Source organism: Stenotrophomonas maltophilia group sp. RNC7 (assembly GCF_030910085.1).
Classification (GTDB): Bacteria; Pseudomonadota; Gammaproteobacteria; order Xanthomonadales; family Xanthomonadaceae; genus Stenotrophomonas; species Stenotrophomonas sepilia.
This window is the reverse complement of sequence record NZ_JAVFVN010000281.1, coordinates 1-57671: the sequence shown is the minus strand read 5'-3', so window position 1 is coordinate 57671 and position 57671 is coordinate 1. Positions and strand designations below refer to the sequence as shown.

General features: G+C 63.0%; 45 protein-coding genes and 1 pseudogene (1 of these 46 running past the window's edge). 23 read left to right on the top strand and 23 right to left on the bottom strand.

Annotated elements, in window-relative coordinates; all coding sequences use genetic code 11:
* Positions 1 to 1084, top strand: the end of a protein-coding gene (gene plsB / locus RCF13_RS04065) for a glycerol-3-phosphate 1-O-acyltransferase PlsB (protein ID WP_061479924.1). Its footprint begins 1553 nt before the window's first position; only the last 1084 of its 2637 coding nucleotides appear in the window; the start codon falls outside the window, past its left edge; its stop codon occupies positions 1082 to 1084.
* A gap of 88 nt (positions 1085 to 1172) precedes the next feature.
* On the opposite strand, the gene RCF13_RS04060 is transcribed toward plsB, so the two are convergent.
* The gene (locus RCF13_RS04060; protein ID WP_005421068.1) at positions 1173 to 1376 is read right to left on the bottom strand and encodes a YdcH family protein; all 204 of its coding nucleotides are present in this window, start codon (positions 1374 to 1376) and stop codon (positions 1173 to 1175) included.
* Positions 1377 to 1467: 91 nt separating this feature from the next.
* On the opposite strand from RCF13_RS04060, the gene ttcA reads away from it, so the two are divergent.
* The 3 genes from ttcA to RCF13_RS04045 are packed head-to-tail and all read left to right on the top strand — an operon-like array spanning position 1468 to position 4169.
* Positions 1468 to 2388: a tRNA 2-thiocytidine(32) synthetase TtcA gene (gene ttcA / locus RCF13_RS04055; protein ID WP_308140890.1), complete on the top strand. Its 921-nt coding sequence runs from the start codon at positions 1468 to 1470 to the stop codon at positions 2386 to 2388.
* A gap of 36 nt (positions 2389 to 2424) precedes the next feature.
* Positions 2425 to 3330, top strand: a complete 906-nt coding sequence (locus tag RCF13_RS04050) for a recombination-associated protein RdgC (RefSeq protein ID WP_005421064.1) — start codon at positions 2425 to 2427, stop codon at positions 3328 to 3330.
* Positions 3331 to 3389: 59 nt separating this feature from the next.
* Positions 3390 to 4169 (top strand): SprT family zinc-dependent metalloprotease, encoded by a 780-nt coding sequence (locus RCF13_RS04045; protein ID WP_061479922.1) that lies wholly within the window; start codon positions 3390 to 3392, stop codon positions 4167 to 4169.
* Positions 4170 to 4332: 163 nt separating this feature from the next.
* Here RCF13_RS04045 and RCF13_RS04040 read toward each other — a convergent pair whose 3' ends face one another.
* On the bottom strand, positions 4333 to 5199 hold the full coding sequence (locus RCF13_RS04040; RefSeq protein ID WP_061479921.1) for a methylglyoxal synthase: 867 nt from the start codon (positions 5197 to 5199) through the stop codon (positions 4333 to 4335).
* A gap of 167 nt (positions 5200 to 5366) precedes the next feature.
* Here RCF13_RS04040 and RCF13_RS04035 point away from each other — a divergent pair, with 167 nt between their 5' ends.
* A complete protein-coding gene (locus tag RCF13_RS04035) occupies positions 5367 to 7775 on the top strand; it encodes a response regulator (RefSeq protein WP_134967899.1) in 2409 nt (802 codons plus the stop codon).
* Here RCF13_RS04035 and RCF13_RS04030 read toward each other — a convergent pair.
* The 3 genes from RCF13_RS04030 to RCF13_RS04020 form a co-directional block, all read right to left on the bottom strand.
* Positions 7761 to 9206: an FAD-dependent oxidoreductase gene (locus RCF13_RS04030; protein WP_061479919.1), complete on the bottom strand. Its 1446-nt coding sequence runs from the start codon at positions 9204 to 9206 to the stop codon at positions 7761 to 7763. The genes RCF13_RS04035 and RCF13_RS04030 overlap by 15 nt on opposite strands.
* Positions 9207 to 9291: 85 nt before the next feature.
* Complete coding sequence (gene gltB / locus RCF13_RS04025) at positions 9292 to 13746, bottom strand: glutamate synthase large subunit (RefSeq protein ID WP_231352424.1); 4455 nt, start codon at positions 13744 to 13746, stop codon at positions 9292 to 9294.
* A 174-nt stretch (positions 13747 to 13920) separates the two neighbouring features.
* Positions 13921 to 14310: an I78 family peptidase inhibitor gene (locus RCF13_RS04020; RefSeq protein ID WP_032954733.1), complete on the bottom strand. Its 390-nt coding sequence runs from the start codon at positions 14308 to 14310 to the stop codon at positions 13921 to 13923.
* A gap of 111 nt (positions 14311 to 14421) precedes the next feature.
* Between RCF13_RS04020 and RCF13_RS04015 the strand changes: the two genes are divergently transcribed.
* Positions 14422 to 15480 (top strand): DNA topoisomerase IB, encoded by a 1059-nt coding sequence (locus RCF13_RS04015; RefSeq protein WP_180868573.1) that lies wholly within the window; start codon positions 14422 to 14424, stop codon positions 15478 to 15480.
* Here the strand turns inward: RCF13_RS04015 and RCF13_RS04010 are convergent.
* Positions 15468 to 15776 (bottom strand): hypothetical protein, encoded by a 309-nt coding sequence (locus RCF13_RS04010; protein ID WP_134967874.1) that lies wholly within the window; start codon positions 15774 to 15776, stop codon positions 15468 to 15470. The two genes, RCF13_RS04015 and RCF13_RS04010, sit on opposite strands and share 13 nt — an antisense overlap.
* A 196-nt stretch (positions 15777 to 15972) precedes the next feature.
* On the opposite strand from RCF13_RS04010, the gene RCF13_RS04005 reads away from it, so the two are divergent.
* A complete protein-coding gene (locus tag RCF13_RS04005) occupies positions 15973 to 17079 on the top strand; it encodes an SDR family oxidoreductase (RefSeq protein ID WP_134967875.1) in 1107 nt (368 codons plus the stop codon).
* A 33-nt stretch (positions 17080 to 17112) separates the two neighbouring features.
* Here the strand turns inward: RCF13_RS04005 and RCF13_RS04000 are convergent, their stop codons facing one another.
* From RCF13_RS04000 to RCF13_RS03980, 5 genes are all read right to left on the bottom strand, one after another.
* Complete coding sequence (locus tag RCF13_RS04000; RefSeq protein WP_134967876.1) at positions 17113 to 18180, bottom strand: serine hydrolase domain-containing protein; 1068 nt, start codon at positions 18178 to 18180, stop codon at positions 17113 to 17115.
* A 2991-nt stretch (positions 18181 to 21171) separates the two neighbouring features.
* Positions 21172 to 22197 (bottom strand): ATP-binding protein, encoded by a 1026-nt coding sequence (locus RCF13_RS03995; protein WP_134967878.1) that lies wholly within the window; start codon positions 22195 to 22197, stop codon positions 21172 to 21174.
* 71 nt (positions 22198 to 22268) lie between these two features.
* Complete coding sequence (locus tag RCF13_RS03990) at positions 22269 to 24941, bottom strand: transposase (protein WP_181357851.1); 2673 nt, start codon at positions 24939 to 24941, stop codon at positions 22269 to 22271.
* A gap of 775 nt (positions 24942 to 25716) precedes the next feature.
* The gene (locus tag RCF13_RS03985; protein ID WP_231352426.1) at positions 25717 to 26127 is read right to left on the bottom strand and encodes a helix-turn-helix domain-containing protein; all 411 of its coding nucleotides are present in this window, start codon (positions 26125 to 26127) and stop codon (positions 25717 to 25719) included.
* Positions 26128 to 26215: 88 nt separating this feature from the next.
* Positions 26216 to 26686, bottom strand: a complete 471-nt coding sequence (locus RCF13_RS03980) for an NIF family HAD-type phosphatase (protein ID WP_134967880.1) — start codon at positions 26684 to 26686, stop codon at positions 26216 to 26218.
* 284 nt (positions 26687 to 26970) lie between these two features.
* Here RCF13_RS03980 and RCF13_RS03975 point away from each other — a divergent pair, with 284 nt between their 5' ends.
* The gene (locus tag RCF13_RS03975; RefSeq protein ID WP_134967881.1) at positions 26971 to 27363 is read left to right on the top strand and encodes an antitoxin Xre/MbcA/ParS toxin-binding domain-containing protein; all 393 of its coding nucleotides are present in this window, start codon (positions 26971 to 26973) and stop codon (positions 27361 to 27363) included.
* Positions 27364 to 28752: 1389 nt separating this feature from the next.
* The gene (locus RCF13_RS03970) at positions 28753 to 32580 is read left to right on the top strand and encodes a hypothetical protein (RefSeq protein ID WP_134967882.1); all 3828 of its coding nucleotides are present in this window, start codon (positions 28753 to 28755) and stop codon (positions 32578 to 32580) included.
* Positions 32581 to 32875: 295 nt separating this feature from the next.
* Here RCF13_RS03970 and RCF13_RS03965 read toward each other — a convergent pair whose 3' ends face one another.
* The gene (locus RCF13_RS03965) at positions 32876 to 33169 is read right to left on the bottom strand and encodes a metalloregulator ArsR/SmtB family transcription factor (RefSeq protein ID WP_021202108.1); all 294 of its coding nucleotides are present in this window, start codon (positions 33167 to 33169) and stop codon (positions 32876 to 32878) included.
* Between the two features lie 243 nt (positions 33170 to 33412).
* Between RCF13_RS03965 and RCF13_RS03960 the strand changes: the two genes are divergently transcribed.
* Genes RCF13_RS03960 through RCF13_RS03940 form a run of 5 tightly spaced genes read left to right on the top strand, consistent with a single transcriptional unit; the run spans position 33413 to position 36361 of the window.
* On the top strand, positions 33413 to 34282 hold the full coding sequence (locus tag RCF13_RS03960) for an MBL fold metallo-hydrolase (RefSeq protein WP_231352771.1): 870 nt from the start codon (positions 33413 to 33415) through the stop codon (positions 34280 to 34282).
* On the top strand, positions 34279 to 34719 hold the full coding sequence (locus RCF13_RS03955) for a hypothetical protein (RefSeq protein WP_005420838.1): 441 nt from the start codon (positions 34279 to 34281) through the stop codon (positions 34717 to 34719). The genes RCF13_RS03960 and RCF13_RS03955 overlap by 4 nt, the downstream gene beginning before the upstream one ends.
* Positions 34716 to 35147, top strand: coding sequence for a DUF6691 family protein (locus RCF13_RS03950; RefSeq protein ID WP_005420840.1), 432 nt, complete (start codon positions 34716 to 34718; stop codon positions 35145 to 35147). Before RCF13_RS03955 ends, RCF13_RS03950 begins: the two co-directional genes overlap by 4 nt.
* Positions 35144 to 35581, top strand: coding sequence for a TIGR01244 family sulfur transferase (locus RCF13_RS03945; protein ID WP_005420843.1), 438 nt, complete (start codon positions 35144 to 35146; stop codon positions 35579 to 35581). Before RCF13_RS03950 ends, RCF13_RS03945 begins: the two co-directional genes overlap by 4 nt.
* An 18-nt stretch (positions 35582 to 35599) precedes the next feature.
* A complete protein-coding gene (locus tag RCF13_RS03940) occupies positions 35600 to 36361 on the top strand; it encodes a sulfite exporter TauE/SafE family protein (RefSeq protein WP_134967884.1) in 762 nt (253 codons plus the stop codon).
* 72 nt (positions 36362 to 36433) lie between these two features.
* On the opposite strand, the gene RCF13_RS03935 is transcribed toward RCF13_RS03940, so the two are convergent.
* The 3 genes from RCF13_RS03935 to RCF13_RS03925 all read right to left on the bottom strand — a co-directional run bounded on the left by RCF13_RS03935 (position 36434) and on the right by RCF13_RS03925 (position 40956).
* The gene (locus tag RCF13_RS03935) at positions 36434 to 37705 is read right to left on the bottom strand and encodes a DUF2254 domain-containing protein (protein ID WP_134967885.1); all 1272 of its coding nucleotides are present in this window, start codon (positions 37703 to 37705) and stop codon (positions 36434 to 36436) included.
* A gap of 122 nt (positions 37706 to 37827) precedes the next feature.
* Positions 37828 to 39807, bottom strand: a complete 1980-nt coding sequence (gene betT, locus RCF13_RS03930) for a choline BCCT transporter BetT (protein ID WP_134967886.1) — start codon at positions 39805 to 39807, stop codon at positions 37828 to 37830.
* A gap of 51 nt (positions 39808 to 39858) precedes the next feature.
* Positions 39859 to 40956: a hypothetical protein gene (locus RCF13_RS03925; RefSeq protein ID WP_134967887.1), complete on the bottom strand. Its 1098-nt coding sequence runs from the start codon at positions 40954 to 40956 to the stop codon at positions 39859 to 39861.
* 298 nt (positions 40957 to 41254) lie between these two features.
* Between RCF13_RS03925 and RCF13_RS03920 the strand changes: the two genes are divergently transcribed.
* On the top strand, positions 41255 to 41623 hold the full coding sequence (locus tag RCF13_RS03920; RefSeq protein WP_134967888.1) for an H-NS histone family protein: 369 nt from the start codon (positions 41255 to 41257) through the stop codon (positions 41621 to 41623).
* A 382-nt stretch (positions 41624 to 42005) separates the two neighbouring features.
* Here the strand turns inward: RCF13_RS03920 and RCF13_RS03915 are convergent.
* The 3 genes and pseudogenes from RCF13_RS03915 to arsH all read right to left on the bottom strand — a co-directional run.
* A pseudogene (locus RCF13_RS03915) lies at positions 42006 to 42216 on the bottom strand (chromate transporter); the annotation flags it as partial.
* Between the two features lie 117 nt (positions 42217 to 42333).
* Positions 42334 to 42753 carry an arsenate reductase (glutaredoxin) gene (gene arsC / locus RCF13_RS03910; RefSeq protein WP_065178723.1) on the bottom strand — a complete coding sequence of 140 codons (420 nt, stop codon included), beginning with the start codon at positions 42751 to 42753 and terminating at the stop codon, positions 42334 to 42336.
* Positions 42750 to 43490 (bottom strand): arsenical resistance protein ArsH, encoded by a 741-nt coding sequence (arsH, locus tag RCF13_RS03905; RefSeq protein WP_134967889.1) that lies wholly within the window; start codon positions 43488 to 43490, stop codon positions 42750 to 42752. Before arsH ends, arsC begins: the two co-directional genes overlap by 4 nt.
* A gap of 39 nt (positions 43491 to 43529) precedes the next feature.
* Here arsH and RCF13_RS03900 point away from each other — a divergent pair, with 39 nt between their 5' ends.
* From RCF13_RS03900 to RCF13_RS03885, 4 genes are read left to right on the top strand one after another with little or no spacing between them, the layout of a single operon-like run.
* Positions 43530 to 43844: a metalloregulator ArsR/SmtB family transcription factor gene (locus tag RCF13_RS03900; RefSeq protein WP_005420865.1), complete on the top strand. Its 315-nt coding sequence runs from the start codon at positions 43530 to 43532 to the stop codon at positions 43842 to 43844.
* Between the two features lie 25 nt (positions 43845 to 43869).
* The gene (locus RCF13_RS03895) at positions 43870 to 44361 is read left to right on the top strand and encodes an arsenate reductase ArsC (protein WP_134967890.1); all 492 of its coding nucleotides are present in this window, start codon (positions 43870 to 43872) and stop codon (positions 44359 to 44361) included.
* Between the two features lie 20 nt (positions 44362 to 44381).
* Positions 44382 to 45440 carry an ACR3 family arsenite efflux transporter gene (gene arsB, locus RCF13_RS03890; RefSeq protein WP_134967891.1) on the top strand — a complete coding sequence of 353 codons (1059 nt, stop codon included), beginning with the start codon at positions 44382 to 44384 and terminating at the stop codon, positions 45438 to 45440.
* Positions 45441 to 45473: 33 nt separating this feature from the next.
* Positions 45474 to 46559 (top strand): ArsO family NAD(P)H-dependent flavin-containing monooxygenase, encoded by a 1086-nt coding sequence (locus RCF13_RS03885; RefSeq protein ID WP_134967892.1) that lies wholly within the window; start codon positions 45474 to 45476, stop codon positions 46557 to 46559.
* On the opposite strand, the gene RCF13_RS03880 is transcribed toward RCF13_RS03885, so the two are convergent.
* The 5 genes from RCF13_RS03880 to RCF13_RS03860 all read right to left on the bottom strand — a co-directional run bounded on the left by RCF13_RS03880 (position 46520) and on the right by RCF13_RS03860 (position 52934).
* The gene (locus tag RCF13_RS03880; RefSeq protein ID WP_134967893.1) at positions 46520 to 47053 is read right to left on the bottom strand and encodes an arsenate reductase ArsC; all 534 of its coding nucleotides are present in this window, start codon (positions 47051 to 47053) and stop codon (positions 46520 to 46522) included. The two genes, RCF13_RS03885 and RCF13_RS03880, sit on opposite strands and share 40 nt — an antisense overlap.
* 111 nt (positions 47054 to 47164) lie before the next feature.
* A complete protein-coding gene (locus RCF13_RS03875; RefSeq protein ID WP_049453246.1) occupies positions 47165 to 48643 on the bottom strand; it encodes a SulP family inorganic anion transporter in 1479 nt (492 codons plus the stop codon).
* Between the two features lie 385 nt (positions 48644 to 49028).
* Positions 49029 to 50360 carry a S41 family peptidase gene (locus RCF13_RS03870; protein ID WP_134967894.1) on the bottom strand — a complete coding sequence of 444 codons (1332 nt, stop codon included), beginning with the start codon at positions 50358 to 50360 and terminating at the stop codon, positions 49029 to 49031.
* Positions 50361 to 50497: 137 nt separating this feature from the next.
* A complete protein-coding gene (locus RCF13_RS03865; RefSeq protein ID WP_134967895.1) occupies positions 50498 to 51748 on the bottom strand; it encodes an HNH endonuclease in 1251 nt (416 codons plus the stop codon).
* A 571-nt stretch (positions 51749 to 52319) separates the two neighbouring features.
* Positions 52320 to 52934 (bottom strand): hypothetical protein, encoded by a 615-nt coding sequence (locus tag RCF13_RS03860; RefSeq protein ID WP_134967896.1) that lies wholly within the window; start codon positions 52932 to 52934, stop codon positions 52320 to 52322.
* Between the two features lie 477 nt (positions 52935 to 53411).
* Between RCF13_RS03860 and RCF13_RS03855 the strand changes: the two genes are divergently transcribed.
* The 4 genes from RCF13_RS03855 to RCF13_RS03840 all read left to right on the top strand — a co-directional run bounded on the left by RCF13_RS03855 (position 53412) and on the right by RCF13_RS03840 (position 57501).
* The gene (locus RCF13_RS03855) at positions 53412 to 53693 is read left to right on the top strand and encodes a hypothetical protein (protein ID WP_231352428.1); all 282 of its coding nucleotides are present in this window, start codon (positions 53412 to 53414) and stop codon (positions 53691 to 53693) included.
* A gap of 111 nt (positions 53694 to 53804) precedes the next feature.
* Positions 53805 to 54635: an alpha/beta hydrolase gene (locus tag RCF13_RS03850; protein WP_134967897.1), complete on the top strand. Its 831-nt coding sequence runs from the start codon at positions 53805 to 53807 to the stop codon at positions 54633 to 54635.
* 475 nt (positions 54636 to 55110) lie between these two features.
* Positions 55111 to 55497 (top strand): BlaI/MecI/CopY family transcriptional regulator, encoded by a 387-nt coding sequence (locus RCF13_RS03845; RefSeq protein ID WP_134967898.1) that lies wholly within the window; start codon positions 55111 to 55113, stop codon positions 55495 to 55497.
* 3 nt (positions 55498 to 55500) lie between these two features.
* Entirely contained in the window at positions 55501 to 57501 is a 2001-nt protein-coding gene (locus tag RCF13_RS03840) for a M56 family metallopeptidase (protein ID WP_231352429.1), read from the top strand.
* The last annotated feature ends 170 nt before the right edge of the window (positions 57502 to 57671 follow it).

The following is a 57671-nucleotide window of genomic DNA, read 5'->3' as shown; positions in this document are numbered from 1 at the left end:
GAACTTCGGCGAGCCGATCGCGCTGAACGACGTGCTGGCCGAGAAGGCCCCGGAGTGGAAGGGCGAGGCGGTGTCCGAGGACGAGAAGCCAGCCTGGCTGTCGACCACGGTGGATACGCTGGCCGAACGCATCCAGGTGCGCATCAACGGCGCTGCCGACGTCAACCCCATCAATCTGCTGGCGCTGGCCCTGCTGTCCACGCCGAAGCACGCGATGGGCGAGGCCGACCTGATCGCGCAGATCGAGCTGTGCAAGACGCTGCTGGTCGAGATGCCGTACTCGGACCGGGTGACGGTGACCCCGCACTCGCCGGAGCGGATCATCGCCCACGCCGAGGAGATCAACGTCCTCACCCGCATCAAGCACCCGCTCGGCGATGTGCTCAGCGTCAGCGGGGACACCGCGGTGCTGCTCAGCTACTTCCGCAACAACGTGGTGCACCTGTTCACCGCCTCGTCGTGGGTGGCCTGCTGCTTCCAGAACAACCGCCGCATGAGCCGTACCGGGCTGGTCCAGCTGGGCCGCACGGTATATCCGTTCCTGCAGGCCGAGCTGTTCCTGCCGTGGAGCGAGGACGAGTTCGCGCAGCGCATTGACCGCACCATCGACGTGTTCGTGCGCGAAGGCCTGCTGCAGAACGTCAACGATGACGACGGCGGCATCCTGGCACGCAACACCGGGCAGACCGACGAGGTGTTCCGCCTGCGGGCGATCGGCCATTCGCTGCAGCAGGCGTTCGAGCGCTACTACATCGCCATCTCGGTGCTGGTGAAGAACGGCCCGGGCGTGCTCGGTGCGGCCGAGCTGGAAAGCCTGTGCCAGCAGGCCGCGCAGCGCCTGAGCCTGCTCTATGCGCCGGCCGCTCCCGAGTTCTTCGACAAGGCCCTGTTCCGCGGCTTCATCCAGAAGCTGCGCGAACTGCGCCTGGTGTGGCCGGACGAGAACAGCAAGCTGCTGTTCGATGAACGCCTGGATGCCTGGGCCAAGGACGCCAAGTTCATCCTGGGGCGCGAGCTGCGCCACACCATCGAGCGGGTCAGCCCTGAAGCAGCGCGCCCGGACGAGCCTGCGCCGCAGGATTGAAGGCAGCGCCGGCTCCTGCGGTGGGTGTGGACCTTGGTCCACACCTTCCAGCCGTGCCAACCAAGGTTGGCACCCACCAGGACGGTCTTTAGGCCGGCTCGTCGGGAATCTGCAGGCTTTCCAGCCTGGCGATGCAGTCCTTCAACTGCAGCTTGCGCCGCTTCAGGCGCTTGGCTTCCAGTTCGTCCTCGCCGTTGGCCGCCATGCGGGTGATCTGTTCATCCAGCAGGCGGTGCTCGGCGCGCAGGGCGGCGAGGTGCTCGACGATCTCGGCGGGGCTGTAGGTATCCACAGCCTCCGAGCATACACAGCGTTGATGACTGCCGGGAGAGGGGAAACCCGACCCCCGGCCGGGGCGGCTCCGAGCCGTTAGAATGGAACCCATGAGTGCCGTGATTTCCCTTCCCGATCCCCAGCCGCGCGCCGCCCGCGATCCACGCGTGGCCGAGCGCGAGCAGCACAAGCTGGCCAAGCGCCTGCGCCGCCAGGTCGGCGAGGCGATTGCCGACTTCGGCATGATCGAGGCCGGCGACAAGGTCATGGTCTGCCTGTCCGGCGGCAAGGACAGTTACACCCTGCTGGACGTGCTGCTGCAGCTGCAGAAGAAGGCGCCGGTGCCGTTCGAGCTGGTGGCGGTGAACCTGGACCAGAAGCAGCCGGGCTTCCCCGAGCACATCCTGCCGGAGTACCTGGCCGGGCTGGGCGTGCCGTACCACATCATCGAGCAGGACACCTATTCGGTGGTCAGCCGGGTCATCCCGGAGGGCAAGACGATGTGTTCGCTGTGCTCGCGCCTGCGTCGTGGCGCGATGTACAACTACGCCGAGACCCATGGTTTCACCAAGATCGCGCTGGGCCACCACCGCGACGACATGGTGGCCACGTTCTTCATGAACCTGTTCCACCACGCCAAGCTGGCGGGCATGCCGCCGAAGCTGCGCAGCGACGACGGCAGGCACGTGGTGATCCGGCCACTGGCCTACGTGCGCGAGCGCGACATCGTCGACTACGCGCAGGCACGCCAGTTCCCGATCATTCCCTGCAACCTGTGCGGCAGCCAGGAGAACCTGCAGCGCCGCCAGGTCGGCCTGATGCTCAAGCAGTGGGAAAAGGACCATCCGGGCCGCATCGAGCAGATCGCGCGCGCCATGGGTGAAGTCCGGCCCTCGCAGCTGGCCGACACCACCCTGTTCGACTTCATGGCGCTGGGCCGTCGCGACGACACGCCGCTGCCCGACGCCCATGCCTGGCTGGCCGGCTCCCCGGCCGACGCCGACGCAGATCCCGAGACGCCCACCGTTTAAGGTCGGTCGCCCTTCCTCTTCGCCATCCGGAATTCCATGTTCTTTCGCAACCTGACGTTCTTCCGTTTCCCGACCACCACCGATTTTTCCGAAGTCGATACCCTGCTGCCGCACGCCGTGCTCAAGCCTGTCGGCGCGCTGGAAATGAATTCGCGCGGCTTCATTTCGCCGTTCGGCCGCGAGGAGAAGGAACTGCTGTCCCACCGCATCGCCGAACACCTGTGGCTGACCGTGGGTGGCGAGGACAAGATCCTGCCGGCGGCGGTGGTCAACGACCTGCTCGAGCGCAAGCTGGAGGAGATCGAGGAGAAGGAAGGGCGGCGCCCGGGTGGCCGCGAGCGCAAGCGCATGAAGGACGACCTGCTGCATGAACTGCTGCCGCGCGCCTTCGTGAAGTCTTCGCGCAACGATGCCTTCATCGACCTGCAGCACGGCTACGTGGCGGTGGATACCTCCAGCCGCAAGACCGGCGAATACTTCATGTCCGACATCCGCGGGCTGCTCGGCAGCTTCCCGGCGATGCCGCTGAACGCCGAAGTCGCGCCGCGCTCGATCCTGACCGGCTGGATCGCCGGCGAGCCGCTGCCGACCGGGCTGAGCCTGGGCGAAGAGTGCGAGATGAAGGATCCGGTCGAAGGCGGCGCGGTGGTCAAGTGCCAGCACCAGGAACTGCGCTGCGACGAGATCGACAAGCACCTGGACGCCGGCAAGCAGGTGACCAAGCTGGCGCTGATCTTCGAGGACAACCTGTCGTTCGTGATCGGCGACGACCTGATCGTGCGCAAGCTGAAGTTCCTCGACGGCGCCCTGGACCAGCTGGAGCATGCCGACGAAGACGGCCGCCGTGCCGAGTTCGATGCCCGCTTCGCCCTGCAGAGCGCCGAGATCCGCCGCCTGTTCCTGTTGCTGGAAGAAGCGTTCAAGCTCAGCAAGGCTGACTGAACAGGCAGCCCGACGGTCGCCGGTCATCCGGCGGCCCGAAGCAGCGCTATGCTGGGCGCATGAGCCGTCTGCTGCGCCGCCTGATCACTCCGACCCCGCCCGCCACCGTACAGCGCGACACCGTTCGCCTGCGCCTGGAGGATGCCGAGATCGAGGTGCTGCGCGTGCGCGATCCGCGCGCGCGGCGCATCAAGCTGAGCGTGGACGAGCGTGGCGCGCGGTTGACGTTACCCCCGCGCGCAAGCCTGGTGATGGGCGAACGCTTCCTGGAACAGCACCGCGACTGGCTGGCGCTGCAACTGCGGCAGTACCAGGGCCAGGGCCTGCCGGCACCGCTGCAGCCCGGCGAAGACGGCGTGCTGCCCCTGCGCGGCGAACTGCTGCCGCTGCGCTGGCAGGAAGGCCGCTACGCGCGGCTGGAGATCGACGCGCATGGCGCCTGCGTGCAGTGGCCGACCCGTGGTGGTGACGCCACTCTGCGCCGCCTGCTGCGCGAGTTCTATGAAGCGCAGACCCGCGCCGACGTCGGCCGCTGGCTGCCGAAGTACCTGCCCACCCTGCCGCGCGCCCCCAGCCGCCTGCGCCTGAAGGTGATGTCCTCGCAGTGGGGCTCGCTGGCCCCCGATGGCAGCATGGCCCTGGACCTGGCCCTGGTGCTCGGTCGTCCGGAAGCGTTCGAGTACGTGCTGGTGCACGAACTCTGCCACCTGATCCAGCCGAATCATTCGCCCGCGTTCTGGCATGAAGTCGAACAACGTTTCCCCGCGTGGCGCGAGCAGCGCGACTACTTCCAGCTGGAAGGGCGCCGCTTGAAAGCCATGCTCCGCCAGCTGCTGTAACTGTAGAGCCGAGCCCACGCTCGGCTGCCGCACGTGGCGCAGATATCCGGCCCTCGCGATCAACAGCAGCCGAGCATCGGCTCGGCTCTACAGAAGCGCGACCCAACCTCATGATCGTGCAGCCCCCACCCACCACGAGGGGCGCAGCCGTTGGCCGAAACCCTCACCCCGCCCGCAATGCCGCCGCGGTCGCCCACCGCGCCGCCACCCGCGGCGCGGTGATGCACACCGCCTGGTCGGTCACCGTTGTCACCGCGCGTTCCAACAGCTGGATATCGGCCTCGTGCTGGCGTGCCACATGCGGGTCCTCGAAGAAGATCGCGCGCTGGCAGCGCCCCTCCAGCACACGGTCGGCAATCTGCGCATCGCCGCCCATCGGGCCACTCTGGTAGCGCGTCACCCACGGCGTATCGCTGGGCCAGCCGCGGCTCCAGGCCAGTTCGTTCAAGCGCTGGCCGGTGGTGCCGGTCGCCACGCGCTCGCCGAACCGTGCCAGCACATCGAAGTGCTCGTCAGCGAAGGCCAGCATTGCCGGCTTCATCGCGTCGTGCGCGATCAGCGCCAGCGTCTGGTGCTGGAAGGCATGCAGATCGTCGGCACCGGCATCAGCGGCCAGCCCGGCGTGGACGCGTTCCACCTCGATCCAGTCACGCGCAGTGGCCACGGTTGAAATGAACGGCTTGCCGTGGATCACGCACTGCCGCTTGAGCGCGGTTGCCTCCGGAAACACCGAGGAAGGATCGACCGGGTCGATCAGGTAGATCGCACCGTCCAGGGTGCGCTCCGGCCCCATGCCAACCACTTCGGCCACCAGTTTCATCAGGCCACCCTCGCGGCCGTAGGGGTAGCGGTGCAGGCCGCCGTAGCCGGCCAGGAAGCCCTGCCGTTCGATCGCATCGTGGGTGCGCCCGACCGCGTGCAGCGATACCCCCAGTTCACGCAGCCCGGCCTCGCTGGCACGCAGCCAGCGGAACAGCGCGGCGCGCGCATCGTGGTGATGGAGACGGTTGGCGGCCAGGCCGATACGCATCGAGCGCTCCGTAGGGACGGGTAGAAGCGGCAGTGTATGTCGGCATTCGCCGATAGGGATGTTTTTCCAATTTTTCTCATTGTCGCGGAAGCGCGCCTCGCTAGCGTGGCTGGCAGCGGTACCGCTGCGCGGCCGTGGTTCCTGCCCGCGAAATGAGGATGTCTACCGTGAATGTCGCCGGCCGCCGCGCCGTCGCCGCTGTCATGGCATCGCTGTTGCTGCCCGGCATCGCTGCTGCGTCCGGCTGTGCGAGTCCACTGCAGGTGGCATGGCGTTCCGATCGGCCGCCGCTGTCATACAACGCGCAGGGCGACCTTGCGGGGTTGGCTGCGGATTACCTGCCGCTGCTGGGCCCGCAGGCAGTGCAGCATGCGCAGCCATTGCCCGCAGCGGTGCTCACCGATGACCCGCTGCCGGCTGGCACCCAGGTGCTGCTGGGCTGGCCGCGCGCACAGCTGCCGACCGGCTGGGTGACCAGCAGCCCCTACCTGGAAGTGCCACAGGTGATCGTGCGGCGCGAGGGTGCAGCGCCAGTGCTGGGGTTGGAGGGACTGCGTGGCCGCAGCGTGGCCAGCCCGGACCGGCTGCCGCTGGACGCATTGCTGGCCGAACAGGCCCCGGGTGCGCAGCTGCTGGCACCGGCGCCGCTGGACCACGCGCTGTCACTGCTGCGCGCCGGGCTGGTCGATGCCGTGGTGGCCAATCTCGCCGAAGTCGAAGCCGCGCTTCGCGCCGTGCCGGGTGACCCTCTGGTGATCGCAGCACCCGCGGGCTTCGGCGATGCACTGGTGTTGGCCGCCGTACCGACCTGTGCCGCGGTGGTCGCTGCCTTCGACCGGGAGCTGCAGCGGGAGGGCGATGCACGTCGGGCGTCGGTTCGCAGTGCCTGGCTGCCGGAACTGCCACGTGCGCGGCCCGCCGGTTCGGCACTGCGCTGGCTGGTGCCGGTGTCGCTGATCCTGCTCGCGCTCATACTGCTGCATGCCTTCGGCTACTGGCGCGTGCATCGCGAGAGCGTGCGTCGCCGGGTGCTGGAGCAGCGCTTGCATGAAGTCACCGCGAACCTGCCGGCGGTGGTCTACCAGGCGCGCCGTTCGGCAACCGGCCACTACAGCCTGGCGCAGATCGCCGGCGACGTGCAGGCACTGTTCGGCGTAGCCGTGGAGACTGAGCGGATCGACCATCTGCAGCTGCTGGCGGCCGTGCATGCCGGTGACCGCAGCCGGGTGATGGCGAGCATCGAAGCGGCCGCGCTCGTACGCGGTCCGATCGACGTTACCTTCCGCACCCGGTCGGCGCAGGGCTGGCGCTGGGTCCGATCACAGGGACGACCGTTGCCGTGCGATGACAGCAGCGTGGAGTGGAGCGGCTACTGGATGGACGTCAGCGAAGCCCAGGCGCGCGCAACGGCGTTGGCCGAGGCGCGCCGCGCGGCCGAGCAGGCGGCGCTGGCCAAGGGCCATTTCCTGGCGACCATGAGCCACGAGATCCGCACGCCGATGAGCACCCTGCTGGGCATGCTGGAGCGGCTGGCTGGCACGGACCTGGATGCGGGCCAGCGGCAGGTGCTGACCACCGTCGGTGACGCAGCGCAGATGCTGCGGCAGATCCTCGACGATGTGCTGCACAGCCAGCGCCTGCAGCCGGCGCCCCTGCAGCTGCGTCCGACCGATCTGGCGGCGCTGGTGCACGCGGTGCAGCAGCTGTTGATGCCCGTCGCGGCCAGCCGCGGGCTGCACCTGTGCAGCGAGATCGACCCGACGTTGCAGCCCTGGTCGCTGGCTGACGGGCTGCGCCTGCGGCAGGTCCTGTTCAACCTGGCCGGCAATGCGCTCAAGTTCACTCTGCAGGGAAGCGTGGTGTTGCAGGTCCGCGTGCTGCAGCAGCGCGACGGCGGCCAGCGACTGCGCCTGCAGGTGACCGACACGGGCGTGGGCATCAGCGTGGAGCGCCAGCAGGCGGTGTTCGCCGCCTATGAACAAGCCGAGACCTCGACCACGCGCCGCTTCGGCGGCAGTGGGCTGGGTCTGTCGATCTGCCGTGAGCTGGCGGCATCGATGGGCGGGCAGCTGCACCTGCGCAGCATGCAGGGCAAGGGCACCACGGTAGGGCTGGATCTGGATCTGGCGGCCTCTGTGGCAGCCAGGGACGCACCAGTGCCCGCGAGGGCTGCGCCGCGGGCGCTGCCGCCGGCGCGGCTGCTGGTTGTCGAAGACCATCCGACCAACCTGCAGCTGCTGGAGCAGCGCCTGTGCGAGCTGGGGCTGCAGGTCTACACCTGTAGCGACGGGCTGCAGGCATGGGAGGCCTGGCAGGCGCAACCGTTCGACCTGGTGATCACCGACTGCCATATGCCGCACATGGATGGCTTCGCGCTGGCGCGCGCGATCCGTCGCGATACCCGCGCTGCCCGTGCTCCGGTGCCGATCATTGCGTTGACCGCCAGCGTGCTGGAACGCACGCGCGAGGCCTGCCGTGAAGCGGGCATCGACCACTTCCTGGCCAAGCCAGTGGAGGCGCACGAACTGCGCGCGCTGCTGGAAGTGCTGCTGTTGCCGGACTCAGTGCGCCAGTAGGCGGACGATGCTGGCAGCGGCGTCGCGGCCTTCGGCCACCGCGGTTACCACGAGATCGGCACCACGCACCGCGTCGCCACCGGCGAACAGGCGTGGATGCGCGGTCTGGAACGGCAGGCGGTCCTTGCCGCCGGCGAGGATGCGGCCATTGGGCTGGCCTTCCACCCCCAGTTCCGCCAGCCACGCCGGCACGCTCGGCGAGAAGCCGAAGGCGATGATCACCACGTCTGCCTCCAGCAGCGACTCACTGCCTTCGATCGGCACCGCGTTCTGGCGGCCATTGGCATCGGGCTCGCCCAGCCGGGTCTCGACCACGGTCACGCCGATCACCTCGTCGTCGGCGCCGGCTTCGATCGACAGCGGCTGCCGGTTGAACAGGAAGCGCACTCCTTCCTCGCGTGCATTGGCGACTTCGCGCGCGCTGCCGGGCATGTTTGCTTCGTCGCGGCGATAGGCGCAGGTGACCTTGGCCGCGCCCAGCCGCACCGCGCTGCGCACGCAGTCCATGCCGGTATCGCCACCGCCCAGAACCACCACACGCTTGCCGTTGAGGTCGGGCAGGGCGATGGTGTCTTCCCAGCCGGCGATCGGCCGGCCCTTCGGGTCATCGCCGCCAACGATGCGGCTGTTCTGCACCAGGAACGGCAGCGCCGGCAGCACGCCCTTCAGGTCCTGGCCGACCAGGCCACCGTCGGTGTAGCGGTAGGCGCCGGTGCCGACGAACACCGCATCGTGGGTCTCCAGCAACTGCTGCACGCTGAGGTCACGGCCGATCTCCACGCCGAGGCGGAACTGCACGCCCATGCCTTCCAGTACTTCACGGCGGCGATGGATCACGTCCTTGTCCAGCTTGAAGCTGGGAATGCCGAACTGCAGCAGGCCACCGATCTGCTCGTAGCGGTCGTAGACCACGGCGGCAATGCCGGCGCGTGCCAGGCGGTCGGCACAGGCCAGCCCGGCCGGGCCGGCACCAATCACCGCCACACTGTGGCCGGTCGGCTGCACCGCGCCCAGGTCCGGGCGCCAGCCACTGGCCAGTGCGGTATCGACGATGTACTTCTCCACCGCGCCGATGGTGACCGCGCCGAATTCCTCCAGCGTGCAGCTGCCTTCGCACAGCCGATCCTGCGGGCAGACCCGGCCGCACACTTCCGGCAGCGGATTGGTGCTGTGGCACAGCGTGGCGGCCTCGTGGATGCGGTTTTCCTGCACCAGCTGCAGCCACTGCGGAATGGCATTGTGCACCGGGCACTTCCAGCTGCAGTACGGATTGCCGCAGTCCAGGCAGCGGCCCGCCTGGTACTGGGCGTCTTCCTTGCCGAACTTGCCGTACAGCTCGCCCCAGTCGCCGGACGTGCGCAGTTCCACCGGGATGCGCTGCGGCATGGTGCGGGGCAGGTCAAGGAACTGGAAGGCGTGCTTGCGGCTCATGGCGGACTCTGTGGTGTTTTCCGGATGCCGGCCAGCGGCCGGCACTACGTGATCCTGGGTTGCCGGCCAGCGGCCGGCACTACCATCAGGCGGCGCGTCGCAGGGTTTCGGTCAGCGACTCGATGCTGGCGGCCTTGGGTTTGACCAGCCAGAACTTGCCGATGTAGTCGCGGAACTCGTCCAGGATCTGCTGCGCCCAGATGCTGCCGGTCAGCTCGCGGTGGCGGCCGATCAGGCGGTGCAGGTGCTGGCGGTAGTTCTCGAAGCCTTCGGCGGAGACGCGATGGATGTCGATCAGCTCGTGGTTGTAGCGGTCGACGAAATCGCGGTCCACGTCCAGCACGTAAGCCAGGCCACCGGTGAAGCCGGCGCCGAAGTTCAGCCCGACCTTGCCCAGCACCAGCACCACGCCGTCGGTCATGTACTCGCAGCAGTGGTCACCGGCACCTTCCACCACCGCCAGCGCGCCGGAATTGCGCACCGCGAAGCGTTCGCCGGCACGACCGGCGGCGAACAACTCGCCACCGGTAGCGCCATACAGGCAGGTGTTGCCGATGATGGCGGTGCTGCGAGCCTCGAAGCGGGCGCCACGCGGCGGACGCACCACCAGCCGGCCGCCGGCCATGCCCTTGCCGACGTAGTCGTTGGCTTCGCCTTCCACTTCCAGGTGCAGGCCACCGACGTTGAACGCGCCAAAGCTCTGCCCGGCGCTGCCGCGGAAGCGCAGTTCCAGCGGCGCCTCGGCCATGCCCTGGTTGCCGTGCGCGCGTGCCACTGCACCGGCCAGGCGCGTGCCGATGCTGCGGTCGGTGTTGTGGATCAGGAAGCGGTGTTCGCCGCCGCGTTTGTGCTCGATGGCCGGGGCCAGCAGGCCATCCATCTGCGTGGCCAGGCTGTCCGGCGATTCGTACAGGCGCTGGGCGGCACAGTGGCTGCCCTCGTAGCGGCTGTCGGCCAGCAGCCGCGACAGGTCCACGCGCACGCCATCACGGGGCGCGGCCTCGATCTGCCGCAGCAGGTCGGTGCGGCCGACGATCTCTTCCAGCGAACGCGCGCCCAGGTACGACAGCCAGCCGCGCACTTCTTCGGCCAGCAGGCGGAAGAAGTTCTCCACGCGTTCGGGCTGGCCGGTGAAGTGGTTCTCGCGCAGGCGCTCGTCCTGGGTGGCCACGCCGGTGGCGCAGTTGTTGAGGTGGCAGATGCGCAGGTACTTGCAGCCCAGCACGATCATCGGCGCGGTGCCGAAGCCGAAGCTGTCCGCGCCCAGCAGCGCGGCCTTGACCACATCCAGGCCGGTCTTCAGGCCGCCATCGGTCTGCAGCAGGGTGCGCCCGCGCAGGTCGTTGGCCAGCAGCGCCTGATGCGCTTCGGCCACGCCCAGTTCCCACGGCACGCCGGCATAGCGGATCGAGCTGACCGGCGACGCACCGGTGCCGCCGTCATGGCCGGAGATGGTGATCAGGTCCGCACCGGCCTTGACCACGCCTGCGGCAATCGTGCCGACGCCGGCATGGCTGACCAGCTTCACCGACACCAGCGCGGTCGGGTTGACCTGCTTGAGGTCGTAGATCAGCTGCGCCAGGTCTTCGATCGAATAGATGTCGTGGTGCGGTGGCGGCGAGATCAGGCCGATGCCCGGACGCGCATAGCGCAGGCGTGCGATCAGCTCGTTGACCTTGTGCCCCGGAAGCTGGCCGCCCTCGCCGGGCTTGGCGCCCTGCGCGACCTTGATCTGCAGCACTTCGGCATTGACCAGGTATTCGGCGGTGACGCCGAAGCGGCCCGAGGCCACCTGCTTGATCTTGCTGCGCTTGGCGGTGCCATAGCGTGCGGGATCTTCGCCGCCTTCGCCGGAATTGCTGCGGCCGCCGAGGCGGTTCATGGCGATGGCCAGTGCCTCGTGCGCTTCCGGCGACAGGGCGCCGAGGCTGATCGCTGCGGTATCGAAGCGCGGGAACAGGGCGCTGGCCGGGGCGACCTCGTCCAGCGGCACCGGCATTGCGGCCGGCACCAGTTCCAGCAGGTCGCGCAGCGCCGATGGCGGGCGCGCGTGCACCGCATCGCAGTACTGCTGCCACGCACGCGGGTCACCGCTGCGCGCGGCGCGCTGCAGGGTCGTGACCACGTCGGGGTTGTACATGTGGTACTCGCCGCCGTGCACGTACTTCAGCAGGCCGCCCACGTCCACGCCCTGCTGCGCATCCCAGGCCTGCGCGCACAGCTCGCGCGCGTCGGCATCCAGGCGTGCGAAGCCGGCGCCGCCGATGCGCGAGGCGGTGTCCGGGAAGCACATGTCCACAACCTCGGGTTCCAGGCCGATGATTTCGAACAGCTGCGCGCCGCGATAGCTGGCCACCGTACAGATGCCCATCTTCGAGATGATCTTCGACAGGCCCTTGTAGATGCCCTTGCGGTAGCGGCGGCCGATCTGCGACTGCTCGCCGCCCTTGCTGAGCTTGAGGATGCCACGTCGGCCCAGGTCGAACAGGGTCTGGTAGGCCAGGTACGGATACACCGCGGTGGCACCGAAGCCGAGCAGGCAGGCCATGTGGTGCGGGTCGCGCGCGGTGCCGGTTTCGACGATCAGATTGACGTCGCAGCGCAGCCCCAGCCGCGAGAGGTGGTGGTGGATGGCGCTGGTGGCCAGCAGCGCATGCACCATCGGCCGACCGGCCACCGGGTAGCGATCGGACAGCAGCAGCATCACCATGCCCTCGCGCGCGGCCTGCTCGGCCTCGGCACAGATGCGCTCGATGCCGGCACGCAGGCCCTCGTCTTCGCTGTAGGACAGGTCGAGCAGGCGGTTGGCCTGCACGTACTGGTCCATCTTCAGCAGCTGGCGCAGCTTGCGCTGGCTCAGCACCGGCGAGTTGAGGATGACGTGGTTCACCGTCTCCGGGCCGGCATGGAAGATGTTGGTCTCCTTGCCGAGCTGGGTGGACAGGGACATCGCGCAGTCTTCGCGCAGCGGATCGATCGGCGGGTTGGTGACCTGCGCGAAGGCCTGGCGGAAATAGTCGTACAGCGGACGGCTGCGCTGGCTCAGCACGGCCATCGGTGTGTCGTCGCCCATCGAGCCGGTGGCTTCCTGCTCGGTCTCGGCCAGTGGCCGCAGCACCTGTTCCACTTCCTCGCTGCTGAGCTGGTAGAGCTTGTGGTAGCTGCGCAGGGTGGCTTCGTCGAACGGCTCTTCCACCAGCGACGGGTCGATCAGTTCGGTCTGCAGGTAGGTCACGCCCTGCTGCAGCCACTGCTTGTACGGCGCGCGGCCGCGGTTGATGCGGTCCACCGCATCCGAATCGAGCAGGTCGCCGCGCTTGAGGTCGATGGCCACCATTTCGCCGGGGCCGAGCTTGCCCTTGCGCACCACGCGCTCGGTCGGCACTTCCCACACGCCGGCTTCGGAGGCGACCAGGAAGTGGCGGTCGGCGGTCAGCATCCAGCGCGCCGGGCGCAGGCCGTTGCGGTCCAGCGTGCACACCGCGTAGCGGCTGTCGCAGGCGACGATGCCGGCCGGGCCGTCCCACGGCTCGCTGTTCAGGCCGTGGAACTCGTAGAAGGCCGCCAGGTCCGGATCCTTGAACTCCAGCGACTGGGTGGCCGGCGGCACCAGGATGCGCAGCGCCTGGATCAGTTCCATGCCACCGGCGACCATCAGCTCCAGCATGTTGTCCAGGCTCTGCGAGTCCGAACCATGCATGGAGATCACCGGATCGAACTCGGCGATGTCGAAGCGCGGCGTCTTCCACACCTTGCTGCGCGCCTGCGCCCAGCGACGGTTGCCTTCGATGGTGTTGATCTCGCCGTTGTGGGCGAGCATCCGGAACGGGTGCGCCAGCGGCCAGCGCGGCAGCGTGTTGGTGGAGAAGCGCTGGTGGAACACGATCGCGCTGGAGGCCAGTTCGCGGCGCTGCAGGTCGGGGAAGAAGCGGCTGAGCTTGTCCGGCAGCACCATGCCCTTGTAGCTGATCGCATCCGGGGTGAGGGTGGTGACGTAGAAGTCGGCATGGTCGCGCAGCTGCTGTTCGCTGTGGCGACGGGCCAGGAACAGCGCCAGCGCGAAGCCGGCATCATCCTGGCCGACGCCGGCATCGACGAACACCTGCTCGATGCGTGGCAGGGTGTCGCGCGCCAGCTGGCCGCAGACGCTGTCGTCGGTGGGTACCTCGCGCCAGCCGGCGACCTTGCAGCCGACCGCTTCGACCTGCGCCTGCAGCTGCGTGCGGCAGGCGTGTGCAGCCTCGGCATCGTGCGGCAGGAACACCAGGCCGGCAGCGAAGCGTGCGGCGACGGCGATGCCGGCTTCACTGGCCAGCAGTTTCAGGAACGCATCGGGGCGGCGCAGCAGCAGGCCGCAGCCATCGCCGGTCAGGCCATCGGCGGCGACGCCGCCGCGGTGGGTCATGCGCGAAAGCGCGGCGATGGCGGTATCAACCAACAGGCGCGAAGGTTGATCGTCGAGCTGGGCGACCATGCCAAATCCACAGGCATCGCGCTCGGAGCGCGGGTCGTAAAGCCCTTGGCGGTTGCGGGGGGCCATCTCTACCTCGATGCGTATAGGGTTGGCGGCGACACTCGTCCCCGCTCATTCCCTGGAGCGCATCGTGAGGCCACCGGATGCCTCGACTAGATCACAGGTTGCTGCAGCGCCGCAATACACGGTTGCAGGTGCAACAGAACGCGCCGGCAACCCCGTGCCGGCGCGCGGTCGAACTCAGCCGCAGCGCACGCCGCTGACCAGGCCCTTGTCGTCCACTTCGATGTTCAGGCGGTCGCCGAGGAACTCCATGGTGGCGACGTCATTGGGCTTCATGACGCGCAGCTGGTGGGCACCGGCATCTTCCTGCGCCTGCTTGCCCAGCGCGTCGGCGTAGGCCTGGCCGACCAGGCTCTGCACCTGGCTGGCATCGCAGGTGCCGACCGGCGGTGCCTCGGTGGCCTTGCCGGTTTCGTCGGCCGGCGCCTTGGCGGCTTCGGCCGCCTGCTGGGCATGGGCAGTGGCCGAATCCTGTTCATCCAGCGCCGGAGCCTGGCAGGCGGTCAGGGCCAGCACGGCAGGCAGCAGCAGGGCGGAGAGCGAACGGGCGCGAATCGGGAACGACATCATGACTCCGGAAGGGATTGTGAAAGCCCGAGCATAGCGGCGAACCGACCCTCACGTGTTTGTCTTCTGTTATCGACAGGTTCGCGGCATCGCGACGGCGACACTGCGGTCATGCCAACCTCCTCTACCCCCGAACGACAGGCCGCGCGCGCGGCCGGCCTGCGCTATGTCGATGACACCCAGCCAGGCATCAGCCGGCGCCGCGCCGGCAAGGGCTTCAGTTACCGCGATGCCGATGGCCACGCGGTTCGCGATGCCGCCACCCTGCAGCGCATCCGTGCGCTGGCGATTCCACCTGCGTATACCGCTGTGTGGATCTGTGCCCACGCCAATGGCCACCTGCAGGCCACCGGCCGCGACGCGCGTGGACGCAAGCAGTATCGCTACCATGCCGATTGGGCGAAGGAGCGCGATGCCGGCAAGTTCGACCGCATCATCGCCTTTGGCGAGGCGTTGCCCACGCTGCGGCGGCGGCTGTCGCGCGATCTGAAGCAGCCCGGCTTCCCGCGCGACAAGGTGCTTGCGGTGGTGGTGGCCCTGCTGGCCGACACCCTGGTGCGGGTGGGCAACGAAAGCTATGCACAGGAAAACAAATCCTACGGGCTGACAACGCTGCGCAACCGCCACCTGGACCTGCTGCGCGGCGGCCGCGTGCGAATGCGCTTCCGGGGCAAATCCGGGCAGTTGCACGAGGTGGTGGTGGGCGATCGGCGGCTGGGCACGCTGGTACGCGGCATCCAGCAGCTGCCCGGGCAGGCGCTGTTCCAGTACCGCGACGACGAAGGCGCGCTGCAGCCGGTGGATTCCGGCGCGGTGAACGACTACCTGCGCGAGGTGATGGGCGAGGACTTCACCGCGAAGGACTTCCGCACCTGGGGCGGCACGCTGGCGGCGGTACAGGCATTGGCCGCCACCGAACTGCCGGAACCGGCCAGCCAGCGCGCGCTGGCCAGGGCGCAGCGCGAAGTGGTCTGCCAAGTGGCGGCACGGCTGGGCAACACGCCGGCCGTGTGCCGCAAGGCCTACATCGACCCGTGCGTGTTTGCCGGCTGGGAGCGCGGTGAGCTGGTCTCGCTGGCCGGCCTGCGCGGCCCGCGGCAGTGGGAGCAGGCCACGCTGAAAGTGCTGCGCCGGGCGCGGCGGCTCAGTCGCAGTCGTCAGCCGCAGTAGATCGCAACGATGTTGTTGGTCCGGCCCTTCTCGATGGTCAGGCGGTCGCCGCCTTCGCTGGCCGGCGGCACCCGCGGACCGTCATGGCGCAGTACCCGTACGTGCAGGCTGTCGCTGTCCACGCGTGCGCGGGCCACGGTGGCGTCCGAGGCGGCCAGGCCCACCGCGCCGCGCACCCTTTCGCTGTGGCACTGGCCGGAAATCACGCCGTCGATCGGCTGCACCTGGGCCATCGGCGTGCTGCTGCAGGCGGCAAGGGCAAAGCAGGCGGCGGCGGTGGCGATGGCATGTTTCATGGAGGCACTCCTTGTTTGATTGCGTGCAGGGTGCGACGTCAGACGTGGTGGCGGAATGAATGCCGTGCACATCGTGGACACGGCGCGCTCACCGCCGCCAACAGCGTGGGTGGAGACACTGCAGAAGCGGCATGGGCCGCCCCCCGGTAGTGCCGGCCGCTGGCCGGCAGCCCCTTTCCCTCCCGAGGAGACCTGCATGGCCACCACCAGGAAGACCCCCGCCCGCCGTAAGGCATCGCCGAAAGTGCGTAAAGGCAGCACCCCGACCAAGGCGGTCGCCGACCCTGATCGCCCGCGCGTGGTGAAGACCGCAACCCGCAAGGCAGCCGCCAGTGATCCACGGGCGGCACGCGTCGCTGCACGGCAGCGGCGCCTGCAGGACCAGGAGAAGGCCAAGGACGCCCGCGCGGCCAAGAAGGCAACAAAGAAGACCGCGACCCAGGCCGGCGCACGCCGGCAGCCGGAGGCGATGCCGGCGCAGCAGCTGGCCAAGCCCGGGCACGAGCACGAACTGGAGCTGGCGCCCCGTTTCCTTGCGCCCGACTACGCGGGCAGCGGCAAGCTGCAGGGCATGCGTGCGATCGTCACCGGTGGCGACTCCGGCATTGGCCGTGCGGTGGCAGTGTTGTTCGCGCGCGAAGGTGCGGATGTGGCGGTACTGCACCTGGACGAGGCCGAAGACGCGGACATCACCCGCCAGCACGTGGAACGCGAAGGCGGCCGCTGCGTGGTGATCGCCGGCGATGTGCGCGATCCGCGTTTCTGCAACAAGGCCGTCAAGCAGGTGGCCAAGGCGTTCGGCGGCATCGACATCCTCGTCAACAACGCCGCGTTCCAGCTGCACTGCGAGCGGCTGGAAGACCTGGAAGACGCGCACCTGCAGGAAACCCTGCAGACCAACATCGGCGGTTACGTCCAGATGGCGCGTGCGGTACTGCCGCATCTGGGCGAAGGCGCCAGCATCATCAACACCGGCTCGGAAACGGGGATCTTCGGCAGCAAGGCGCTGATCGACTATTCCGCCACCAAGGGCGCGATCCATGCATTCACCAAGGCGCTGGCCAGCCAGCTGCTGCCGCGCGGCATCCGCGTGAACTGCGTGGCGCCGGGGCCGGTATGGACGCCGCTGAACCCCGCCGACAAGCAGGCCGAAGACGTGGCGGAGTTCGGGAAGGACAGCGACATGGGCCGGCCTGCACAGCCGGAAGAGCTGTCGCCCGCCTATGTGTTCCTGGCCTCGCCGGCCTGCGCCAGTTACATCAGCGGGGTGATCCTGCCGGTGATGGGTGGGCCACGGGGCTGAGCCGACGGTAGTGCCGGCCGCTGGCCGGCAGCCTCAGGGCACGGTCACCGCAGGCGCATAGAGATCGGCAATGCGCGGAATGAACTGCTGTGGATTGGCGCCGACCAGATTGGTCAGCACCACCACCGCGACGTCGCGGTCGGGATACACGACGAAGGCCGACCGCGCGCCGCCAATACCGGCCACCTGCAGGTCGGGGGATGCGCGCAGCACCGGCCATCCGCCGGCCCAGGGTCCGGCGCGGCCATCCGTCAGGCGCTCTGCGCTCCACATCCGCCGCAGGGCCGTCTCCGGTAACAGCCGGCCTTCGGTCAGCGTGACCAGCCAGCGCGCAGTGTCGTCGGCGGTGGTGAGGATGCCGCCGCCAGCCCACAGCGAAGGCGGTATGTCGTAGAACCAATGCGACAGGCGGGACGGCGCGTCTACAGCGTCGGTGGCACGCGGGGCCAGGCTGTACATCGTCGCCGCATCCGGAATCAGGTCGTAGCTGTCGCCGAAGGTGGTGCGGGCCATGCGCGCGCTGCTGAACTGGCCGGTGGCGAGGAAACGTTCGTAGGGCATGCCGGATTGCTTCGCGATGATTCGTGCCAGCAGTACGTAGTTGGTCTGGTTGTAAGCGAAGCGCTGCCCGGGCACCGCTTCCAGCGGTCGAGCTGTCACCGCCGCCCATGCCTGTGCTTCGGAACCTCCGCCCAGCAGCCCGTTCGCATCAAGGATGTCCGGAAGGCCGGAGGTATGCGCCAGCAGCTGGTGTACGCGTACGTCTCTCCACGCTGGCGGAAGATCACCCAGATATCGCGAGGCCGGCGCGTCCAGATCCAGCTGCCCTTGCTGAGCCAGCTGCGCGGCAGCCACGCCGGTGAATGCCTTGGTGGCCGAATTGAGCGGGAAGCGGGTGTCGCGCGAGGCAAGCACACCGTTCTCCACGTTGGCCAGCCCGTAGGCTTCGGAGAGCACGATCTGCCCGTCCTTGACCACCGCAATCTGCAGCCCGGGGATGCGCTGCTCCAGCATGATCTGGCGGATCAGGCGGCGGGTCTGGTCGTTGGCCTGGTCCTGGCTGGCGGAGATGGCGGCGAAGGGCAGGGCACTGATGAGCATGAGCAGGACTCGGAGCATTGGGCGGGACATGCGCAATTCCAGCGGGGCGTTGAGGATCGGATGCAGCCGGCGCGTCAAAGGTTTAATGTGCAGTCCGCTAAAGATTGGCGCCGTTCTCCAGTAAAAATTGGCGCATCCGGTCGGCCACGCTGTTATCGATATATAAGTCATTGAAATTGCATAACTTTGGCGATATGTGGCGGCCACGGACGAGGGGAGCCAGTCCACAGGACATGGTTACGACCTATATTGGATATGCTCCTCGAGGCCACTCAGAAGAGCGCCGGAGGCCGGGTAAAGAGACTCCTGATCAGGGCTTGCCTGAAGAACCTGACTGCCGCGCAGAACACGGCTTTTCTGGAGTGGTTCACCGATGAGGCAGACGGGAGTGCTTGGTTAATCATCACTTGCAGGCCAAGCGCCTAGTGGCGGCAGCTGGCAGGCGAGCTGGCGTCTCCTCGGTGACGCGCTTGGGCCTAGATGGCTCTGCGGTGGGAAGGGCAATGCCAAGGCCGAGCTGTTTATCAAGATCGCAACGTCGGCCCCGTTGTAGCGTAGCCTTGCGCCTGGACCACGCTCATCAAGACCCGAGCATACGCGCAGTGAGCTGATGCTGCGGCACGTGCCATGGCATGTCTTCCGACAGCTGCGGCATCTAACCAGCTGCCTGCGGCGTTGGTAGAGGGAATCACTCCTGCCCGAATGAAACATGGCACGTGAGTTCATGAACCCGCCGAAGATTCACAACCCGGTCCCCTTCGGCTACAGCCGCGTTTTCGTGTTGCCCGCTACGTCGCATGAGCTGTTTTTCACCTCCGGACATTGGGCTTCTGAAACGGATGGGGTCGTGAAGGAGCCCCTTTCCCCAGCAAGTTCTACGGTCCTTTGAAAACCTCAAGTCCGCACTTGAATCCGCCGGACATGACTTCTCCGACGTATTTCAAATCAGGACCTATATCGCTGACATCGACGGTGAAAAGAGGGCCTGCCTGGCTAGGGCCGTGAAGGATGCGTGGGACGACAACCCTCCGACCCATACCCTGCTGGGAGTTTCGGGACTCGCCATGGGCTCAATTCGAAATTGAGTCTGCGCATGCAAAGCCGAAGGAATAATTCAGCCTCTGGAGCTTAGGACGGCTCCAGACTGCCGACGACACAATCTCTGATAGCCCTCGACTGCGCGCTGTCAGATCAGGCACAGGAGCGCTCAACGATATGAACGTAGTACAAGCTGCCCCGGCTGATCTTCAGTGAAGGCGTCAGCATGAGGCGGCATGATGGACCTGCAACAACTCCCCGATGACGCGACGAAGTTCGGCTAGGTTGGGGCGCTCGCTCAATCCACGCAGGCAAAGAAAGAGCGAGAGCGGATCTACGTGGCAGATCCCTTGTGCGATCGCCGCCGGCGGGATGCTCCAGAGCTCTACCTCATCGAGGTGATCTACGGTCAAGCTCGGTGGGGAGCTACAGTCGAAATAGCCATCAGCGTCCTCGGAGAAGATCGCCAACCGCCTCGTCGCTGGCGGTGTGGATCCGACGATGCAGGCAAGGGCTGTTGTTCCCGCGAGCCGCACATACTCAGGCAGGTTCGCTCGGTGCGCAGTTCTAACGATCTGACGGACTGGACTCCTCAAGAGCGGAAGCGCTACACACCAAGCAATTAGAGGCTCGTCCAGCTCCACCAAGTAGCCCTTGATACCCCAGTTGACCACTGCGATTCCGCAGCCAGAAATCTCATGGGCCACCGTACGCGCTCGACGATACTGTAGCCCCAGTTCAAATAGCCTTTGTGCCACGTTAATGCGATGTTCTCCGTTGAACATCGCACTGATTAAGACGCTCTGCGCCAGTGAACCCAAGGCTGGGAAGCTCACGTCCATCTCTCCTAATAGGACTCCAGGATTTGCGCAGCCTGCGCTCGGGTCTTCTCCAAGTATCGCTTGGAGAGCTCTGGGAATGACGCAGCGAAGTCGAGGCACCTCATGGAATACAACGACCCGATTTGGGCGAGAGTAGGTATAGCTTGACCAGCAGGAGTAGCGAGCCCTGCCTCCAGTGACCTCCGAATTGACTGAAGTAGAAGAGCTTCCACCTTAATTCGTACTCTTCCTGAAACAGACTGCTCGGCGAACATGAGCCTGCTTACGTGCTGTGCGGCTTGCTCAGGATCACGGAGCAGTGCGACAGCTGAAACTTGGTATCTACATGCTGTAGCAACAACATTTGAGAGCGTGGGTAAAGACCACGGTGCAATCCTCGGCATCATCCCGTGGCTGTGTGTAGCGTTCGCGTACTGCTGATCGTAGTCCTTCAATGCTCCATAGAATGTCTGGAGACACGCAGTGTCTATGCTCCTGAGTTCCCCAATGGAGATGGCTGCAACAATCTCCTGAAGCTCTGCTTCACCGAAGAACGGCTTGAACTCGGGACGCAGATCAGAGCTTGGTCCAATCAAAGTGGAGGCACACGTGCTGCACCTATCCAAACCGAACTTGCTATAGCCGCCGTCGCGGAGTCGAGAGTCCTGGAGCCTTCTACAAACCGGACATGCAGTGCGCAGCATCACTTTGTGTATCGGACACCTGAGTATGAATCGTGAGCACCAGATCAGACGATCGTAAGCAGGAAGCTCCTGCCTGAGGTCCTCCTGAATGCACTGCTCACACCACGCTCGTGCTGCCCTCAGAGAATTCTGGCGCAATGTTCCATCGCTGGTTGACAGTGGAAGAAGAGTAAGCCGAGTGAGATCACTGTTTCCACTGAGAAGCTCAGCAGAGGCAACACGCGCTCGCATGTCCAGTCGAGCTGGATGTTGGCCTATCTTGCTAGGCTCTCGCGCTGCCCCCTGGTGCTCGCGAATTCGCCTCATGAGCTTGTCTAGTTGAAAGCATGAAAGGCCATTAGCCGCTCCCAGGCGCGAGAAGAATGATGCGAATGACTCCACCTCCGCCGTGCCCAGGCCAATAGGTTCAATCTTCAGGAGGAATGTGCTCATCGCGCCGCCGGAAATCTGTTGGGCCTGCTCTGAAATGGCTTCAGCTTCTTCGTTCTTGGAATGCCTGGCTTTTGTGATGAAGAGGGTGCGCCCGCTTCGGCAGCAGTCACCAAGAAGATCTCACCGTGCTCAGTGGCACCCCACTCAACCTGCGCGAGTTGCGCCTTCCCTTGCTCGATGTCGTTGCGCTGTGCCTCCCACTGCAGCCGGATGGGCCGCCTTTCAACGAACATCCTTTCATCGAGTGGAAGCCCATGTGCTGCTGACCAGGCCAGGCTGTCTTTCAGCCTGCGCTCAAGCACACCGACGCATCCGTGCGATTCCGTCAACAGCTGCAGAGCGGAGTCATTGAGAAATCTGCCCAGACCATTCAGCTTCTCGCTCTTGGACATGGTCTTCAGGATTCGCCTCCATTCAAGCAGCCCGGTCTCTGGCTCGTAGGGAGCCAGGTGCAGGACGATAGTACGGACGGCAACATGCGAGCGCAGGGCAAGCGCTGGCTCAAGGAGGTCGTAACCCCCGCAGACAACCAAGTTCCGATTCGACCCGGCCAGGGATTTGAGTGACTCCAGCAGAGTCGCGGCAAACAACTTGTCCTTAGAGCGCGTTATAAGTTGTCCTTCGTCAACGATGACATAGCGGACGGCTCGTCTGAAGACCAGCTCAGACAAATGGGTATGCAGCAAATCCTCGCTGCTGGGCTTCATACTCGGATAAAAACCCGTCTTCTCCTGGCGCTCGGGGTCATACAGAACGTGACCACCGTCTGCCAGCAGGGCCAACGCCACCTGCTTTGGTGTCATCCGGGAGTCGCGGGAAGGATTAGCTTTTGCGCCGATGATCGGCAAGTGGCCTGGTTCGACGGCGGCAAACAAGTTCTCCCTAAGATGCCTGGTCAGTAGTGCCAGGAGCTGGGATTTTCCGCTGTTGGACGGCCCAACTATAAGAATGATGTCCCCCCCATTACTCACAGCTGTGAACCTCTGGAGGTAGCGCCAGAGAAACGCAAATTTCTCATGCATGATTGCCGACTCAGAGAACGAGGGCGTAAGGCTCTCAAGCTCCGACACGAATCTGGTCTTTGGGCACTCGATCACATCGCATCACCGTCGTGAACATCGATCACGTCCAGCCCATCCCAATCGTCGATGGGATGAGCCTTCCAAGGTGAGCGCCGCTTGCCGTCGGACGCAGGGTTCAACTGACTCTCGGCGCAGCTATGGGGTGAGGAGTTGGACCGAAGCTGCTCGGAGTCGCTATCTTGCTCAGGCTGGTAACTGTCGCTAACCGCTACACCAAGCCCGGAAGGCAGCGCGGCATCCGAACGGCTGCAGCCAGTGTCCGCAGCCCTTGCGCGGCGGGCCGACTCTATGGCCTCATGAAGCGGAAGAAGGCCGCCTGAATCCGACTTTGCAGTGCAGTCATGTGCGGCCTCCAGCAGAATTGACTCGAGGCTTCTCCCCCCAGAGAGCAGCCGCTCCCGGCAAATTGCCGTATGCCATCGATCATCCAGCCAGAAGTACATGACCGAGCCGCCAGATTCAGGATCAAGACGAGGATCCAGCTTCGAAACTCTGATGGAACGTCCTGCCAGCACCGGTGAGTAGTACCGACGGTCTTGCCAGCGTATCGCGCCGCGAGCCTCGGTCATCCCGCTGATTTGGCCGATGAACGGCGAAGTGCTGACGTAGAATTTGAAGTCCAATGCGCAGGGAACTCCCTGCGGTCCGTAGAGATCCTCAGACTGCTGACGCAGTTCGATCAGATTGATGCCATTCTCGTATGCGGAGCCATCATTGAACTTGTCCACGGCAATGTTGATATCCGCCAGGAGATCACGGAGCTTTCGTTTAGGAAGATTCTCCGGCTGATGGGAGGACGAGACGCCCCGACGGCTCTTGACCGACGGTACGTAACCAATGCCACCCTTGATCGCGGTCTCCTGCATGGTCCAGTGGTAACGCTCAATCTCACTGCCAGACTTTGCGCTCGCTGAGGGCCGGCGCATGACGGACACCCCCAGCTCCGCCATGGATACGGCGAACTGCTTGCTGCGGTAGTCGGAGCCCAAGTCGGAGTAGATGTAGCGGGGGAGATAGCCGTGCCGTCGAACGCACTGACGAATGAGTAGTGCCAATGTAGTTGTGCTTGCAGGCGCGAATCGAATCACTGCGGCGAGCACCTCCTTGTGCAAATGGCAGACCAAGCTACTGAGCTGGGGCAGCTTGTCGCTTTCTTGGCAGAACACTGGAAGGGCGCAGTGATCACTGTGCGCAACCTGAAACGGCAATGTGCAGATCGCCTTCTGATCATTTGGATCGCCATAGGGAGAGTCTGAACTCGCCTTACGCTTTCCTCCGACGCCATAGGCATCCTTGGTGTTATGCCGTCGACGATTCCAGAGAAGGTAGTACATGCTTAGACTGATGAGCTGGAGGCTGCGCCCTTGTTTGACGGCATCAGCTAGGTCAAGCTTGTATCGTGCGTACGATTGCTGAACGGAATCGTGATTGGTACTTGCTCGGTCTATCCTGATTCTATCAATCGCGAAATTCTCATCCGCATCCGTGTATTTGCGCTTTCTCCCGCACTTATCCCAGTTCGGATACAGTCCCGCCAGACCGCGTTCGCGGTATGCCTTCTTGATTCGCTCTATAGTGCGCCTTTTAAATGTGTTGATCTCTGAGAACTCAGAGGTGTCGGCTCCTGTCGCGATCGCAAGGCGTAGACCAACCAGTGGGAGATGCTTTGGATGACAGGTCAGCCAAGCTACATCGCTCCCTCGAGACGCTTCAGCGGACATCGCCTGTATCGCCAACCCCGCGTGGCGGGCATCGGCCTCGTTGCTACAGATCACTGTGTTCTCGGCATCCCAGAGGCTGCAGCGTTGGAGATCCACGTACACTTCGCTGTCCAATATGGCTCGAAGGACGTCCGTCCCGGTGTCAAGCTGAAGTCGGTCAACCAGTGCCGCCAAGCTTGTAGGTTGATGCTTCTCAACAGCTCTTCTTATGCGGGCATTTGTATCGGCATTTGGCCGCAAATCGGCAACAGCCTGGCTTGCGAGTATTCTCAGGTTCTCCGAGTAGATCCAAGATATGGTCTCAGAGGGCACGACGCGGTGAACAATTCCCAGGGCACGGTAGTGCTTCTCTGCTGGAAGGTAGGTGAATCGCCCGCCTTCGTATGCCCATAGATGCGGGTTGTCCTGCAGTAGGTTCCGCAGAACGCCCAATGGCTTCACCTCATATGCAACAACATTGTCCCGATGGATTGCAAGATAGTCGGGCGTGTGTTGATAGCTGCGCGTCCGGCCCCCCGATGTAGGCCATGGAGCAAGAATTGTGGTGGGCTGATCGATCAGAAAGAGCGTGGACGGATTAGCGGCCAAGCAAATTGCAAAGTCGTGCTCCGAACTCGACTCAAACTGGATCGACGCAGCGGTGGGAACGGCGCGAAACCCGCCCTGCACGTAGCTCCGAATTTCGCCGACCCTGCTCCTTTGGTGAGGGCCACCAACCTTTCGACTCGGAGGGGCCTTCAGGGCCTGGATGACATATTCCACACCGCCTTTCGGCAGACCAATTGAGCGCAGATGTGTGATGGTTTCCTGTTCGCTTTGGAAATTAGCTAGGTCAGCCGCGGTCCGTGGGCGACAACCAACCTGCCAAGACGCTTCCGCGCAGGGTAAAAGATCGCCGGCCTGGATGAACGGTGCCGAGGCATCCCCGCTCATCGACTCCAGCAGCTGTTCGAACTTCGGCAATCTGGCCATAATTTTGGCAAAAAGCCAGGCCTCCCCGCCTTGACGGGGCCCCACGAGGTGGTATCGTAGGGTCGTCTGGCGTAGAAATCAGACGTACCCTAGCGGTTCCCGAGACCCGTGCTCCGCAAGCACGGGTCTCGTTCTATGGGTCGGCCACTTAGTGCGCGTGCTCCTTATCTTTAATTTTTGTGTTCAGATCCTTGGGCCGTTTGTACTGCTCAAACAGCCATTCGGCCAAGTCACCCGAGCGAATGACCCGTGCTCGCCTACCAGGCAAGAGCAATGCCGGGATCCCCAGCTTGTCACTAGCGGCTGCGCGCCTCGCTGCGGCGTAGGTCCTAAACCCCATCACTTGCCATGCCTCCGTGACCGGAACGAACAGGCCATGTTCATTCGTAATCCGCTCAGTGAGCTCTGCCGTTGAACGGGACTGAAGTACATGGTGCTGGATGGCTCGGGGGCTCATCTTCAAGACGCTAAACCATTTCCTGCGGGACGCAAATACCTGATGCGGGAAAGCAGCGGGGGAGAATCGGGCTGGAGAGCGACATACTTTTTTGAAGCCTTGTCGTAGAAGTACTTCGCAGTCATGCGCTGTTAGGACTCAAGTGTTGCCGAAGTAGCGCACAAGAGACGAAGTGGAATCAATCGTCGTGGAAATGCGCAAACGGAAGGAGGCGATGCAACGCGGCTGCCTGGCAGTAATGGATCTAATCGACGGTGGAGAAGCAGTAGTTGCGCCTGCATTCTTTATAATCTATGACGAATTTTCCCATCAATCCGCATGCGGATCGTCGTCTGTTCGGCGCTCGAAGTGGCCGCTGACAGTGTCTCTAGCTTGCGAACGAGCACGCTTTCTGGGCGTTTTGAGGGTCAACATCGCCATCGGGCTCACCGAAGGCACAGGAACGAGTTGGATCAATTCATCTTGAAGCCCGAGGGCCTTAAGAACTGCAGCCAGCGTAAGTAGCGTCGAGCCGCGTCCTGCCTCAAGCTCAATCAATGCGCGTCGAGAGACTCCTGCCTTGTCCGCTAGTGTGGCCTGCGAAATGTTGGCGGCAAGCCTGCGATCTCGTATTCGAGAGCCCAGTAGTTCTACGAGTTCTGATGGAGAGTGGAAGGTCATATGTACCTTGTGTGCAGAAATGTGCTCACTAACAGGAGTTTTGGCGCGTTGAGTGCGCATATCTGCACATCAGTAGTAGACAAGCTAGGACAGAGGCGCCGCGCAGGAGGTTCCTGCGCTCGCTCCAAGACGACCGGGGACCTGGTGGCTACATCGGGTCCGTCGCGGCCGGCGATCTGCCATCGCGGTCTAGAGCGGCCACACGCTCGGTCAGCCTCTGGTATGCGAGCTTCAAACCGTCGTCTTCAGGAGGGTAAGGCGAGCCAAATAGCGAAACCTCAACCCAAAGATGTTCTTGACCAGACCTCACGTACGGTCCGTGGTCATCTAGCAGCAAAGCCTCCCCAATCCGCGGCGAGACGAAAGCCAGATCCTTTGTTCCACCAGACCAGCGGACGTAGGGAAGCTCCGTGAACCAGCTTGGGACACTGCCTTCGCGGACCAGAAGTTCAGCAATGTTGCGCACTCGGTCCTCCGGAACCGTCGTGAAGAACACCAGTTGATTGAACTGCGATTGCACGCGTGTGAGGAACTCGTGCAGGCCCGGTCTGGGGATCTGACTGATTGCGTTGGAGATCAGTGTTCCCTCCAGATCCAGCGCTAAGATGATTGGCTTCATACGGGGCGTCATTTCTGCAGTCGCTACAAGCCGCTACCTTGCGCCGTGGCCGGGCATCTGTCCATCGCGTGAGCCTGCTGGTACGCCGCTGGCGGGATCACCTGGTAGAGCCCGCAACGGAGTTAGCTCCGACAGCGCGGTGAGCGTGCTCTGTCCGTGGGCAAGTGGTACGTGGGGCTGGGTGCTGGGTGCTGGATCAGCTCATTCAGTCATGCTCAAAGCTCGGAGGCACGCACACTCAACTTCAGAGTAGGATTGCCAAGGCGTTCCCAAGTTCCCACACCATGAGCTCGCAATTCTCCGAGAACAATCCGCGTCTTGCGGGACCGGCTCTGAAGGCGTTTTCAGAAATCGCGCAGGCCTGGTCACTTACCACCTCGGAGCAGCTATCCATTCTTGGACTGGCTGCCGGGGGAGGCGATGTCTGCTTGGACGCTGTTGCCATGGGTGAGCGGTCAACTCAAGCGATTCAGAGAATCAGCTACGTGATTGGCATCTATCGCGCGCTACACACCATCTTTCCCAATCGGCTGCAGGCAAACGCATGGGTGCGTCAAGTAAACTCTGGCGCCCTCTTCAAGGGAGAAACCGCCTTAGCTGTCATGTGTAGCGGAGGAACCGATGGGCTCTCTTCGGTACGACAGTATCTAGAGGCTGGAGGAATGATCGACGTCTAGCGGAAGAGATAGCTGCGGTCACGCGCTGACACGGAATTGAGAGGGCAACTAGCGCTTCAGCATTGACTGAGGCGGCAGCCCGCTGGGGCGAGTTGGCGGCTTCCACATCCAAGAGGAAGTGTGACTGCAGTCGGGCGTACCTGCTAAGGGACACTTATCGCTTTGCTCGGGAGCAAAGGAAGTCGTCAAGATTGGCCTGCGCATGGTGGTACATGCCGGAACTTGGATAGATGAGATGCTGAGGGTGCTCGATCAGCGTCGTGAGGACGAAGGTTGACAGCGTATTGATCGTGAAGATATGCGACAGGCCATTCGAAGGTGTTCCAGATTGCAGAAAACTCAGCCGGAGACTGCTATGAGTACTGATGAATTGCCCAAGCGGATCTTCTACTTCACCAAGCAGCAAGATTCGTTTAAAGCCGCAGTGGAGAAGCTAGCTGCGTAAGATCGGTCATTCCTGGCTCTAAGCCGTTACTTGGCGCATCACTCTCACGGTGATGCCAACACTTTGACCGACTTCGGTGAGTAGATGTCGGTTACTGCCTGATCAAGTTCAAGGCGGTGTTTGATGAACTTGGATTCGCCGAACATCATCGTGTTATGGCAGGGCTTCCGGAGCAGGCAGCGCAGTGACCGGCGCGAACTTAGGATGGTGTCCAGAGCGTCTGGAGTACTGAGGAACGTCGCGAGGTATCCATCCCCTGTGTGTTCCCAGTGCCAGCAAATAGCCGATGAACTCGTTGTACTGATCATCGAGGCAGGGTAGCTTCGGCCTTACGCCTCGCCGTTGCACGGCGTCATTCCTTCAGTAGCTGTCGCGTAGCACGCTATAGGTGGGTCTCAAACGCGGATTGAGTGAGCGGTTACACAATTCCTGGCGCTGCTACGATCGGCGGGCGCGCGCTTCGTCTCAACGCGGGCCCGTGGCATCATTTTCGGGAATCGACGGGGATCCGGAGCGCGTTGTCTCGGTAGCAATTGCTAGTGTCAACTTCCGGCCAATAACCGACGTAGAGCGTGCCTCTATTACGAAGCGGCGTAGGAAGAGTCTCGTCTGCATCGGGCACGGCTCGGGCTCTTCTATGCTAGGAGACCCTGCCCGTCCTAACAGCCGGCATGCCCGACCAGCTTTGGTGCTGAACCGCTTGCTGATGGCGGTTGGACATTGTTACGGTCGCAATAGTTGCGATAGACAAGCGGTAGGCTATCTGAAAGACAGCTGCACTACCCGGACCAGGCCCCGGCTTGACCAAAAGGTGCGGGACCTAGAGTTGTTCAAGTTAGCAACCTACTCGAAACTTAGAAGCTTCGTCAGTCAAGCCCCTACAACCCGGGTCACACCCTCGGCATTATGGGCGAGAGGGCCCGCACCGAAAATTCGAGAGACTGATGGACTTCCTGGAATTAGCCGCTGCCGACATCACCACCCTGGACGACGGCCAGCTGCGAGAGCTGGTCGCTCGACTAGCGGAAGCGGAGCTTCGCGAGCAGGGAATTCCCCGGTCGAGCGTGCAAGCCGGCGGGGCGCAGGAAGCAGCTGACGGCGGACTGGACGTTAGCGTGGCGACAGCACTTCCTCTCGTGCGGCCAGCCTTCATCCCCCGTGCGCATACCGGGTTTCAGGTGAAGAAGCACAGCATGAGCCGCGGGAGCTGCGAACGGGAGATGCTCGAGGCGGGTGTGCTTAAGGACTCGATCAAGGCACTTGCGGATGAGAAGGGCGCTTACATCATCGTCAGCGGCAAGGACAGCTGCTCGGCGACCATGTACAAGGGGCGCCTCGCCGGCATGGAGCAGGCACTGAAGACATATGGTGCGGGCGAGGAGCTTCACTTGGACTTCTATGGAGCCGACCGGCTTGCGTTGTGGCTGAAGAGCCATCCCGGTGTTGCGCTCTGGGCGCGGGAAAAGCTTGGCAAGCCGCTAGCGGGCTGGCGCCCTTATGGTCGCTGGGCCTCGACACCGAAGGCCGATAAGGACGAGTTTCTGTCCGACGCGCATCGCTGCGTGAGCGATGGCAGCTCAAGCGAAAAGAACTTGATGACAATCATGGAGGGCATAGAACTGGCGCGGACGCGGCTGCGGTCAGGCTCTCGCGCCGTGCGAATTACAGGGCTGTCGGGCGTGGGGAAGACACGTTTTGCACAGGCCCTGTTCGAAGAGGATGTTGGGGATGACGCACTGCCTGCAACTGACGTCCTCTACGCCGATCTAGGTGAGGACCTGACACCTTCCGCATCAGCCGTGGTCACCTACCTGATCGCTAACCAGCTGGCGAGCTATGTCGTCCTCGACAACTGCCCACCACAGACGCACCGGTCTCTGCAGAAGCAGCTCAGTGCCAGCTCCTCTCCACTGCGCCTGCTTACCATCGAGTACGACATCTCTGACGATCGACCGGAGGAGACCGATGTCATTCATATCGAGCCAAGTAGCGAGGAGACAGTCACCAAGCTTCTTCTTCGGCGATACCACAAGCTCGACCGTTTCAATGCAGCGCGTATTGCCGAATTCGCCGGCGGCAACGCCAGACTGGCGCTGGCGCTTGCTGACCGGGTGGAACCGGACGAATCGCTTACAAGCTTTAATGACGAGCAGCTCTTCCTGCGGCTTTTCCAGCAGCGCAAGGGCGAGTCAGCGGATCTACTACGGGCAGCAACGGCTCTATCATTGGTTTACTCGTTCAACGTCTCACGCGAAGAGTACGGGGATGAACTCGGGGTCCTGTCGTCGATATCTGAGGTATCTCGCGCCGACCTACAGCGCGCCCAAGCTGAGCTTGTGCGCAGGCAGCTCGCCCAGAGACGAGGAAGCTGGCGCGCAGTGCTGCCGCATGCACTCGCAAACCGGCTCGCGCGCCGCGCATTGGATGACTGCGAACCTGATGACATCAACCGCGAGTTACTGCGTCCCGGAAACATCCGGCTGCTCCAGTCCTGTGCTCACCGCCTCGGATATCTTCATGACAACGAACGTGCTCGCGAGTTGGCCCTCACTTGGGTCGAGTCGAGTGCACCATTGGCCAATCTCGCGACACTCGGCGAGGACCACCTCGTGGTTCTCAACTATGTGGCTCCGATTTTCCCGGATGTCCTTCTTGACGCGATCGAGCAATCGGCCCATATTCCGGGGTTCGCGGACCGCGCCAATCCTAACGTTCAGCGTTTCGTCCGGCTCCTCGTCGATCTGGCTTATGACGACGAGGCTTTCGACCGCTCAGCGACTGTCCTGCTCTCTATAGCTCGGACTGAGCGTGGTGGAGAGAACAATGACAGCGTCGTGGGTCGGTTGCGCCAACTCCATCAGCTGCATCTATCCGGAACCATGGCTGGCCCGGCGCGGCGTCAGGCGCTTGTGCGGAGCCTGCTTGCGAGTGGTGAGCTTCGTGACCGCGAGATCGCTGGCGAGCTGCTCCGCGCAGCCTTTGAGGCTCGGTCGTGGACGTCATTCGGAGGATTTCAGTTCGGCGCACGCAACCGCGGACCAGGTTGGATGCCCAAATCCGGGCAGGAGCGACGCGACTGGTATGACGGATTCCTTTCGCTGCTCGATCCGATACTTGAATCAAACGATGACTCGCGCGAGTGGGCGAAGTCTCTGATCGCAGCGAACTTTCGACAGCTCTGGACCTGTGCTGGCTGTTTCGACGCTTTGGAAGCGCTATTATCAACGTATGCCACAGGCGGGCTGTGGCCTGCAGTTTGGTTTGCCATCGGCCAGACTCTCGAGTACGACGGCGCGAGTCTTCATCCGGCGGTGCTTCGGCGCCTGGAGGGGCTGCGGTCTCTGGCAGCGCCCTCCGATCTCGAGTCTGAGATCAACGCCTACGCATTCGTAGACGAATGGGCGCATCCGCACCGTAGAGGCGCCGACTATCAGGCAGAAAGGGTCGAACTGCGGGACCGCGTCTTCGCTTTAGGGCGGGCGCTCGCATCCAACCCGGGCCTGTTTGAGCGGCTAGCGTCGCAGGTTTGGGCGACTTACGCGAGACCGGTGGCTTGGCTAGGTCATGGCTACGCCGAAGCCCACGGCGATCTAGAAGCCCTAGTTGAGAAGTTGATCCGGTCGTTCAAGGCACATGCCCCAGACCGCGCTAGCATCCAGTTCATCGAAGGCTGTTTGTCGGCGATCGCGGAGCGGGATTCGGCCCTGCTGCCCCGTCTCCAGGAGAAGTTGCTGACGGAAGATAAGCTCAGGCCTTACAGCGTTTGGCTACTTCTATCCACGCGGATTACGCCGTGGGTGAGTGCGCGGCTGCTCGACGTTGCCCGACGTGGCAGCGTGCCCGCAACTTATTTTGAGGCGGTTGGCAATGGCGGACGTCATGAATCGATGTCTGACGTGGAGCTTTCAGCGCTTACGAATGCGGTCTGCCAACTACCGGGGGGATACCACTCGTCGTTTGACATGCTCATCATGCGGTTACACGCGAGGGCCGACCGGAAATATGTCCCGGGGCCTGAGATCTTCTCTGCCATTCGATTCGCACTGGGTCACCTGTTGCGTGATCGGTCCGACGACGCGAACCGGCCTGCCCACCACGGTATAGGCAGGCTGATCGTAGAAGCGCTTGCTCCTGGGGCGCCCGAAGACGAGGTGGCCCGGCTTGTCGGTGAACTCTGTGACGGGGTCAAGAAATATCGGCTCTCGCGGGAAAACTACTCCGAGGTGCTGTCGTCATTCATCGAGGCGCGTCCGGAGATGCTGCTAGATGCATTACTCAAGATAGAACGTGATGATCCCGAGTCCGACGCGGTGGACTGGCTGTTCCGGCAGCGATCCGGTGAGTCCTCGCCGTCGCTGAATCTCGCACGCATCGATCAGCTCCTGACGTGGTGCGGGGATGATGCTCGACGGCAGGAGTTGGTTGCGCGCAACATCCGCGTCTACGAGGCAAAGGACGGATCGGGGGTGGTCGACGATTCGACATCCTCGGTTCGACTAAGTGAACACTTCAAGCGGCTTCTCGACAGTGCGTCTGACAAATCGAGCCTGATCGAGTTCGCTTTCGGCCAAGCCGTGCCGAACAGTTGGATGAACTCACGCGTTCCGATTATCGAGGCCCGTCAGCAGGCGCTTTGCGAGCTGATTACGCATGAATCGCCTGAGGTCAGGACCCTGGTGGTGGAGAAGGTCGCGGACCTCGACCTTCTAATCGAGCGGGAGCGCAGGTGGGATGAGTCCGAGCATCACGCGATGGAGCAGCGCTTCGAATAGTAGTCGGCGACTCGCGTGCATAAATGGGAATTCAATCGGACGGTGTGGGGCCCGCTCGGCAGCGAAGTTCTCAATGTTCCGGTAATTGGACAGCAGAGCCGCTGGCCTACCCGCCGGCCCAACGTCCGCTTTCGGCCATAAGCAGACATCCACCCCATCCCTGATAAACATCCCTAGGCCGCAGCAGACCTCGAGCCTGCTGCGGTCAATTGGTTTTGGGGCAGACTACGCCGATGGCCTAAATTCCCCTAGGTCAGTGAGTCTAGCCCGTCCCTTCTAGACGCCTTAGGCCACTTCAAGTTGATGTATCGTCCGCACAGAAGATCCCATGCATCGCGCCCAGCAGTGCTGCAACGCGCGGGTCTGCCATGCGGTAGACGATCGACCGCGATTCCCGTCGGGTCGCTACAAGCTTTCGTTGGCGGAGTTCGGCCAGTTGCTGAGAGAGCGCCGGCTGTCGGATGCCGGTGGCGTCCTCCAGTCCGCTCACCGTCATTTCACCTTGGGCGAGCTGGCACAGCAGCAACAGGCGGGAGGGAGTGGCCATGAAGCGCAGCAACTCGGCCACTTCGGGCACGCGCTCCTTCATCGTGGCTAGGTCTGACGGGCTGAATGGGGGGCTGGTCACGGGTAAGGGCAACTTGGCCGGGTGATGTGATGCAAACACCATGGGGAAGGCGCCCAGTCTAGCATGCTTCTATAGTTGCACACCTTATGTAACTATGTAAGGATTAAGCAACCAATCCCCCCGGAGCCAGTCGTGAACCAATCCGTAGCGGTAGACGCCCCCTTGGAGCAGGCTGTCCGCGTCGTCAACGATGCCCGTGCCGGCCTGCTCCCCTCGCCTCATGTAAAGACCTTCTTCGATCCTGCCACTTTCACTGCCAGTCACGTCGTACGCGATCCATCTTCTTCAGCGTGCGCCATCATCGACAGCGTCCTTGACTTCGACATGGCCGCAGCCCGCACCTCCACTGCCTCCGCATCGGCGTTGGTGGACTACGTGCGGGCCGAGCGCCTACAGGTGCAATGGTTGCTGGAAACCCACGCGCATGCCGACCACCTGTCCGCGGCTCCATGGCTGCAGGAGCAGGTGGGAGGCGCGCTGGCTATTGGCGAACACATCACCGCAGTCCAGGAAACCTTCGGCAAGGTCTTCAACGCCGGCACTGCATTCAAGCGGGATGGCAGCCAGTTCGATCGCCTGTTCGCCGACGGTGCCTCCTTCCGCATCGGTAATCTGCACGCGATGTCGCTGCACGTGCCAGGCCATACCCCCGCTTGTCTGGCGTACGTGATCGGCGACGCCGTATTTCCTGGAGACACGCTGTTCATGCCGGACTACGGCACCGCCCGATGCGACTTTCCAGGTGGCTCGGCGCGCCAGTTGTATCGCTCGATCCAGCGCCTGCTGTCCCTGCCCGACGCCGCCCGCGTATTCCTGTGCCATGACTACAAAGCCACCGGCCGGGACCATTTCGCATGGGAAACAACCATCGGTGCCGAAAGGACAACAAACATGCATGTGCACGAGGGCGTGAGTGAAGCCATGTTCGTGGAACTGCGGGAGGCTCGTGATGCCACGCTTCCGATGCCACGGCTGATCCTGCCGTCAGTGCAGGTCAACATGTGCGCCGGCCATCTGCCCGAACCCGAAGAAAACGGCGTGCGCTACCTCAAGCTGCCGATGGACCTGCTATGACGCTCTCTCATCTGGCCTGGTATTGGCCGCTCGCTGGCGGTGCCATGATCGGAACAGCGGCCGGAGCCTATCTACTCCTTCTCGGGCGCGTTGCTGGCATCTCGGGTCTGCTTGCCAGGACACTGGGCATGCCGGGTGACGGCGGACGCAGCAGTGCTGCCCTGTTCCTGGCGGGACTTGCCCTGGCGTCAGGCTTGGCAATGGTGGCCAGGCCCATACCCCTGCCGGCGCTCTCCGCAAACGGAGCAGTGGTATTGGTGATTGCCGGACTGCTGGTGGGTTACGGAACTCGCCTTGGCGCTGGCTGTACCAGTGGGCACGGTGTCTGCGGACTAGGCCGGGCATCGCCGCGTTCGGTGGTGGCGACCTGCGTGTTCATGCTCGTGGGCATGGCCACGGCAACCCTGGTACAGATTGCGACCGGAGGCCCGGCATGATCCGTCTTGCCGCGTTCCTGTGCGGCGCACTCTTCGGATTGGGCCTGGTCGTATCCGATATGGCCAACCCAGCCCGCGTGCTTGCTTTCCTGGATGTGAGCGACGCCTGGGACCCCTCCCTGGCGCTGGTCATGCTGGGCGCACTGATTCCTTCCGGCGCAGCCTACCTGTGGATACGCGCCCGAGGAACACCACTGCTTGCCGCATCGCTGCACATTCCCACCCTTCGCATCATCGATCGGCGCCTGGTCATCGGTGCGGCGATATTCGGCCTGGGTTGGGGACTGGCCGGAGTGTGTCCCGGCCCGGCCATCGCGTTGCTGGGAACCGGCCAGCCCTTCGCGATCATCTTTGCCACGGCAATGATCGCTGGCGTGCTCCTGCATGGCCTCATTCATCGCCCCACCGCAACTACGGGACAACCATGAACCTCAAGCCACTCTCTGCCAGCCTCAAGGTGTCCGGTCAGCTCCTGCCAAAGGACATTGAAGCCCTGAAGGAGCAGGCCTTTGCGAGCGTGATCTGCAACCGGCCCGACGACGAACAGCCGGAGCAGCCCAGTCACCATGCGCTGCAGGCTGCCTGCGACCAGGCGGGCATGCAGTTTGCCTATCTTCCGGTAGTGCCTGGTGTCATTACCGATGATCAGGTGCATACCTTTGCCAAGTTGATCGACGCGCTGCCACGCCCTGTTGTCGCGTACTGCAGAACCGGCACCCGTGCTGCGATGCTGTGGGCGCTGTCGGAAGTCGTTCACAATGGAGCGGCATTTGCTGACGTCCTGTCTGTTGCTTCGGACGCAGGCTACGACCTTTCCTCCATCGCAACACGGCTGCAGCAAGGTCCGGCGTCCGCCGACTGACATATGGAAACGCTATCTATGCTGCAGTGGGCGCTGGGCGGCCTGTCTGGCGTCCTGGTCGGCTTCGTCCTTGGCGTGGTTGGTGGGGGCGGATCCATCCTTGCGGTACCACTGATGCTCTACGCGGTCGGGGTGGAAGATCCGCATGTGGCTATCGGCACCAGCGCCCTGGCAGTGGCGGTCAATGCGGTGTCGAATCTGGTGATGCATGCCCGTAAAGGGAATGTTCGCTGGCCCTGTGCCTCGGTCTTCGCCTTGGCGGGGATCGCGGGCGCCTACCTGGGTTCCAGCTTGGGCAAGGCGTTCGACGGCAAGAGACTGCTGGCTCTGTTTGCTGTGGTCATGGTCATTGTCGGCATCGCCATGCTTCGCAGGCGCAACACGCTTGGCTTCGCGGACGCTCGGCTCGGCAGGCGCAATGCACCCGCACTGATTGGGCTGGGCGCCACTGCCGGTGGGCTTTCTGGCTTCTTTGGCATTGGCGGAGGTTTCCTCATCGTGCCCGCACTTGTGGCCGCGACGGGAATGCCGATCATTGCCGCAGTCGGAAGCTCGCTCCTCGCCGTCGCCGCATTCGGCATGACCACCGCACTGAACTACGCGCATGCAGGCCTGATCAACTGGAAGCTCGCGGCAGTGTTCGTCGTTGCCGGGATGGCTGGCGGTACTGCAGGAGCAGCAATTTCGACGAAGCTTGCCAACTATCGTGGAGCTCTGAACACGGTATTTGCAGTACTGATCTTCATTACTGCCGCATACATGCTGTGGAAGGTGAGCTGACCGGATGTGCTCCAGACCACAGCCGAGCACTGATAGCCAGCGCAGCGCTTCAAAGGCTTTGATAGGAAGACACTACGAACGGTGGTCCACATCTTCCAGAGTCAAATAAGATGCGACGGCTCGAAGCGCCTCGCGATCAGCTTCGAAATCCATGGCCAATAGGCCGCGCTCCAACGCGATGCGGGCATGCGCCTGTGATGCGACTCTTGTCGCTTCATTCGAGGACCCTGCCAACGCTGCGAAGGCCTTCTGCAGCCGGATACTGACCTCCAGGGACGCGGCGGCATCCCTGGCAATCGGAGTGAACGCGTCCTCAAACATGTCGCGTACGTCGAGACACTGCACGTGCACGCGCGGATACAGCACCTCGCCTGTCGCAGCGTCCCCTGCGTGGCTGGACCATGCACAGAGCAGCCTGACACATGTCCCGATGACGTCGATGCAGGTCCCAGGGTCGTTCACCGCAGGTGACATGGCTCGCTGGGCAATTTCCGCAAGCACGACCAGCCCGAACCGTGGGTCATTTTCGATGGAGCGCGCGTCGCTAAAGGAAATGGCTGAGATCACTTCACTCCGCACGTCCGGAAGTGGATTTCCCTCGATGGCTATCAAGGGACGGGCCGGAGTTGCGAACGTACCCGGCTGGCAGAGCAGATGAACGCGCAGATCATGTTCCTGTGCAATGCCGTCGATCCGGGCGACGTCCACATGTTCAACGTAGGCAACCTGATCGCCAACCAGCAGTACCGCCCCCTCCCCTACCGGGACAGCAGTGGCTCCGCCGAGCCGAGGCTCCGCGGCGCGGCGCTTCATTGCCGCTTTGGTCGCCCGCTCCACCAGATCGATGGTTTCGCCAACGCGGCCAAAGCGTGAGAACTGCTCGATAGCCCTGAGCAACGTCACTGTGATGACAATGATGACCGCGATGGTTGCCCCGAACAGCACAAGCCGGCCGCTGTCCCCGTAGATGCCGGTGCTGAGCGCGATGAGGCCCACGATCGAGAACAGGAAGGCACCAATGAAGGTGGCCAGCGCACCTTGGGCCCGGGTGTCTTCGATCAGCAGGCGGGCCGCGCGCGGGGTGGCGCTGCTGGACGCGGACCCGTATGCCGAGACCATGGTGGACAGCGAGAAGGTGGTTACCGTCAGCATCGACGCGGCAAGAATGCCAAGAATGTTGCCGACGGAATCTGCGCCGATCCGTGCGGCTAGGCCGACGGGAATGAGGAACTTCAGGAACGCGCCCGCCAACGCCGTGATGATGCCTAGGGCGCCATACAGGGTCGAGCGGAACCACATCCGCTTTGTAACTTTGCTGGCTGCAAGCCTCAATCTGGTGAGCATGGGCTACTTCCTGGGAAGTTCGACCATCAATAGCACGGCCGGGCGCCGAGGCCACGTCAACGCAGGGTCATGCCCGACCCAAGGCAGATGCCGCTACTCCGGGCGGCATCTGTGTGCAGATTCTACGAGCGCACCTTGTCCAGGAACTGACGGTGGCGCTCGTATTGATCGAGCACATCGTGGATGAGTTGAACCTTGGTCCATCCCATGACGTCGTAGTCCTGCCCGCCCTCCCGCAGATAGACCTCCGCACGGTAATGACGGGTACCCTCGCTGACCGGCCGACGGGGATCCTGCAGGGCGAACGTCGGCGGCTCATAGGGCTGGGGCCGTACGGAGTAGAAGAAGTCCATCTCCTCGCCATGGCCAACCTGTAGCCACGCACGACCATCCTCTCCCTTGGAGACCTGGACCGGCAGATCCTGCTTGCGAAGCTCAGCGGCAACCTCTTCCAATGCAGGAATGACGCGCTGCTCGATGAAGCCGGTCACCTCGATCTTCAACGGGTTGTGCGCCAGCAGGCGCAGGCGCGCCCGCCAATCCTCGCTGGTACCCGGTAGGATACGTGCCTCGCGCAGGATCGAGCGCTTGGTGGCATCCAGATGCATGGCCTTCAGCAGTCCCCAGCACATCAGGATCATGACGATCGTAAATGGCAACGCGCTGGCAATGGTGGCAGCCTGCAACGATTCCAGCCCGCCAGCCACCAGCAATGCAATCGCCAGGCCGCCGACCAGCAGCGCCCAGAAGATCCGCTGCCAGACCGGGGATTCCTGCTCACCCTTCGAGGTGAGCATGTCGATTACCAGGGCACCGGAGTCAGCTGAGGTTACGAAGAACAGCGCAACCAGGATGACCGCCAGCGAAGAGGTCAGCATGGTCAGCGGCAGGTGCTCCAGGAACTCGAAGAGCGCCATCGAGCTGTCGGTTGAGACCGCCTGCACCAACTGCTGTATGCCCTCCGCCCGCACCATGTGCAACGCGGTGTTGCCGTAGATGGTCATCCACAGGAATGTGAAGCCAAGCGGTACGAGCAGCACCCCCACCACGAACTCACGGACGGTGCGTCCACGTGAGATGCGCGCGATGAACATGCCAACGAAGGGCGACCACGCAATCCACCAGCCCCAGTAGAACAGCGTCCAGCCACCCAGCCAACCAGTGGGTTCGTAGGCATAAAGGTTGAAGGTCATCGAGAACAGCTGGGAAACGTACATGCCGGTGTTCTGCACCAGCGCCTGCATCAGGTGAACGGTGGGTCCACAGACCAGCACGAAGGCCAGCAGCGCCGCCGCCAGGATCATGTTGAGCTCGGACAGCCTGCGTACGCCGCTGTCCAGGCCAGCCACGACCGAGCCGGTCGCCACCAGTGTGATGACGGTGATCAAGCCAACCTGGACGAGCGTACTGACCTCCAGGCCGAACAGGTAGTTCAGGCCGGCGTTGATCTGCATGACGCCCAGCCCCAGCGAGGTGGCCAGGCCGAAGATGGTACCTAGCGCGGCGAACGTGTCTACAGCATGCCCCAACGGGCCGTGGATACGATCGCCGATGAGCGGATACAGTGCGGATCGGACACGCAGCGGGAGATTGTGCCGGTAGGCAAAGTACGCCAGCGACAGCGCTACCACTGCGTAGATCGCCCATGCGTGGATGCCCCAGTGGAAGAAGGTGATGCGCATGGCCTGGCGGGCAGCTGCGGCCGACTCGGGCGAGCCGACCGGCGGCGTGGCGTAGTGCATGATGGGCTCGGCAACGCCGAAGAACATCAGACCGATGCCCATGCCGGCAGCGAACAACATGGCGAACCAGGAGCCGTAGCTGTAGTCCGGCGTACTGTGGTCAGGGCCGAGTTTGATGCGGCCGTAACTGCTGATGGCGACGCCGACGACGAAGACCAGGAAGCCGGCCACCGCAAGGATGGTGAACCAGCCTGCATCATTGGCAGCCCATGACTTGGCCGCGGTGAACCACCGCGTGGCTATATCGGGCGCGATGGCAGCAAGCGCCAGCAGCGCGATGACGATGGCTGCCGTGGGAATGAACACCTGCAGAAGAATCCGCTGGCGAACGGGGGGATGTTGCGGAGCCGTGCTCTGCATGGATACCTCCGTGTTGTTGGGTGAAGAAGCCTCTGGCTTGCGCGAGGCCGATCAGAAGTAGAAGCCGATGTTGAAGTTCAGCCGTGAATGCCAGCGGGAAGGACCTCCCTCGTCGATGCCGATACCATCACCACCGGCAAACCACATGTTGCGGCCAGCGATCCAGTCGACATAGGTGAGCATGATGCCTTTCTGCAGGCTGCAACCGGTCACGTTCTGCCACGAATCACGAAGGCCCGCGCGGTGCCCGACCGGGCGGGTCATGCTGAGGTTGTTATAGCAGGTGATGTCATCCAGCCAGCCCTTCTGGCCGAACGAATAGGCGATGTTGGCGCTTGGCACATCCGCCTGCGCTGCAACCTGGAAGGGGGATTGGAACGCCGACATTGCGATGCGATCTCCGGGCACGTCATACCGGTACCGCGCCCACTGCAACTGCGCGGTCCAACCATCGCGCTGCCACTGTGCGTGGAGGGCCGCGCCCTGATGACCGTATTGACGCCGTGTCTGAGTGTTCTGCACCTTGCCAGCAAACGCTGATGCGCCCAGCAACAGTTCGCCGCCGCCCCAGTCGCGCGCGCTCTCCACGCGTGCATGCAGTCGTTGCCGCTCGCGATACGGCAACGCCTCGGTCTGCGCGACATCAAAGGAGTAGCGATCGTAGCGAGCCCCGGACCCGTATTCGTCTCCGGAGAACCAGCCAAGATGCCAAGTTGTGCTGCCGCTGCGGTGAATCACCACAAGGCCCGGATCGTAATCATCCTCGATGCCCAGGTAGTAGCCGGAGCCGAACCAGAAACTCTGCGAAACGGTGGGGAGCAGCCCGAACGGGACTTGCTGGATACCTGCCTTGAGCTGGGTAGCATCGGAGAACTGCCAGCCCGCGTAGGCGTGATGCACGGCGTCGAAGCCATCGTACCAGCGGTATTGGGCAGAGAAGGAAAACGGTCCGGTTCCAGCGTCAAGGTCTGCACGCATCAGTTCAAGCTGCAGGCGGCTGGACGGCCCGTAGTCGAGCCAGCCATAGTTGAACCTGACGGCGCCTCCTGGATCAAAGTAAGGATCTCTATGGAGGTTATCCTCAGAAGCATCTGCAGCCAGCGAAGTTCCCGCCAACGCGGCAGCGACAATGAAGGGAATTGATCTCACGGTTATGCGCCTTGCCTCCCTGATCTGCTACGGAAAGCGCTTGAGTCTAACGTCGATTCATCCAATGCCTCAAACTGGCGATCTCAAAGAACTCTTGGCGACGCCACAGCAATCACTCACGACGCGTCTTTAGTCCTCAGGTCCATATGCCACGTGAAAATCATGTGTAGTGAGAGAGTAGCTAACACGATCCACTTTTTAGTAGTCGATCCTGAGATTGAGCGACTCATAGTGGACATGGAGTGACACGCAATGTCATTTGAGAATAGGCTAGGGCCTCGACATCGGGGAAGAATTCATGACTATTGATATCAGCGGCCTTTCTGCCAAGGAGCTTCGCTCACTGATTGCTCAGGCGGAGAAGCAGCAGTCCAAGGTGCTGTCACGCCCTAAGGCCACAGCGATGCGCGCCAAGATCAACAAGTACGTCAAGGATCATGGATACACGATAGAGGAACTCTACGGCGCTTCAGTGATCGTGCCCTCCGAAACCGCCAAGAAGCGAGGTGATCGGAGGCCTGCCAAATCGACAGTGTCCAAGATCGCTCCCAAGTACCGCAATCCTGCAGTGCGCGGCCAGACGTGGTCCGGTCGAGGGCGGCAACCGCGATGGATAGCCGAGCTGGTAGCAAGTGGAAAATCACTGAATGACTTCCTGATCAAGTAGTGATAGCGAGGTAGCCGCACACCGGTACCGCAGCAAGTCCTGAGAATCATTAGTCATCAGATCGAACAGGATGCTGGTGCGCGCAATGCCCTGCCAGGTAGGCGATCAAAGATTTCAGCTAGTCGCAGTTGATGTGACAGCGGGCGAACAGCAGGCGCTCCCCCTTGCCTTTGGAGAGTGGGCTCAGGCAGCAATGATTGCAGTATCCACTTCTGGCCGACAGCTGCCCTCCGATCTGGCAGGATCCGCTTCCTAGCGGGGATTCGACGCTGCCCGATCTCGCCGCGCTCGCAGATCCGGGTCATCATCGAACATTCCAACCGCATGGCGGCGCGCGTAGCCGAACTGGTGCAGCGCCAACGCGACCTGACCCATGCGATTAACCTGCCCAGGCGGCCAGCAGGCCAAGCCAGCCGGCGCGGGCCAAGCCCAGCAACACCCCAACCTGGCTGCTTGGCTGGGCCTGGAAGCAACTGGCACAAGGCCACCAGATCCGAGTAGCTACGGTCCGTCAGCCACCGGCGGCGCTCGACAAACTCGAGGCGGAAGTAGCTCAGATGGGCAATCGGGCCACCGAACGAGGTCAGTCCCAGTCATAGGAACACCAGAAAGTCACGCCACGCACTTTCGCTTTTTGCGGGATGGAGCGTCGGCATGGGGCAGGATCTCCGGTTGTTCTCAAAGGCGGCCAGCCCGGCCCAGCACCCAGATTAGGTCGCCGGGCCTCCCCTGTGCTCGGCCACCAACTCTCCATCTTCCTTCCGGAATGGTCCGGGAAGCTTCGGCAGGATATCCAGCACCAGTTCGGAAGGCCGGCACAGGCGCGTGCCATTATCGGTTTGCACGAAAGGACGATTGATGAGTATTGGGTGCGCCAGCATGGCATCAAGCAACGCGTCGTCGCTCAGTGCCGCATCGCCCAGTGCTAGCTCGTCATAAGGAGTGCCCTTCTGGCGGATGGCGTCGCGCACGCTCAAGCCCGCGGCCCTAATGAGGTCGACCAGGCGCGCGCGGCTGGGCGGGTGGGCCAGGTAGTCGATCACTTCCGGCTCGATCCCGGCGAAGCGGATCATCGCCAGAGTGTTGCGCGAGGTGCCGCACTTGGGGTTGTGGTAGATGACCGCGTTCACGCACTTTCCTCCTCGTTAAAAACAGTTTCCACCACCCCTGCAGCGGCCGCCAGCGCCGCCGCCTCGATGGCCCCCTTGCGCTCGCTGTAACGGTCCACCAGGTAGTCGCTGCGCCCACGCACCAGCAGGGTGAACTTGACCAGTTCCTCCATGACGTCCACCACGCGATCGTAGTACGCCGAAGGCTTCATTCGACCTTCGTCGTCGAACTCCTGCCAGGCCTTGGCGACCGAGGACTGGTTGGGGATCGTCACCATCCGCATCCACCGGCCGAGCACACGCAGCGCGTTGACGACGTTGAACGACTGCGAACCGCCGCAGACCTGCATCACGGCCAGCGTGCGGCCTTGGGTGGGGCGCACGCCGCCCTCTTCCAGTGGCAGCCAGTCGATCTGGTTCTTGAATACCGCGGTAAGGGTGCCATGGCGTTCCGGGCTGACCCACACGTGGCCCTCCGACCACAGCGAGGCCTGGCGCAGCTCCTGCACCTTTGGGTGGGTGGCTGGCACCGAGTCAAGCATCGGCAGCTCGTGTGGATCGAACAGGCGGGTTTCCGCCCCGAGCTGTTCCAGCAGCCGCTGCGCCTCCAGCGCCAGCTTGCGGCTGAACGACTGAGGCCGCAGCGAGCCGTACAGGATCAGGATGCGCGGGCGGTGCGGCTGCGCCGCCGGGTCGTTGAGCTTGGTGGCCGTCGGGATGTCCAAGGCACCTGGGACCACGTTGGGGATCTGCTGCACGGGGTTGTCCTGCGATATCGATTCCATTATTCTAGAATTATGGAACATAACACTGCAACCCACGCTCTTGCTGCCCTGGGCCACGCCACCCGCCTGTCGATCTTCCGCCTGCTGGTACAGGCCGGCAGCGGCGGCAAGCTGGCCGGTGACATTGCCCAGACGCTCTGCTTGCCTGGCGCGACGCTCTCCTTCCACCTGAAGGAACTGCTGGCTGCGGGACTGATCAGCGCCGAGCAACGTGGCCGGACCATCTGCTACCGGGCCGAGTTCGTGGCAATGAACGAGCTGGTGGCCTACCTCACTGAAAACTGCTGTGCCGACGAACAGGCCTGTGAACGCCCCGCAGGCTGCTGACCAACCCACCTTAGAGATCGCTCAGATGACCCGTCGCGTCCTGTTCTTGTGTACCGGTAATTCCGCTCGCAGTGTGTTGGCCGAATCGACCCTGAAAAAGTGGGGCCAAGACCGCTACGAGTCCTTCAGCGCCGGCAGCCAGCCGGCCGGCCGTGTCAACCCGTTTGCCATTGCTCAGTTGCAGCGCGAGGGTTTCCCAGTGGACGGCCTTCGCAGCAAGTCGTGGGACGAGTTCGCCGAAGCGGATGCCGCGCCGATGGATCTGATCGTCACCGTCTGCGACAGCGCGGCGGTCGAGGCATGCCCGGTAGTGTTCGGCGACTTTGTACGGGTGCACTGGGGCCTGTTCGATCCGGCCGGCGTTGAAGGCTCGGACGGAGAGAAAGCCGAAGCCTTCGATCGCGCGCACCAGATCATCAAGGCGCGCCTGAGGGCCTTCCTGGAGATCTCCGATCGCGTCTGGGATGACAGCGAGGCCCTCAAGGCCCGGCTCGACCCGATCGCACAGATCAACTGACCGTCCTTCCGGAAATCCCCATGACCACTGATACCTCCCGCCTGTCCTTCCTGGACCGGTATCTCACGCTCTGGATCTTCGCCGCCATGGCACTCGGCGTTGGTATGGGGGCGTTGTTCGAGGGTGTGCCCAGCGCGTTGAACAGCCTCTCCATAGGGTCGACCAACATCCCGATCGCGATTGGTCTGATCCTGATGATGTATCCGCCGCTGGCCAAGGTGAAGTACGAGGAACTGCCGCGGGTCTTCGCCGACAAACGGGTACTGATGCTCTCGCTGCTGCAGAACTGGATCGTCGGTCCGTTCCTGATGTTCGGCCTGGCCGTGCTGTTCCTGCGCGATTACCCCGAGTACATGACCGGCCTGATCCTGATCGGGCTGGCACGCTGCATCGCCATGGTGCTGGTCTGGAATCAGCTTGCCCGCGGTGACGGCCAGTACGTCGCTGGGCTGGTGGCATTCAACTCGATCTTCCAGATTGCGCTGTTCAGCGTCTACGCGTGGTTCTTCCTGTCCTGGTTGCCGCCGGTGTTCGGTCTGCAGGGCAGCGTCATCGATGTCAGTTTCTGGACCATCGCCGAGGCTGTTCTGATCTACCTTGGTATCCCGTTCCTGGCGAGCTTCCTCACCCGCCGATGGTTGAAGGCGCGCATGGGCGTGCAATGGTATGAAGAGACGTTCCTGCCCGCCATCAGCCCGGTAACCCTCGCCGCACTGCTGTTTACCATCGTGGCGATGTTCAGCCTGAAGGGCGGCGATGTGCTGAGGATTCCGATGGACGCGGTACGCATCGCGATCCCGCTGACGTTGTACTTCATCATCCAGTTTGTCATCAGTTTCTTCATGGGCAAGCTGATCGCCAAAGACTACCCCCGCACCACCGCGATCGCGTTCACCGCAGCAGGCAACAACTTCGAACTGGCCATCGCCGTGGCGATCGCGGCGTTCGGGCTGGCTTCCCCGGTAGCCTTCGCGGCTGTTATCGGCCCGCTGGTGGAAGTGCCCGTGCTGATTCTGCTGGTCCACGTCGCCCTGCGCCTGGGCAAAAGCTACTTTCCTGCCGATGCACGGAGCCGCTGAACCGCCTAGGTGCTGCAGCATGAGGAAGTCCCGATGGAAAGCGTCGATGTCGTGGTGATCGGAGGTGGCCAGGCGGGTCTTTCGGCTGGCTACTTTCTGCGTCGCAGCGGGCTGTCCTATGTGATTCTTGATGCCGAAACGTCACCTGGCGGGGCGTGGCAGCATGCGTGGAAATCCCTGCATCTGTTCTCGCCGGCGGGCTGGAGCTCGATTCCCGGTTGGCCGATGCCTGCTACCCGGGAACCGTACCCGTCGCAGGCGGAAGTGCTCGACTACCTCGCGCGCTACGAGCATAAGTATGCGCTGCCTGTCATCCGTCCCGTGCAGGTAAAACGCATCAGCCGCTCGGGGAGCCGGCTGCGGGTGGAAGCAGATGACGGCCGGCAGTGGCAGACACGTGCAGTGATCAGCGCCACGGGTACGTGGCGGCATCCCTGCACGCCCGGATATGAAGGTCTGAACGCTTTCGGTGGCGTGCAGCTGCACTCGGCCCACTACAGCCATCCCGAACCCTTCGCCGGAATGCGCGTGGCCATCATCGGCAGCGGCAACTCAGGCGCACAGATTCTGGCCGAGGTCTCCAAGGTGGCCAAGACCACGTGGATCACCCAGCGGGAGCCAGCCTTCCTGGCCGACGATGTCGACGGGCGCGTTCTCTTCGCACGCGCAACCGAGAAGTGGAGGGCTCAGCAGGAAGGACGCGAGCCGGATATTCAGCGAGATGGTTTTGGCGACATCGTGATGGTGCCGCCGGTGGTGGACGCACGGCGCCGCGGCGTACTGGTCTCCATGCCGCCACCCGTCCGTTTCACCGCCACCGGTATGCAGTGGGCAGATGGCAGCGAACGCAACTTCGACGCGGTGATATGGTGCACCGGCTTCCGGCCGGTATTGTCGCACCTGGAAGGACTGGGCATTGTCAACGCTCGTGGTCGGATCGACGTGGATGACACCCAGGTTCGGTCGGTCGCAGCGCCATCGATTTGGCTGCTTGGCTATGGCGACTGGAATGGCGCAGCATCGGCCACGCTGATCGGGGTGACCCGATACGCGCGCGAGGCAGTAAGGCAGATCAGCGACTACATCGGGGAGGCTTCTCCGGTGTTATCTGGCGCGTGAGCCTCGGCGCCATTGCCCAGCGCCCGCACCTGCGATTGCAGGGCCATGCGGTCCAGCGCTTCAGGCTTAAGCGCCAACAGCAATCCGAGACGGTGCTGGAGCTGGTGAAGCGTGCTCAGGAACGCCTTATGGACCAGATCAGCACTGCCCTGCACTGCGGCCGGGTCGGGGATGCCCCAGTGGGCGGTAGCCGGGTGGCCTGGCCACACGGGACACGCTTCACCCGCGGCACGATCGCACACCGTTACGATGAGATCCATCTGCGGTGCTTCCGGACCTGCGAATGCATCCCACGGCTTGCTCGACAGCCCGGCAACGTCGAAGCCAATCTCCGAGAGCACCTGCAGGGCCACCGGATGAACTACGCCCTTGGGATGACTGCCCGCACTGTAAGCGCGGATACGTTCACGCCCTAAATGGCTGGCCAGTGCTTCGGCAAGAATGCTGCGCGCCGAGTTGCCTGTGCAAATGAACAGAACATTCAGGGGACGCATGTCATCGCAACCATTTATCTAGAATAATCGAAGTATTGCCTTGCCATATGTCAACTCGATGACTGCCGAAAAGGAAGCGGGCACCCCTCGGTGCCCGCTTCGCTCATCTGTTCAATGACCCGACGACCGTGTGGCGCCTGGCGTACGATGCTTTCCCAAGCGGTCTACCAAGGTCTCACTTGCATCGTTGAGACCGAACACCTCAACGGTCGCGCCGTGCTCGCGCAGCTTCATCACTACCCGGTCGAGCGCATCAACGGCGGTCAGGTCCCAGAAGTGGGCGTCCTTCAGATCGATGATGACCTCCTTGGGGACATCCAGATAGTTGAAGCTACTCACGAACTGTCCGGCAGACGCAAAGAACACCTGCCCCTTCACAACGTAGACGCGCGAGTCGGTCTCGACCTGGGTGTCGTCGATGATCAGCATCTTGCCGACCTTGCGGGTGAAGAACACCGCCGACAGGATCACGCCTGTCAACACGCCTTTGGCGAGGTCGTGGGTAGCCACGGTCACGATGACCGTGCCAATCATCACGACCGAAGAGCTCTTGGGATGAATGGCCAGCTCGCGCAGCGAGCGCCAGCTGAAGGTGCCGATGCTGACCATGATCATCACCGCGACCAGTGCGGCCATTGGAATCTGACTCACCAGGTTTGACCCATAAACAACCAGAAGGAGCAAAACCACGCCGGCCACAAGGCACGAGAGACGGCCCCGGCCACCGGAAGTGATGTTGATCACCGACTGGCCGATCATTGCACAGCCTGCCATGCCCCCAAAGAAGCCCGTTACGGTGTTAGCCAAGCCTTGGCCAGCACATTCGCGATTCTTCTGGCTCGGGGTATCGGTCATGTCTTCGACGATCTGCGCGGTCATCAGCGATTCCAACAAGCCAACGACCGCCAAAGTCGCCGAAACCGGCAGCAGGATCTGGAGTGTTTCCCAGGTAAATGGCACATCCGGAATCAGGAACGACGGCAGGCTGTCAGGCAACGCCCCCATGTCGCCTACGGTGCGTACCTGGAAGCCGAAATACATGGAAGCGGCCGTGAGAACCACGATCGCCACCAATGCCGAAGGAACGGCTTTGGTCAGCAGCGGCAGCAGGTAGATGATTGCCAGACCCACAGCACAGATCGCATACACCATCCACGGCATGCCGATGAGCTCGGGAAGCTGCGCCATGAAAATGAGAATCGCCAGTGCATTCACAAATCCGGTCACCACCGAGCGCGACACAAAGCGCATCAGCGAGCCCAACCGCAGGGCGCCGGCCAGCATCTGCAGGACGCCGGCAAGGATGGTGGCGGCAAACAGATACTGAATGCCGTGCTCGCGCACCAGCGTGACCATCACCAACGCCATGGCGCCCGTCGCAGCCGAGATCATGCCAGGGCGGCCACCGGCGATGGCGGTGATGACGGCGATGCAGAACGAGGCATACAAACCTACCTTTGGGTCGACGCCGGCGATGATGGAAAACGCGATTGCCTCAGGAATCAGGGCTAGCGCAACGACAATGCCCGACAGCAGGTCACCACGGATGTTACCGAGCCATTGCTGGCGCAGGGGATAAATTGCAGACATAGAAAATGATCTCCGCGCACAGCAGTGCGCGCCAAACGAAAGAAACAGGCACCCTTCCAGACCTAAGTGTCTGGGTCGCTTCTTCAATCAAGCGTCAGGGTGGAGTCATCGCTAGCCGATCCGTTGGGTATTTGACGGTATATTGTAGACTGGCATAGCGCCTGAGGGGAAATCCGGCCGGCATCGCGGTCGCCTCGGTGCACTCTCAAGGGTAGCTTCCCAGATCCCAAGATCATTTCGCAGGCGAAGTCGACAAGCTGGTAGGCAGTTGATCAGATTGAATTGAGCTCTGACCGAATCGCCAAAGAAGAGGTGGACATTCGCCGCGGGGCCTATGTCCGCTATCGGCCAAGAGCGGACATCGAATTAGAAGGCGATACGAAACCTACGGCGCCGAACGCAGCCAGTGCAGCGCAATCTCGATCGCATCCTGATCCCCGCGAACAATGCTAACCGGCACGATCCCCTTGGGGTACTCAGTACCCTCACGGTCAGCCATTGCCGCGGTCGTCAGCAACAGCGCGCCACCATCGGGAAGCGGGAAGGTCGTGTTGGACGTCGCAAGCCCTGCGGTTGGCTGTCCGAAGAACCGGGTTCCGGGTCGCGCCCTGAAGGCAACGGCCACGGCCTCGCCGGAACTCGCCGTCCTCGGCCCTACCAGCACGGCGACGCGGCTGTCGGACAGATCGGCGCTGCACGCAGGGCTGGCGCGTGAGCGCCATTTCCTCGTCTTTCCCTGCCCATCTCGGAAGCCGCCTGCATCGCGGTCACCGAGCAGGGATTGTAGTCCATTGAGCATGGGCCACATGTTGCCACCGTTGTCCTGGCGAAGATCAACGATCCAGCCCTTGGTTGAGGTCGGTGCCAGGGTGGCGATGCGGTTGCAGAGTTCCGCGGTGAACGCGCCCCTGTCGTCCTTTCCTATCCCACGCAGCCCCGGCACCAGTATGTATCCGATGTCCGCGATGGATCGGGATTCCATCGGTCGGCTGCGAACGGCCTGCGCGCGATATGTCGAGGCCTCCTTCGGAGTTTGAAGCAGACTGTGGCGGTCTGCAAGCGTGTCCAGCACCCTACGCAACCCCGCATATGCCTCCTGCGCGGGAAGCTCCTTCTGATCGTCCGTGAGTAGCGCCGCCTCTTCGGCGGGCCAGTCGACGTTTCCCGTATTCAACGCCTTCGCGCGAATGAGGGGCAGCGCGTGCGCCAGCATGGCGTAGGCGGATACACCGGTTTTCTCCACCGCCGCCGACGTCAGGGTGAGCTGTTCGGCGTTCAGAGCACCTGCGCTGCCCAAAGTAACCCCGAACTTGATGTGGGTGCTGGCCTCCGGAACATACAGTAACAATTCGCGCTCACGCAGACCTTCACCACCACGCACTGGCACGCCGCCGGAGCTGGCAAATGCAAGCCGTCCCGTTGGGCCATCAGCACGAAGCCAGAGCGCTGCGGCGCCAGTCCCGCCATCCACGCGAAGCCGCCCGGCAAGCCGCACGTTCTTGCCCTTGAACGAACTAGCATCCAGGGATGTGATCGCGCCAATGAAGCTCGCCTCGCCGGTGGATTCGGCAGACAGCTGAATCGTAGCGCCCTCCGTATCCAGGACGTCGCCAGCGCCATCAACCATCGACTTTGCGCTGGTCCCCTTCCACAAGGTTTCACCCTGCGCTGAAGCACTGAAAATCATTGCCAGGAGCAGAACGACCATGCGCGGCATCGGCACCATCCTTGTACACGAGAACGATGATCCTATGACGCTCGGAATGCAGCGGCAAGTGAGGCTACTGCTTCATTGATCTACTGCCGTTGCAGACCGTGATGTTCCGCTTCGTTGAAATCGCCCGTCATGCACCCCTATTGTGTGCGCAATAGATTGAACCGCTCGCGGTGATGCTTCAGATAGTTCTTCAATTTCGAGCCTGGCTTCTTCAGCAGGGGCGCAGGCAATCCCAATGCTTCTCTCTCCTCGGGCGTGATGACACCGCTCGTAAGCATTTCGCCATCGTCGTCAAAGGTGATCAAAAGCGCATCGAACAGCGCATCCAGATTGGCAGTGAGAGGAAGCCCGTTGTGTGGATCAAGCCGCTCCTCATTGTTTGAACCACACCATGGCTTGCAATGTGATGCGCGCAATACGGCGGCGATTGCAGTACCCGTGACAGCACATTTCCCGTCCCATAGCTGCAAGAGATCGCGACGGAAGCGCCCCTGCCCAAGGCGCGCATCAACCAAGGTCTTGCGCGTAGTCTCAGCCCCCTCACCTTCCCGAATCTGCATCAACTCGCTGTCAACCGTCGCTTCCGACGAGTGGCGATAGAAGGCCGATACAGGCAACCTGTCGCTGAGCTTCATGTACAGGTCTCCACCAACATCGGAGATGGCACTCAGACGCGATAACTGGCTAGCGTCGAAGCTGCCAATACTCGTGCTGGACTTTGCTCCTTTCTCGCACACGATGGCGTAGGCGTCATAGCCCGCCCGAACCAGTTCCAAGTGCCGTTGACGTTCAGACCAGCCGTTACTATTGGTTTGACGCGGACCAAGTACGCGAATAGTCGGGAAGTCTTTCTGCTGCTCTACATCCTCTGCCCAGAGCCGAAGGAATACACAACGCCTCGCCTCATCCACCGAGCCCCAGGACCACCGGTCATTGGCTACAGGCGCATGCAAAACATCGCGAAAGAATGCATTGATACGAAGTTGACTGTTGGATAGTGGAGAATCGCCATCGGCTTCTGAGTTTGTGTCTATCCCAGGAGGGGCAGAAGGCGATGTATCAACGACAGGCGCGGCGTATGGCTTGAACGGATAGTTCATGTCCCTCAGCAGCTTCTCGGCGCGGGCCAGCAGAGCAGCATCAAAGTGACCACGCCATTCAGACTCCACGATCAGAGCTTCGCAGGTCAGATCCAGGCGCTTGAGTTCCCACAGCCGCGTGAATCCATCGGAAGGCTTGCCGCTTGCAAGCACACGCTGCACCGTTTCGAAGCCCCCGTACTGTTCGAGCATACGTTTGAACTGAGTTGGCCGATAGCCGATCTTCTCGGCCTGAAGAACTGCATCCCGCAGGAGCTGTGTGAAAGCCTCGTTCTCACGCACATCCATAGCGTCATTGGCCCATTAGTAAAGTAGTGATGAGTCGAAAAGATGAGGCGTAGGAACAAGAGATTTAATCGGCAGAATGCGGCCAATTAGTGAGTTATCGCGATACCAGCAGGCTCCCCCCCCTCAACGAACATTCTACCGAAGCACCTCGCGAGATGTCTGCCGGTGTAGAGGGCCGGCGACCAATCATTGCGAAGCAGTGACCGCGTAGTTAGGCGGTTTCGTTTCCCCTAGCAGGGAGTGTCGGGAATGGCACGGTAAGAACCTTGAAATCGTGAAGCCCTACAATTTCCCACCAGCGCTGGGTGCATGGCACCACACTGACGATCACGTGCAAGAACCCAACTTTCCTCGTCCGCCCCAGAACCCGTACTACTTCACGGATGAGGCCTCCATCGAGTGGCCGGGCCTGACATCGTTTTGGTTAGCGTCCGCTTTCGGCCAGAAGCAGACCTCGGCCGATCAGCGTCGGAAGACTGACTTAGGCTAGCTTGTCTCGCAGTGGCCAGAAGCAGAAATCCGTGAAGCTCCAACCGAGCCGAGCCGCTACAGGGGATTTGTCTCGAACGAATCACATTTCGGGTTGGGAAGCATCCAAACTTTCAACTGCACGCTGCCCCGACTGTGCCGTACCAAAGTCGAACTCTGCAGGAGCCACCGCAATGCAATTGAGCTGGCGCTCCAATTCACGAAGCCGGTTCGGGCCACCTTGGGTGGAGGCTAGAAAGACTCGAACAACGTGCGGATTCTGCAGCAACTCTCTGATGACCGATGCAAACATTGACTTCCGTGCAAGATGCAAGTCTTGAGCATCCTCTATGAATGCGGCATTCCAACCGATGAGAGTTTCGTTCGGAAATTGCCCTGGCGGTGCGGAAGCAAGAGTTGCCATGAGCTGGTTGTACAGCGCGGCCAGATAGCCCCATTGTGCTGCGAACCTAGTGTAGAACGCCGCGTACGCACCGGCAAAGATGGCGCCGAACCATGGGATCATTTGCCCAATCTCGACTTTGAGCTGGGCTGCTGAGAAAACAAGCTCCGTGCCGGCCGCAAAGTACGACTTGATTGGGAGCACGATCGCACAAATTAGCGATGTCACCCAAAGCGACCGCAACAGTACAGCCGTGCCGCCGTTGGGTCTGTTCCGCAGAAAAAACTCACCCGCAAGAAAACTCACTGTCGACATAGTCTCTTCTCCCGCCAAACCATTTGATGGTCGCTCCCCCTTGGGAGTTTGGCTGTGCCACCCACGCCCCTCGAAAGGGTTCGCCCCCCCCCCAGCACAGCTCGATACTAGGCGGATTGTGACCTATTCACAATCCGTTGCAACGCCTGAGAATGACTAGCCTGCATTGCAAAGGTCGTAAGCCGCCGTTGTCATATCGAAGAGGAAATGGACCGTAGTGTGCGTCCGCTTCCGTCCAGAAGCGGACACTCCCTACCCCCGATAAACATTCCTAATCGATCAGCTCCAAAGGTGCAGTGCTACGCCGAGGTCGGCAGCACGCTCCTAGCTGAACGCTCCGCGCAACAGGCTCTTGACCTTAAATAAAGCTCCAATCTTAGAGTTGGCTCGGCGCTCGGATCTGCTGCATCCGAGCCTTAACGCGCAGACCTGCTGAGCGGATATCCGCCAGACAGCACGCACTCTAACGAGCATGCGATGCACACCCCGATTCAAGGCCGCGATCATCCCACTCAGATGGTCGCTATTGAGATCACTCAAGCTGGCGGCCCCGAAGTACCGAGTCCGGCCACCCGTCCCATCCCTTCGCCCAAGGCAGATGAAGTCCTCATCAGGGTTTTGCTGCCCCGAGGGGCAATGCCGATTTGCCCTTCCTCCTCGCAGAACCGAATCCGCGAAGCGCTGGGGCCCGTAGTCTTGACCAACTCTACGATCTTCACTTTCGACCTTAAAGTCGTCGTTAAAAATACACTCATTTGACACGCCAGCATGGCAGCGTTCGCGGTGTGGACCGGCCCACATGGCCGGCCATCGGCCAGTTCGCGGGGTTTCACTCGAGAACTCACAGTCCTACCTATCTTGGAGAGCGAGATGAGCTACGTAACGACAAGCGACGGCGTCGAGATCTTCTACAAAGACTGGGGCCCGAGGAACGGCAAGGTCATCTACTTTCATCATGGCTGGCCACTGTCCGGCGATGACTGGGACGCGCAGATGTTGTTCTTCGTGAACAACGGATTCCGTGTTGTGGCCCATGATCGACGAGGGCATGGTCGATCCACGCAGGTATGGGATGGACACGACATGGACCACTATGCCGATGATGTGGCTGCAGTGGTGACCCACCTTGGCGTTCAAGGTGCCATGCATGTCGGCCACTCAACTGGTGGCGGCGAGGTGGTCCGCTACATTGCCCGTCATGGGGAAGACAAAGTATCCAAGGCGGTCCTCATCAGTGCCGTCCCCCCGCTTATGGTCAAGACTGCCGGAAATCCCGAAGGCACTCCCAAGGAAGTCTTCGACGACTTCCAGGCTCAGCTCGCCTCCAACCGTGCAAAGTTCTACTACGACGTCCCTGCAGGGCCGTTCTACGGATACAACCGCCCTGGCGCCGAACCCTCTGATGCCGTGATCTGGAACTGGTGGAGGCAGGGGATGATGGGCGGGGCCAAGGCGCACTACGATGGCATCGTCGCATTCTCGCAGACCGATTTCACTGAGGACCTGAAGGGAATCACGATTCCCGTACTGGTAATCCACGGGGATGACGACCAGGTTGTGCCATATGCCGACTCCGGGCTGCTGTCTGCCAAGCTGGTGAAGAACGGAAAGCTCAACACCTACAAGGGTGCGCCGCACGGCATTCCGACCACGCATGCCGATCAGGTGAACCAAGACCTCCTTGATTTCGTGAACAGCTAAAAAGCTGGGGTGTCGCCACACCCGCGCAGTCAGGCTGCATAAGTGACAGCCGTGTACGCACGGCTGTCCGCTTGAGGGGTGCACCTGCCAAGTCGGCAGCAATCTTCTGTGGCAAACCCGCCATCAAGCCGATGTGTAGCGGGCAGATCGGAGCCCTTGAGGCTGTACGCGACTATCTAGAAGCTCAACTCGATTAGATTGATTCGCCTATTGCCGGCGTGAAAAGGGCTGCCCGATGGGGCCAGCTTCTCAAAAGTTTGACGTTCTGGTCTACGCGCAAAGTCGGCTTCAACCCCAAAACGCGTCAGACATTCCCGGAATTTCGGGAATGTTTGTCCTAAACGACAAACTTTACGCGTCTGCATATTTAAGCGCGCGGTGTGCCTACCGTTCGTCGGCCCATGACTTCCGGGGGGTTGACTACAGCTGTCGTCAAGCTGACATTGACGACACGTGTAGTCAAGGGAGTGGTGTCATGCGTGGCAAGACGATCGGGGACCAGGAACTGGCCCTGCTGCAGTACATCGATGAACATGCGCCGGCCAGTGTCGGCGAGGTCGCCAGTGGCTACGCCGAGCCCCGTGGCCTGGCCCGTTCCACCGTGCTGACGATGATGGAGCGGCTGCGGGCGAAGGGGTATCTTCAGCGCCGGCAGCAGGACGGCGTCTACCGCTACCAGGCCACCCGTGGCCCGCAGAGCGTGCTGCAGGGCGCGGTGGCGCAGTTCGTCGACAACACCCTGCAGGGCTCGGTGTCGCCGTTCGTGGCCTATCTGTCGCAGCGGCAGAAGGTCAGCGACAACGAGCTGGCCGAACTGGAAGCGCTGGTCGCCCAACTCCAATCGCGTCGCCACGAGGGCTGAGTCATGGACACCACGATGCTGATCCCGATGCTGGAACGCCTGGGCTGGACCAGCCTGCAGACCGTGCTGCTGGTGGCGCTGGTGTACGGCCTGTGCCGCGCGCTGCCGTCGCTGTCGGCGGCGACCCGCTGCCGCCTGTGGTGGCTGGTCTCGCTGCAGGCCGTGCTCGGCCTGTTCTGGAGCCAGCCGTTGCAGTTGGCCTGGCTGCCTGCCCCGCAGGCGGTGGCGACGACCGCGACCGACGTGGCCGCTGACATCGTCTACCCGCTGGCCCCGGAGGCCTCGGCACAGTTGCTGGCCGCGATGCCGATGCCTGCAGCAGACGCGCCGGCAGTGGCGTGGTGGGCCGTCGCACTGGCCGCGCTGTGGGCATCCGGCGTGCTGCTGATGGCGCTGCGTACCTTTGGTGAGTGGCGTCGCTGCCGCGCGCTGCTGGCAGCGGCCTATCCCTGCGAGGACCAGGCGTTGGTGCAGGCCCTGCAGCTGGCTTCCGATGCACACGGCGTGCGGCCTGCGCCGCGGTTGTGGATGAGCACGCAGGTGGACGCACCGCAGCTGGTCGGTCCGTTCCGCCCGGTGCTGCTGTTGCCGGCTGGCGACAACGCCCTGCAGGGCGACGCACTGGACCTGGCCCTGACCCATGAACTGCAGCACCTGCAGCGGCGGGACCTGCAGTGGGGCCTGCTGCCTGCGCTGGCCCAGCACCTGTTCTTCTTCCATCCGCTGCTGCGCCTGTCGGTGCGTGAATATGCACAAGCGCGCGAAGAAGCGGTGGACGCGGCGGTGGTGGGCCAGCACGCTGCCAGCCGCCAGGCCTATGGCCGTCTGCTGCTGCAGCTGGGGGTGGCACCGCAGCCGCACCTGGGCGTGGCCAGTGCCGCACCCGATGCCACCAGCCTCAAGCGTCGCCTGCTCTCGCTGCAGCCGCGCCGGGCCTGCCCCCGCATCCTGGCGATGGCGCTGACTGCTGTGGTGGTGGTGGTGGGCGTGGCGCCGATGCGACTGGTCGCAGCGCCGGTGCCGCCGGCACCGCCCGCGCCACCGGCGGCACCCAAGGTCGTGGCGCCAGCACCGCCGAAGGCTCCCAAGGCTCCGGCCGCACCGCCATCCGCCGCGGGCGTACCGGCGGCACCGGCTGCGCCTGCAGCACCGGCCGTGCCGGCCGCGCCGGCCGAACCCGCTGACGCGACCGGGCCCGACGATGCCGATGTGGCCGATGTCGACGATGCCACGGGCATGGCCGAAGGCGATGAAGGCGCGACGTCGGCCGCCACCTCCATCACCACCTACGGTCGCCTCGACCTGGGCAGGTCGCCCCGGGAGGCCTTCGTTCTGGTTGATGGTGATTCGACCTTCGCCAACGGCGGCATGGACGACGTGACGGTGGCCCGCAGGCAGCTCGGCAAGGGCCCGGCGTTGTGGTTCCGCCAGGGTGACAAGCGCTACGTGGTGCGTGACCCGATGCTGATCCAGACCCTGCAGCGTGCCTACAGCGGTGCCGTAGAGCTGGGCCGCCAGCAGAGCGAACTGGGCCGGCAGCAAAGCGTGCTGGGTCGCCAGCAGGGTGAACTCGGCAGGCAGATGGGTGAAATGAGCCGCCTGCAGGGCGAGGAGTCGCGCCGCATCGCACTGATTGCCGCCGAGGCTGCACGCAATGCGATGGCCGCCCACGACATCAACCGTGAGGCGGCTGCGGAAGCGGCGAAGGCAGCGCGCGGTGCAACCAGCGACGTGGCCGTTGCGCGTGAGGCTGCACGCGAGGCCGCCGCCGAGGCACGCCGTGCGATGCAGGAAGCCCGCAGCGAGGCCGCGCAGTCCGGCCGCACTCGTGACATGCAGCGCCTGGCCAGCCAGCAGTCTGAACTGGCCAGCCGCCAGGCGGCACTGGGCAGCCAGCAGGCCGCCTTGGGCGAGCGCCAGGCACGCGTGCATGCCCAGGCGTCGCAGCAGGCGCAGCAGGTGATCGCGCGCGCACTGGCCAGCGGCAAGGCCGAGCGACTCTGATCGGTAGTGGCGGGGGCGGGGCGGGCCCGGGGGGGGCGCGGGCGCGCCGGCCCGGCCCCCGCCCGGGGGGGCGTGGGGGGGGGGGGCGGGGGGGGGCGGGGGGGGGGGGGGGCGCCCCCCCCCCCCCCCCACTACCCTGGGGCAATCAGTGCTGCAGCCAGCGTATCGGG

Coding starts and splice junctions, on each gene's coding strand:
- ttcA (WP_308140890.1), top strand. CDS start 1,468: ATGAGTGCCGTGATTTCCCTTCCCGATCCCCAGCCGCGCGCCGCCCGC.
- RCF13_RS04050 (WP_005421064.1), top strand. CDS start 2,425: ATGTTCTTTCGCAACCTGACGTTCTTCCGTTTCCCGACCACCACCGAT.
- RCF13_RS04045 (WP_061479922.1), top strand. CDS start 3,390: ATGAGCCGTCTGCTGCGCCGCCTGATCACTCCGACCCCGCCCGCCACC.
- RCF13_RS04040 (WP_061479921.1), bottom strand. CDS start 5,199: ATGCGTATCGGCCTGGCCGCCAACCGTCTCCATCACCACGATGCGCGC.
- RCF13_RS04030 (WP_061479919.1), bottom strand. CDS start 9,206: ATGAGCCGCAAGCACGCCTTCCAGTTCCTTGACCTGCCCCGCACCATG.
- gltB (WP_231352424.1), bottom strand. CDS start 13,746: ATGGCCCCCCGCAACCGCCAAGGGCTTTACGACCCGCGCTCCGAGCGC.
- RCF13_RS04020 (WP_032954733.1), bottom strand. CDS start 14,310: ATGTCGTTCCCGATTCGCGCCCGTTCGCTCTCCGCCCTGCTGCTGCCT.
- RCF13_RS04015 (WP_180868573.1), top strand. CDS start 14,422: ATGCCAACCTCCTCTACCCCCGAACGACAGGCCGCGCGCGCGGCCGGC.
- RCF13_RS04010 (WP_134967874.1), bottom strand. CDS start 15,776: ATGAAACATGCCATCGCCACCGCCGCCGCCTGCTTTGCCCTTGCCGCC.
- RCF13_RS04005 (WP_134967875.1), top strand. CDS start 15,973: ATGGCCACCACCAGGAAGACCCCCGCCCGCCGTAAGGCATCGCCGAAA.
- RCF13_RS04000 (WP_134967876.1), bottom strand. CDS start 18,180: ATGCTCATCAGTGCCCTGCCCTTCGCCGCCATCTCCGCCAGCCAGGAC.
- RCF13_RS03995 (WP_134967878.1), bottom strand. CDS start 22,197: ATGCATGAGAAATTTGCGTTTCTCTGGCGCTACCTCCAGAGGTTCACA.
- RCF13_RS03985 (WP_231352426.1), bottom strand. CDS start 26,127: ATGCGCACTCAACGCGCCAAAACTCCTGTTAGTGAGCACATTTCTGCA.
- RCF13_RS03980 (WP_134967880.1), bottom strand. CDS start 26,686: ATGAAGCCAATCATCTTAGCGCTGGATCTGGAGGGAACACTGATCTCC.
- RCF13_RS03975 (WP_134967881.1), top strand. CDS start 26,971: ATGAGCTCGCAATTCTCCGAGAACAATCCGCGTCTTGCGGGACCGGCT.
- RCF13_RS03970 (WP_134967882.1), top strand. CDS start 28,753: ATGGACTTCCTGGAATTAGCCGCTGCCGACATCACCACCCTGGACGAC.
- RCF13_RS03965 (WP_021202108.1), bottom strand. CDS start 33,169: ATGAAGGAGCGCGTGCCCGAAGTGGCCGAGTTGCTGCGCTTCATGGCC.
- RCF13_RS03955 (WP_005420838.1), top strand. CDS start 34,279: ATGACGCTCTCTCATCTGGCCTGGTATTGGCCGCTCGCTGGCGGTGCC.
- RCF13_RS03950 (WP_005420840.1), top strand. CDS start 34,716: ATGATCCGTCTTGCCGCGTTCCTGTGCGGCGCACTCTTCGGATTGGGC.
- RCF13_RS03945 (WP_005420843.1), top strand. CDS start 35,144: ATGAACCTCAAGCCACTCTCTGCCAGCCTCAAGGTGTCCGGTCAGCTC.
- RCF13_RS03940 (WP_134967884.1), top strand. CDS start 35,600: ATGCTGCAGTGGGCGCTGGGCGGCCTGTCTGGCGTCCTGGTCGGCTTC.
- RCF13_RS03935 (WP_134967885.1), bottom strand. CDS start 37,705: ATGCTCACCAGATTGAGGCTTGCAGCCAGCAAAGTTACAAAGCGGATG.
- betT (WP_134967886.1), bottom strand. CDS start 39,807: ATGCAGAGCACGGCTCCGCAACATCCCCCCGTTCGCCAGCGGATTCTT.
- RCF13_RS03920 (WP_134967888.1), top strand. CDS start 41,255: ATGACTATTGATATCAGCGGCCTTTCTGCCAAGGAGCTTCGCTCACTG.
- RCF13_RS03900 (WP_005420865.1), top strand. CDS start 43,530: ATGGAACATAACACTGCAACCCACGCTCTTGCTGCCCTGGGCCACGCC.
- RCF13_RS03895 (WP_134967890.1), top strand. CDS start 43,870: ATGACCCGTCGCGTCCTGTTCTTGTGTACCGGTAATTCCGCTCGCAGT.
- arsB (WP_134967891.1), top strand. CDS start 44,382: ATGACCACTGATACCTCCCGCCTGTCCTTCCTGGACCGGTATCTCACG.
- RCF13_RS03885 (WP_134967892.1), top strand. CDS start 45,474: ATGGAAAGCGTCGATGTCGTGGTGATCGGAGGTGGCCAGGCGGGTCTT.
- RCF13_RS03880 (WP_134967893.1), bottom strand. CDS start 47,053: ATGCGTCCCCTGAATGTTCTGTTCATTTGCACAGGCAACTCGGCGCGC.
- RCF13_RS03875 (WP_049453246.1), bottom strand. CDS start 48,643: ATGTCTGCAATTTATCCCCTGCGCCAGCAATGGCTCGGTAACATCCGT.
- RCF13_RS03870 (WP_134967894.1), bottom strand. CDS start 50,360: ATGCCGCGCATGGTCGTTCTGCTCCTGGCAATGATTTTCAGTGCTTCA.
- RCF13_RS03865 (WP_134967895.1), bottom strand. CDS start 51,748: ATGGATGTGCGTGAGAACGAGGCTTTCACACAGCTCCTGCGGGATGCA.
- RCF13_RS03860 (WP_134967896.1), bottom strand. CDS start 52,934: ATGTCGACAGTGAGTTTTCTTGCGGGTGAGTTTTTTCTGCGGAACAGA.
- RCF13_RS03855 (WP_231352428.1), top strand. CDS start 53,412: ATGCACACCCCGATTCAAGGCCGCGATCATCCCACTCAGATGGTCGCT.
- RCF13_RS03850 (WP_134967897.1), top strand. CDS start 53,805: ATGAGCTACGTAACGACAAGCGACGGCGTCGAGATCTTCTACAAAGAC.
- RCF13_RS03845 (WP_134967898.1), top strand. CDS start 55,111: ATGCGTGGCAAGACGATCGGGGACCAGGAACTGGCCCTGCTGCAGTAC.
- RCF13_RS03840 (WP_231352429.1), top strand. CDS start 55,501: ATGGACACCACGATGCTGATCCCGATGCTGGAACGCCTGGGCTGGACC.